At 72.1% G+C, this 56,265-nt stretch carries 49 protein-coding genes and 3 tRNA genes (1 of these 52 only partly in view); 14 read left to right on the top strand and 38 right to left on the bottom strand.

Going from position 1 to position 56,265, the window contains the following annotated elements:
• Positions 1–91: 91 nt before the first annotated feature.
• On the bottom strand, positions 92–1,156 hold the full coding sequence (locus tag ACFQ53_RS05855) for an NAD(P)-dependent alcohol dehydrogenase (RefSeq protein WP_249479469.1): 1,065 nt from the start codon (positions 1,154–1,156) through the stop codon (positions 92–94).
• Positions 1,157–1,452: 296 nt separating this feature from the next.
• Complete coding sequence (locus tag ACFQ53_RS05860) at positions 1,453–1,863, bottom strand: VOC family protein (protein ID WP_228358279.1); 411 nt, start codon at positions 1,861–1,863, stop codon at positions 1,453–1,455.
• 345 nt (positions 1,864–2,208) lie between these two features.
• Here ACFQ53_RS05860 and ACFQ53_RS05865 point away from each other — a divergent pair, with 345 nt between their 5' ends.
• Positions 2,209–4,176, top strand: a complete 1,968-nt coding sequence (locus tag ACFQ53_RS05865) for a potassium transporter Kup (RefSeq protein ID WP_377856712.1) — start codon at positions 2,209–2,211, stop codon at positions 4,174–4,176.
• A gap of 21 nt (positions 4,177–4,197) precedes the next feature.
• Here ACFQ53_RS05865 and ACFQ53_RS05870 read toward each other — a convergent pair whose 3' ends face one another.
• Both ACFQ53_RS05870 and thiL read right to left on the bottom strand, forming a co-directional pair.
• On the bottom strand, positions 4,198–5,001 hold the full coding sequence (locus ACFQ53_RS05870) for a siderophore-interacting protein (RefSeq protein WP_377856715.1): 804 nt from the start codon (positions 4,999–5,001) through the stop codon (positions 4,198–4,200).
• 56 nt (positions 5,002–5,057) lie between these two features.
• Complete coding sequence (thiL, locus tag ACFQ53_RS05875) at positions 5,058–6,083, bottom strand: thiamine-phosphate kinase (RefSeq protein ID WP_377856718.1); 1,026 nt, start codon at positions 6,081–6,083, stop codon at positions 5,058–5,060.
• A gap of 41 nt (positions 6,084–6,124) precedes the next feature.
• Between thiL and ACFQ53_RS05880 the strand changes: the two genes are divergently transcribed.
• Entirely contained in the window at positions 6,125–6,631 is a 507-nt protein-coding gene (locus tag ACFQ53_RS05880; RefSeq protein WP_249479459.1) for a DUF3515 family protein, read from the top strand.
• A gap of 5 nt (positions 6,632–6,636) precedes the next feature.
• On the opposite strand, the gene ACFQ53_RS05885 is transcribed toward ACFQ53_RS05880, so the two are convergent.
• The 6 genes from ACFQ53_RS05885 to leuC form a co-directional block, all read right to left on the bottom strand.
• Positions 6,637–7,752 (bottom strand): D-alanine--D-alanine ligase family protein, encoded by a 1,116-nt coding sequence (locus tag ACFQ53_RS05885; protein WP_377856722.1) that lies wholly within the window; start codon positions 7,750–7,752, stop codon positions 6,637–6,639.
• Positions 7,753–7,766: 14 nt separating this feature from the next.
• The gene (locus ACFQ53_RS05890) at positions 7,767–8,768 is read right to left on the bottom strand and encodes an NAD(P)H-dependent glycerol-3-phosphate dehydrogenase (RefSeq protein ID WP_377856725.1); all 1,002 of its coding nucleotides are present in this window, start codon (positions 8,766–8,768) and stop codon (positions 7,767–7,769) included.
• Positions 8,765–9,427: a hypothetical protein gene (locus tag ACFQ53_RS05895; protein ID WP_377856728.1), complete on the bottom strand. Its 663-nt coding sequence runs from the start codon at positions 9,425–9,427 to the stop codon at positions 8,765–8,767. Before ACFQ53_RS05895 ends, ACFQ53_RS05890 begins: the two co-directional genes overlap by 4 nt.
• Positions 9,428–9,435: 8 nt before the next feature.
• Positions 9,436–10,752: a UDP-N-acetylglucosamine 1-carboxyvinyltransferase gene (gene murA, locus ACFQ53_RS05900; protein ID WP_249479455.1), complete on the bottom strand. Its 1,317-nt coding sequence runs from the start codon at positions 10,750–10,752 to the stop codon at positions 9,436–9,438.
• 101 nt (positions 10,753–10,853) lie between these two features.
• Entirely contained in the window at positions 10,854–11,459 is a 606-nt protein-coding gene (leuD, locus tag ACFQ53_RS05905; protein WP_377856732.1) for a 3-isopropylmalate dehydratase small subunit, read from the bottom strand.
• Positions 11,460–11,507: 48 nt separating this feature from the next.
• Positions 11,508–12,980, bottom strand: a complete 1,473-nt coding sequence (gene leuC / locus ACFQ53_RS05910) for a 3-isopropylmalate dehydratase large subunit (protein WP_377856735.1) — start codon at positions 12,978–12,980, stop codon at positions 11,508–11,510.
• A gap of 228 nt (positions 12,981–13,208) precedes the next feature.
• On the opposite strand from leuC, the gene ACFQ53_RS05915 reads away from it, so the two are divergent.
• Positions 13,209–13,943, top strand: coding sequence for an IclR family transcriptional regulator (locus ACFQ53_RS05915; protein WP_152352762.1), 735 nt, complete (start codon positions 13,209–13,211; stop codon positions 13,941–13,943).
• Between the two features lie 233 nt (positions 13,944–14,176).
• On the opposite strand, the gene ACFQ53_RS05920 is transcribed toward ACFQ53_RS05915, so the two are convergent.
• From ACFQ53_RS05920 to ACFQ53_RS05945, 6 genes are all read right to left on the bottom strand, one after another.
• Positions 14,177–14,249: transfer RNA gene (locus ACFQ53_RS05920), tRNA-Glu, on the bottom strand.
• Between the two features lie 139 nt (positions 14,250–14,388).
• Positions 14,389–14,464 (bottom strand) — tRNA-Glu (locus ACFQ53_RS05925).
• A gap of 38 nt (positions 14,465–14,502) precedes the next feature.
• A tRNA-Gln gene (locus ACFQ53_RS05930) sits at positions 14,503–14,574 on the bottom strand.
• A gap of 62 nt (positions 14,575–14,636) precedes the next feature.
• A complete protein-coding gene (locus ACFQ53_RS05935) occupies positions 14,637–15,587 on the bottom strand; it encodes an HAD family hydrolase (RefSeq protein ID WP_377856738.1) in 951 nt (316 codons plus the stop codon).
• A gap of 38 nt (positions 15,588–15,625) precedes the next feature.
• Entirely contained in the window at positions 15,626–17,056 is a 1,431-nt protein-coding gene (gltX, locus tag ACFQ53_RS05940) for a glutamate--tRNA ligase (RefSeq protein WP_377857049.1), read from the bottom strand.
• 172 nt (positions 17,057–17,228) lie between these two features.
• Entirely contained in the window at positions 17,229–18,005 is a 777-nt protein-coding gene (locus tag ACFQ53_RS05945; RefSeq protein WP_249479451.1) for a fumarylacetoacetate hydrolase family protein, read from the bottom strand.
• A 158-nt stretch (positions 18,006–18,163) separates the two neighbouring features.
• On the opposite strand from ACFQ53_RS05945, the gene ACFQ53_RS05950 reads away from it, so the two are divergent.
• Positions 18,164–19,153, top strand: coding sequence for a 3-methyladenine DNA glycosylase (locus ACFQ53_RS05950; RefSeq protein WP_377857052.1), 990 nt, complete (start codon positions 18,164–18,166; stop codon positions 19,151–19,153).
• Positions 19,154–19,298: 145 nt separating this feature from the next.
• Here ACFQ53_RS05950 and ACFQ53_RS05955 read toward each other — a convergent pair whose 3' ends face one another.
• Positions 19,299–20,333, bottom strand: coding sequence for a trypsin-like serine peptidase (locus tag ACFQ53_RS05955; RefSeq protein ID WP_377856743.1), 1,035 nt, complete (start codon positions 20,331–20,333; stop codon positions 19,299–19,301).
• Positions 20,334–20,479: 146 nt separating this feature from the next.
• Positions 20,480–20,716 carry a hypothetical protein gene (locus ACFQ53_RS05960; RefSeq protein ID WP_377856745.1) on the bottom strand — a complete coding sequence of 79 codons (237 nt, stop codon included), beginning with the start codon at positions 20,714–20,716 and terminating at the stop codon, positions 20,480–20,482.
• Positions 20,717–21,014: 298 nt separating this feature from the next.
• Here ACFQ53_RS05960 and ACFQ53_RS05965 point away from each other — a divergent pair, with 298 nt between their 5' ends.
• Positions 21,015–23,570, top strand: a complete 2,556-nt coding sequence (locus ACFQ53_RS05965; protein ID WP_377856748.1) for a DEAD/DEAH box helicase — start codon at positions 21,015–21,017, stop codon at positions 23,568–23,570.
• Positions 23,571–23,592: 22 nt separating this feature from the next.
• On the opposite strand, the gene ACFQ53_RS05970 is transcribed toward ACFQ53_RS05965, so the two are convergent.
• The gene (locus tag ACFQ53_RS05970; protein ID WP_377856751.1) at positions 23,593–24,312 is read right to left on the bottom strand and encodes a molybdenum cofactor guanylyltransferase; all 720 of its coding nucleotides are present in this window, start codon (positions 24,310–24,312) and stop codon (positions 23,593–23,595) included.
• Positions 24,309–25,598, bottom strand: coding sequence for a ThiF family adenylyltransferase (locus ACFQ53_RS05975; protein WP_377856754.1), 1,290 nt, complete (start codon positions 25,596–25,598; stop codon positions 24,309–24,311). Before ACFQ53_RS05975 ends, ACFQ53_RS05970 begins: the two co-directional genes overlap by 4 nt.
• Before the next feature lie 120 nt (positions 25,599–25,718).
• Here ACFQ53_RS05975 and ACFQ53_RS05980 point away from each other — a divergent pair, with 120 nt between their 5' ends.
• On the top strand, positions 25,719–25,967 hold the full coding sequence (locus tag ACFQ53_RS05980; RefSeq protein ID WP_377856757.1) for a MoaD/ThiS family protein: 249 nt from the start codon (positions 25,719–25,721) through the stop codon (positions 25,965–25,967).
• A 47-nt stretch (positions 25,968–26,014) separates the two neighbouring features.
• Here the strand turns inward: ACFQ53_RS05980 and ACFQ53_RS05985 are convergent, their stop codons facing one another.
• The 4 genes from ACFQ53_RS05985 to ACFQ53_RS06000 all read right to left on the bottom strand — a co-directional run bounded on the left by ACFQ53_RS05985 (position 26,015) and on the right by ACFQ53_RS06000 (position 29,140).
• Entirely contained in the window at positions 26,015–26,596 is a 582-nt protein-coding gene (locus ACFQ53_RS05985) for a glycine cleavage system protein R (RefSeq protein WP_377856760.1), read from the bottom strand.
• Positions 26,597–26,606: 10 nt separating this feature from the next.
• A complete protein-coding gene (locus tag ACFQ53_RS05990; protein ID WP_377856763.1) occupies positions 26,607–27,791 on the bottom strand; it encodes an RNA polymerase sigma factor in 1,185 nt (394 codons plus the stop codon).
• An 88-nt stretch (positions 27,792–27,879) separates the two neighbouring features.
• Positions 27,880–28,287: a YciI family protein gene (locus ACFQ53_RS05995; RefSeq protein WP_377856766.1), complete on the bottom strand. Its 408-nt coding sequence runs from the start codon at positions 28,285–28,287 to the stop codon at positions 27,880–27,882.
• 40 nt (positions 28,288–28,327) lie between these two features.
• Positions 28,328–29,140, bottom strand: coding sequence for a class I SAM-dependent methyltransferase (locus ACFQ53_RS06000; protein ID WP_377856769.1), 813 nt, complete (start codon positions 29,138–29,140; stop codon positions 28,328–28,330).
• Between the two features lie 112 nt (positions 29,141–29,252).
• Between ACFQ53_RS06000 and ACFQ53_RS06005 the strand changes: the two genes are divergently transcribed.
• From ACFQ53_RS06005 to ACFQ53_RS06025, 5 genes are all read left to right on the top strand, one after another.
• On the top strand, positions 29,253–30,194 hold the full coding sequence (locus ACFQ53_RS06005) for a GNAT family N-acetyltransferase (RefSeq protein ID WP_377856772.1): 942 nt from the start codon (positions 29,253–29,255) through the stop codon (positions 30,192–30,194).
• A gap of 146 nt (positions 30,195–30,340) precedes the next feature.
• Positions 30,341–31,441 carry a CPBP family intramembrane glutamic endopeptidase gene (locus ACFQ53_RS06010; protein WP_377856775.1) on the top strand — a complete coding sequence of 367 codons (1,101 nt, stop codon included), beginning with the start codon at positions 30,341–30,343 and terminating at the stop codon, positions 31,439–31,441.
• Entirely contained in the window at positions 31,438–32,085 is a 648-nt protein-coding gene (locus tag ACFQ53_RS06015) for a hypothetical protein (protein WP_377856778.1), read from the top strand. The genes ACFQ53_RS06010 and ACFQ53_RS06015 overlap by 4 nt, the downstream gene beginning before the upstream one ends.
• Positions 32,086–32,181: 96 nt before the next feature.
• A complete protein-coding gene (locus ACFQ53_RS06020) occupies positions 32,182–33,099 on the top strand; it encodes a patatin-like phospholipase family protein (protein ID WP_377856781.1) in 918 nt (305 codons plus the stop codon).
• A gap of 104 nt (positions 33,100–33,203) precedes the next feature.
• Complete coding sequence (locus ACFQ53_RS06025) at positions 33,204–34,817, top strand: cation:proton antiporter (protein ID WP_377856783.1); 1,614 nt, start codon at positions 33,204–33,206, stop codon at positions 34,815–34,817.
• A gap of 43 nt (positions 34,818–34,860) precedes the next feature.
• Here the strand turns inward: ACFQ53_RS06025 and ACFQ53_RS06030 are convergent, their stop codons facing one another.
• The 9 genes from ACFQ53_RS06030 to ACFQ53_RS06070 form a co-directional block, all read right to left on the bottom strand.
• Positions 34,861–35,757 (bottom strand): NAD-dependent epimerase/dehydratase family protein, encoded by an 897-nt coding sequence (locus tag ACFQ53_RS06030; RefSeq protein ID WP_377856786.1) that lies wholly within the window; start codon positions 35,755–35,757, stop codon positions 34,861–34,863.
• Positions 35,758–35,797: 40 nt separating this feature from the next.
• Positions 35,798–36,889 carry a branched-chain amino acid aminotransferase gene (locus tag ACFQ53_RS06035; RefSeq protein WP_377856789.1) on the bottom strand — a complete coding sequence of 364 codons (1,092 nt, stop codon included), beginning with the start codon at positions 36,887–36,889 and terminating at the stop codon, positions 35,798–35,800.
• 178 nt (positions 36,890–37,067) lie between these two features.
• The gene (locus ACFQ53_RS06040; protein ID WP_377856792.1) at positions 37,068–38,138 is read right to left on the bottom strand and encodes a 3-isopropylmalate dehydrogenase; all 1,071 of its coding nucleotides are present in this window, start codon (positions 38,136–38,138) and stop codon (positions 37,068–37,070) included.
• Between the two features lie 76 nt (positions 38,139–38,214).
• Positions 38,215–39,822, bottom strand: coding sequence for a phosphoglycerate dehydrogenase (gene serA, locus ACFQ53_RS06045; RefSeq protein WP_377856795.1), 1,608 nt, complete (start codon positions 39,820–39,822; stop codon positions 38,215–38,217).
• Positions 39,823–40,029: 207 nt separating this feature from the next.
• Positions 40,030–41,061 (bottom strand): ketol-acid reductoisomerase, encoded by a 1,032-nt coding sequence (gene ilvC / locus ACFQ53_RS06050; protein ID WP_377856798.1) that lies wholly within the window; start codon positions 41,059–41,061, stop codon positions 40,030–40,032.
• 170 nt (positions 41,062–41,231) lie between these two features.
• Positions 41,232–41,813, bottom strand: a complete 582-nt coding sequence (gene ilvN / locus ACFQ53_RS06055) for an acetolactate synthase small subunit (protein WP_152352739.1) — start codon at positions 41,811–41,813, stop codon at positions 41,232–41,234.
• Positions 41,814–41,816: 3 nt separating this feature from the next.
• The gene (locus tag ACFQ53_RS06060; protein ID WP_152352738.1) at positions 41,817–43,574 is read right to left on the bottom strand and encodes an acetolactate synthase large subunit; all 1,758 of its coding nucleotides are present in this window, start codon (positions 43,572–43,574) and stop codon (positions 41,817–41,819) included.
• Positions 43,575–43,835: 261 nt separating this feature from the next.
• On the bottom strand, positions 43,836–44,570 hold the full coding sequence (locus ACFQ53_RS06065) for a LuxR C-terminal-related transcriptional regulator (RefSeq protein ID WP_377856803.1): 735 nt from the start codon (positions 44,568–44,570) through the stop codon (positions 43,836–43,838).
• Positions 44,567–45,907: a PspC domain-containing protein gene (locus ACFQ53_RS06070; RefSeq protein ID WP_377856806.1), complete on the bottom strand. Its 1,341-nt coding sequence runs from the start codon at positions 45,905–45,907 to the stop codon at positions 44,567–44,569. The genes ACFQ53_RS06065 and ACFQ53_RS06070 overlap by 4 nt, the downstream gene beginning before the upstream one ends.
• Positions 45,908–46,041: 134 nt before the next feature.
• Between ACFQ53_RS06070 and ACFQ53_RS06075 the strand changes: the two genes are divergently transcribed.
• Entirely contained in the window at positions 46,042–47,475 is a 1,434-nt protein-coding gene (locus ACFQ53_RS06075) for a PspC domain-containing protein (RefSeq protein WP_377856809.1), read from the top strand.
• Positions 47,472–47,774, top strand: coding sequence for a hypothetical protein (locus ACFQ53_RS06080; protein WP_377856812.1), 303 nt, complete (start codon positions 47,472–47,474; stop codon positions 47,772–47,774). The genes ACFQ53_RS06075 and ACFQ53_RS06080 overlap by 4 nt, the downstream gene beginning before the upstream one ends.
• A gap of 33 nt (positions 47,775–47,807) precedes the next feature.
• Here ACFQ53_RS06080 and ilvD read toward each other — a convergent pair whose 3' ends face one another.
• Positions 47,808–49,643, bottom strand: a complete 1,836-nt coding sequence (gene ilvD, locus ACFQ53_RS06085; RefSeq protein WP_377856815.1) for a dihydroxy-acid dehydratase — start codon at positions 49,641–49,643, stop codon at positions 47,808–47,810.
• Positions 49,644–49,721: 78 nt separating this feature from the next.
• Here ilvD and ACFQ53_RS06090 point away from each other — a divergent pair, with 78 nt between their 5' ends.
• Positions 49,722–50,555 (top strand): helix-turn-helix transcriptional regulator, encoded by an 834-nt coding sequence (locus ACFQ53_RS06090; RefSeq protein WP_377856818.1) that lies wholly within the window; start codon positions 49,722–49,724, stop codon positions 50,553–50,555.
• Positions 50,556–50,576: 21 nt separating this feature from the next.
• On the opposite strand, the gene ACFQ53_RS06095 is transcribed toward ACFQ53_RS06090, so the two are convergent.
• The 4 genes from ACFQ53_RS06095 to ACFQ53_RS06110 all read right to left on the bottom strand — a co-directional run.
• Complete coding sequence (locus ACFQ53_RS06095; RefSeq protein ID WP_377856821.1) at positions 50,577–51,284, bottom strand: hypothetical protein; 708 nt, start codon at positions 51,282–51,284, stop codon at positions 50,577–50,579.
• 160 nt (positions 51,285–51,444) lie between these two features.
• Positions 51,445–53,904: a GNAT family N-acetyltransferase gene (locus ACFQ53_RS06100; RefSeq protein WP_377856824.1), complete on the bottom strand. Its 2,460-nt coding sequence runs from the start codon at positions 53,902–53,904 to the stop codon at positions 51,445–51,447.
• A 17-nt stretch (positions 53,905–53,921) separates the two neighbouring features.
• Entirely contained in the window at positions 53,922–55,328 is a 1,407-nt protein-coding gene (locus ACFQ53_RS06105; protein WP_377856827.1) for a lysine N(6)-hydroxylase/L-ornithine N(5)-oxygenase family protein, read from the bottom strand.
• On the bottom strand, positions 55,325–56,265 hold the 3' portion of the coding sequence (locus ACFQ53_RS06110) for a pyridoxal phosphate-dependent decarboxylase family protein (protein WP_377856830.1). Its footprint extends 673 nt past the window's final position; the window shows 941 of its 1,614 coding nt (coding positions 674–1,614); its start codon lies off the right edge, out of view — the gene reads right to left on this strand; the stop codon is at positions 55,325–55,327. The genes ACFQ53_RS06105 and ACFQ53_RS06110 overlap by 4 nt, the downstream gene beginning before the upstream one ends.

A 56,265-nucleotide genomic window follows, 5' to 3' on the forward strand; every position in this document is an offset into this window, starting at 1 on the left:
CCCCTGAAGGAGGCCGCCGGGCCCGTCGGACGCCGGTGCACGGGGCACCGTGTGCGCGCGGTCGATCACCGACCGTCGCGCGGGTCGGGGCTCAGACGCCGACCGGAGCGTCCTCGAAGGTCGCGGTGTCGATCACGGCGCGGAAGTAGACCTCGCCGTTGACCACGCGGTCGTAGGTCGCGTCGACCTCGTCGACCCCGATGACCTCGATCTGGGCGCCGATGCCGTGCTCGGCGCAGAAGTCGAGCATCTCCTGGGTCTCGGCGATGCCGCCGATGTTGGAGCCGGCGAGCACCTTGCCGCCGCCGATCAGTGCACCGAAGTGCAGCGGCTGCGCGGCCGGCGGGAGGCCGACGACGGCCATCACGCCGTGCGGCTTGAGCAGCCGCAGGTAGCTGTCGACGGGGATGTCGGCGCTGATCGTGTTGAGGATCAGGTCGAACTCGCCGCGGTGCTCCTCGTAGAAGCCGTCCTCGGTGGTCGGGAGCATCCGGGTCGCGCCCAGATCGATCGCGAGCTGCTCCTTCTTGCGCGAGCGCGAGAGCACGGTGACCTCGGCGCCCATGGCCGCCGCGAGCTGGACGCCCATGTGGCCGAGGCCGCCGAGGCCCAGCACGGCGACCTTCTTGCCCTCGCCGACGCCCCAGCGGGCGAGCGGGGCGTAGGTCGTGATGCCGGCGCACAGCAGCGGGGCGGCGACGTCGAAGTCGAGGCCGTCGGGGATGCGGCACACGAAGCGCTCGTCGACGACGACCTTCTGCGAGTAGCCGCCCTGGGTGATGGTGCCGTCGACGTCCTTGACGTTGTAGGTGCCGACGCTGCCGTTCAGGCAGTCCTGCTCCTGGCCGGCGAGGCACTGCTCGCACTCGCCGCACGAGTCGACCATGCAGCCCACGCCGACGCGGTCGCCCACGGAGTACTTCGTGACCTGGTCGCCGACGGCGGAGACGACGCCCGCGATCTCGTGGCCGACGGTGAGCGGGAAGTGCGCCTCGCCCCACTCGTTGCGGATGGTGTGGATGTCGCTGTGGCAGATGCCCGCGGCCTTGATGTCGATGACGACATCGGCGGGTCGAGGGTCGCGACGCTGGATCTCTGCGACCTTGTACGGCTGGTCGGGGCCGGTCTTCTGCAGGGCCTTGACGGTGAAGGGCACGGTCGTCTCCTCGGAGCTCGGGTGCGGATGGATGCCCGCCGGGCTGTCCGGAGCGATGCTCCTTAGACGGGTGCGATCTCGCGAACGCACCCCTGCGGCGGGCGACCCCTCAAGCGTAGTCCCGCAGGTCCCCGCGCGATCGGCCGACGAGATTCTCCAGACACTCGGGAATCCCCGGCGGCTCCGACCGTCGGCCGCGGCGCGCGTCAGCGCAGAGGATGGGCGAGACGCAGCGGAGGCACGAGCTCCGCGCGCTCCGCCCGGCCGTCGGCGCGGCGCTCCGGCATCGGGGCCGCTCAGCCGACCTGCTGGAGGCGGACGATGTTGCCCGCCGGGTCGCGCAGCGCGCAGTCGCGCGGCCCCCAGTCCTGATCCGTGGGCTCCTGGATGACGTCGGCCCCGGCGGCCTCGATGCGTGCGAACTCGGCGTCGACGTCGTCGGTGGACAGCAGCACCATGGCGAAGACGCCCTTGGCCATGAGGGAGGCGACGGCGGCGCGCTCCTCGTCGGTCGCGGCGGGGTCGACGACCGGCGGGGCGAGGACGATCGAAACCGACTCGTCGTCCTTCGGGCCGACGGTGATCCACCGCATGGCGCCCTGGCCCACGTCGAGGCGGACGTCGAAGCCGATGACGTCGCGCCAGAAGGCGAGGGAGGCGTCGGGGTCGGTGTGAGGGAGGAACGAGGTGCGGATGCCGATGCTCATGGCCCCATTGTGCGCGCGGGCGAGGCGGGGTGTGCGGATCGCCGTCTGCGCGCGGTGGGTCATGGGAGGAGCAGCAGCCGCCCGGTGCTCGGATCCCCCCATGTGACGCACGGATCGCGCGTGCTGCGGGCGGGCTCTGTGCATCGGACCCCGGCAGTGGCAGGATGTCCGCTCGTGGTCACTGAACCAGGCCGTGCCCCGCATTCTCGCGGGAGCATCACCCCCGCAGCCGCCCCGTCGGCTGAGTCCCCTTCCACGGCAGACGCCCCGAGCACCGAGGCGCCGGGCGCGGGCTCCCCGCGCGCGGCCTCATCGGACGCGGAACCCTCGGACCCTGCTCCGCACATGTCCCCCGGGACCCGCTCGACTCCCCCGCCGCGCGGCCCGCGACGCTCCCGTCGGGCCCTGCTCGATCCCGACGGCCGGCCCCGCCGCCGCCAGCCCGTCGCGGCTCTCATGCTCGGCGCCGCGGGCGTCGTGTTCGGCGACATCGGCACGAGCCCCCTGTACTCCCTGCAGACCGTCTTCAGCACCCACCACAACTCCGTCGCCCCCACCGACCAGGACGTGCTCGGCGTGATCTCGATGATCGTGTGGTGCCTGATCCTCATCGTCACGGTCACCTATGTGGGCGTGATCCTGCGGGCCGACAACCAGGGCGAGGGCGGCATCCTGTCCCTCGCGAACCTCATCCAGCGCAAGCTCGGCAAACGCTCAACGCAGGCGTCGATCGCCCTGATCCTCGCGATCATCGGGGCGACCCTCTTCTACGGCGACTCCGTGATCACCCCGGCGATCTCCGTGCTCAGCGCCTTCGAGGGCCTGCAGGTGGCGAACCCGGCGCTCGGCGCCTGGGTGGTGCCCGCGGCGGTCGTGGTCCTCACCGGGCTCTTCCTCGTGCAGCGGTGGGGAACGGGCGCGATCGGGAAGGCCTTCGGGCCGATCATGGTGTGCTGGTTCCTCGCGATCGCCGCGCTGGGCCTGCCGCACCTGCTCTCGAACCTCTCGATCCTGCGCGCCATCTCCCCCAGCTATGCGATCGTCTTCGCGCTGGACCGGCCCGTCGTCGCGTTCATCGCGATGGGCGCGGTGGTCCTCGCGATCACGGGCGCCGAGGCGCTCTACGCCGACATGGGCCACTTCGGCCGGCGCCCGATCGCCCTCGCGTGGCTGTGCCTGATCCTGCCGTCCCTGCTCATCTGCTACTTCGGGCAGGGCGCGCTGATCCTCTCCGACCCCTCGGCGATCGCCAGCCCCTTCTTCCGCCTCGCCCCGTCGTGGGCGCGGATCCCGCTCGTGGTGCTCGCGGCGATGGCCACGGTCATCGCCTCCCAGGCGGTCATCTCCGGCGCCTTCTCGGTCTCCCGGCAGGCGACCCGACTGGGCCTGCTGCCGCGGCTGAAGGTCCTGCAGACCTCGAAGATCCACGGCGGGCAGATCTACCTGCCGGTGGTGAACCTCTTCCTGTTCCTTGGCGTGCTGACCCTGGTGCTCGCCTTCCGCTCCTCGGAGTCCCTGGCCTCCGCCTACGGGCTCTCGGTGACGGGCACGCTCCTGCTCGAGCTGTCCCTGTTCCTCCTGCTGGCGCTGCGCGTGTGGGGATGGCCGCTGTGGCGCGTGGTGCTCATGGCCGTCATCGTCGGGGGGCTCGAGCTCGCCCTGTTCGCGGGCAACGTCATCAAGGTCGCCTCGGGCGGCTGGCTGCCCCTGGTCATCGCCGCGGCGCTGCTCGTGGTCATGCTGACGTGGCGGCGCGGGGCGCGCGAGTACTTCGGGCGCCGTCACGCCCTCGAGGGGCCGATCGACGAGTTCGTCCGGGAGATCCGCGAGAAGCATGTCCGACGGGTCCCGGGCCTCGCGGTGTACCCGCACGGCGATCCCACGACGGTCCCGCTCGCGCTGCGCTCGAACCTCCGTTTCAACCGCATGGTGCATCGCAACGTCGTCATCATCACGATCCGCAACGTGGGGGTCCCGCACGTGCTGCACGATGCCCGCGTGCAGGTCAGCGACCTCGGCGATCCGCACGACGGCATCGTGCACGTCACCTACAAGGTCGGCTTCAACGACTCCCAGGACCTGCCCGCGGCGCTCACCGAGGCCGTGGGCCTCTCCCCCGAGCTGCGGGTGGACCCGAGGAAGGCGATCTACTTCCTGTCCGTCTTCCGCATCGAGCCCGGCGAGGACCGCTGCATGCCCCACTGGCAGAAGGGCCTGTTCCGTCTGCTCGAGAAGTTCTCCGCGAACAAGACCCACGCCCTGCACCTGCCGCCCGAGCGCACCGTCGTGATGGGCGCCGAAGCGCAGGTCTGAGCTGCCCGGTCCGGCGACGAGTCAGAGGGCGGCCTTGCCGAACCTCCAGTAGCCGGTGAACTCGATGCGCTTCTTGGGCACCTCGTGCGCGACCAGGTGGCGGCGCCCCTCAGCCACGAGCGCCTGCTCTCCGGCGAGGTACGCCTGCAGCTCGGCGCCGTGCACCGGTGGCAGCTCGCGCAGCGCCTCGAGGGCGAGCACACCGGGGCGGTCGTGCGGGTCGGCGCGCAGGATCCAGCGCACCTCCATGTTCTCCGGGGCCTCGTGGGGCTGCTCGTCGGCCGCCTCGGGGATCTCGAGGATCGCGGTGCCGCTCGTGCTGCGCGGAAGGTCGCGCAGGATGCCGAGGATCGCGGGCAGCGCGGACTCCTCGCCGACGAGCAGCACGGAGGCGGCATGGGCCAGGAGATCGAATCCGCGGCCCTGGTCGATCATCATCACCTGCTCGCCCTCCTTCGCGCGGCGTGCCCAGGGGCCGGCGATTCCGGCGTCGCCGTGGGAGACGAAGTCGATGTCGAGCTCGCCGTCCTCGGCGCGCAGCTCGCGGATGGTGTAGCTGCGCACGGGCGGACGCTTGCCAGAGCTCGTGGTCAGGTACTTCAGCGCCCCGGCGAGGCCGAAGCCCTCGGGCACGCGCGAGTAGTCGGTCCCGCCCTCGGGGTGCGGCAGGAACAGACGCACCCACTGGTCGAAGCCGTGGGCCGGGATCGTGGTGACGTCCTCGCCCTCGAGGGTCACGCGGATCATGTGCGGGCCGACCTGCGCGGTGCGGGCGACGCGCGCGAGGTGGTGCCCGCGGAAGCGGCGGGCGTCGGTGAACGCCATGGGTGGTGGGCCTCCTCGGATCGTCGGGCCGACGATCGGCCCGCAGTGAGGTGAGCCTATCCGAAGTGATCGAAGCCGAGGTCGGCGAGCACTGCGCCGTCGAGCACCACACCGGGCTCCTCCCCCGGCGCGAGGGCGCGCACCAGGCCGATCCGTCGGAACCCCGCGGGGATCTCGCCCTCCTCGAAGGTCGCGAGGAGGGCATGCTCCTCCCCGCCGCCCAGCACCCACTGCCAGGGGTCGGCGCGCTCGGTGAGGAGATCCGCGGCCGGTGCGAGCGCGTCGGCATCGGCCGCCAGCACGGCGCGATCCAGGTCGAGGACGACGCCGCTCGCCCGTGCGATGCGTCCGCCGTCGCGGGCGAGTCCGTCGGACACGTCGAGCATGGCCCGAGCGCGCCCGGGGCATGCCGTCCAGCCCAGGGAGATCTCGGGGTCGGGTGCGTCGTGCCAGGCCACGAGGGCGGCAGGGGTCACGTCGGGGCTCCGGCCGCCGTCGGCGCCGTCGTCCCCACGATCTCCGACCAGCGCCTCCCCCTCTCCCGCGAGGACGAGCGCGAGACCGGCGGCGGAACGGCCGATCAGAGGGCTGCCGAGCGCGAGCACCTGGTCGGGCCGCGCTCCGTCCCGTCGGACCGGCGCCTGCCCCTCCGGGAGCGCCCCGACCGCGGTGACGGTGATCGAGAGCGCGTCGGCCGCACCGAGGTCGCCGCCCACGACGCTCACGCCCTCGCGCGCGCACCTCTCGGCGAGACCGCGGCTGATGCCCTCGAGCAGCTCCGCGGGCGTCTCGCGCGGAGCGGAGACCGAGACGACGACGGCCTGCGGGCGCGCGCCCATCGCGGCCACGTCGGCGAGGTTCTGCACCGCGGCCTTGCGACCGATCCATTCCGGCCGGGTCGCGGACAGCAGGAAGTCGTGCCCCTCGGTGAGGGTGTCGGTCGTGATGACCAGTCGCGGGGAGGCCAGGCGCACCACGGCCGCGTCGTCGCCGGGGCCCAGCTCGACGTCGGAGCCCTGGGCGAGCCCGGGCGTGATCCGCTCCAGCAGGCCGGACTCGGTGAGGTGCTCGATGCGCGTCATCCCCCCAGTGTGCCCGAGGTCAGGCCCGATATCCTCGGGGGATGCGTCGCGCTCTGCCCCGCCTCCCCGCGCTCCCCGCCCTGCTCGCCGGGGCGCTGGTGCTCGGCTGCTCGGCGTGCGCCACGGTGCGCGTGCCCGCGGGCGAGGACGCCGCGGATCCGGCGTGCGCGCAGATCGTGCAGGACGCGCCGGAGCAGCTCGAGGGCCAGTCGCGACACGCGACCAGCAGCCAGGGCACTCTCGCCTGGGGCAGCGGCGACGAGGCGATCGTGCTGCGCTGCGGCGTCGCTCCCCCGGGTCCGACCACGCAGATGTGCACGACCCTCACCGACGCCGACGGCACCGGCGTGGACTGGATCATCGACGAGGACGGCTCGTCGGACGGGATCGTGCGGTTCACGACCTACGGACGCACCCCGGCGATCGACCTCACCGTGCCGCGCGAGGTCGTCGGCGACCAGGCCTCGGCCGCGGCACTGGACCTCACCGACCTGGTGACGTCGATCCCCGCCGAGCGCCACTGCCTCGGCGCCGACGACGTCCAGTAGGCCCCTCAGCGCAGACCGATGCGGCGGGTCCGCGCCTGCTCGAGCAGGTCGCTGATGAGGCTCGTGTAGTCCATGCCCATGTTCTCCCAGAGCACGGGGAACATCGAGGACGGCGTGAAGCCGGGCATCGTGTTGACCTCGTTGACCACGACCTCTCCCGTCTCGGTCACGAAGACGTCCACGCGGCCCAGGCCCTCGAGGCGCAGCGCGGTGAAAGCGCGCCCGGCGACCTCGCGCACGCGCTCCGCGGCGCCGTCCGGCAGGGCCGCGGGCACCTGGATGCTCACGGTCCCCTTGCCGAAGTACTTCGACTCGTAGTCGTAGAAGTCCAGGTCGTCGCCCACGATGACCTCGCCCGGCTCGGTGGTGCGCGGATCGTCGCCGCCGCGGCCCTGGAGCACGCCGCACTCGACCTCCCTGCCCACCACGCCCTGCTCGATGAGGATCAGCGGATCCTCCGCGAAGGCGGTCTTCACGGCGTGCTCGAGCTCCGCGGGGTCGGTCACCTTGGAGACGCCCAGGCTCGAGCCGGCGCGGGCGGGCTTGACGAACCACGGCGCGGCGAGGCGCTCGCGCACGCTCCCGGTGACCTCCTCGGCCCGCTGCGCCCACTCGTCCTCGTGGACGCTGATGGACGGGGCCGACGCGATGCCCGCGGCGTCGAGGGCGGCCTTCGTGGCCGTCTTGTCCATGCAGGTGGCGGAGGCGAGGACGCCGCTGCCCACGTAGGGGATGTCGAGCAGGTCGAGGGCGCCCTGGACCGTGCCGTCCTCGCCGTAGGGGCCGTGCAGCAGGGGGAGCACCGCGTCGACCTCCGCGAGCGGCTCCACGCGACCGTCCCGGACCACGCGCAGCGGCACCGGTGCGCCGGGGGTCTTGGTGACCGCGGGCAGGAGCACCTCGTCCCCGTCGGCCGGGACCTCGGGCGGGGTCGCCCCGCGCAGCTGCCAGTCGGCGGGGTCGTCGCTCACGTGCAGCCAGCGCCCCTGGCGGGTGATGCCGATCGCGACGACGTCGTACCGCTCACGGTCGATCGCGCCGAGGATGCCGCCCGCTGTCACGCAGGAGATGCCGTGCTCGCCGGAGCGGCCGCCGAACAGGAGCGCGATGGTGGAGGTCATGGGGTCGAGAGTAGTCACTCGGGTCGCACGGAGCGCGCGAGCAACGCCGTGGTGACCTGCTCGATCGGGACTCCGTGATCGACGACGTCGACGACGCCGCGGGTGATCGGCATGTCGATCCCGAGCCTGCGGGCGGTCTCGTCCACGGCGCGCGCGGTGGCGACGCCCTCGGCGGTCTGGCCCACCTCGGCGGCGGCCTCCCCGACGTCCAGTCCCCGTCCCAGCGCGTGGCCCATGCGGTGGTTGCGCGAGAGCGGGGAGGCGCAGGTGGCGACGAGATCGCCCATCCCCGCGAGTCCCGCGAAGGTGCTCGCCTGCCCGCCCACGGCGACGCCCAGGCGGGTGATCTCGGCGAGGCCGCGGGTGATGAGGCTCGCGCGGGCGTTGTCGCCGTAGCCGAGCCCCGCGGCGGCGCCGACGGCGATCGCGATCACGTTCTTGACCGCTCCGGCGACCTCGACGCCGATGACGTCCTTCGAGGTGTACGGGCGGAAGGAGGGGGCGGCGCACCAGGTCGCGACCGTGCGCGCGAGCTGCTCGTCGTGCGCGGCGATGACGCTCGCGCACGGCTGGCGCCGGGCGATCTCCACGGCGAGGTTCGGACCGGACAGCACGGCGACGCGCTGCGGGTCGACCTCTCCGGCCTCGGCGATCACCTGGCTCATGCGCAGGTCGGTGCCGCGCTCGATGCCCTTGGCGAGCGAGAGCACGGGCACCGCGGGCAGCGTGCTGCCTCCCGTGCGCCAGGCGGAGAGGTTCTCGCGGAGGCTCTGGGCGGGCAGGGCGAGGACCACTCCGTCGACCCCGTCGAGTGCCTCGTCGATCTCGGAGGTGGCGGTGACCCGCTCGGGCAGACGGACGTCGCCGAGATACGCGGGGTTGGCCCCGTGGTCGCGGATCTCGCGGGCGGTCTCCTCGCGCCGCGCCCAGAGGACGGCCTCGCAGCCGGCGTCGGCGAGGACCAGCGAGAAGGTGCTCCCCCAGCTGCCGGCGCCGAGCACGGCGATGCGGGTCATCGGCCGAGGAACCTGCCGCGGCCGAGGGCCCGACGGGGCGCACGGTCGGTGACGGTGCGCGGACCGGTGGTGCGGGGTCCGAGCGCACGGCGGCGCACGGTCGCGGGCGCGCGCCGGGCGAGCGCGTTGACGGCCGCCGCGTGCATCATGCGCCGCGGCGCGAAGGCGATGCGGCCGCGGACCGAGCGGTACTTCACGGCCGTGGTGACCTGCAGCAGCTCGCCGCCGGGCAGGAGCGCCACGCCGATCCGCACCGAGAGGTTCTGGTCGTCGTCCTTGATCAGCGCCTCGCTGCCGCGGACCTCGTCGGTCACGTACTGCTTCTCGGGCGGCGGGACCATGTCGAACAGGCGCACGGCCTCGTCGCGCAGGGCGCGCAGGCCGCGCGTGCCCAGCGGCGTGTTCTCGTGGGAGAAGATCGCCTCCGCCCACACTCGCGGGTCCTCGACGTCGACCCCGCGGGTGGGGACGATCACCACATCGCAGTAGTCGGGCACGGGGATGTCACGCAGCGCGAGCGAGCTCGCCGCCGCGCTCGTCACCCCGTCGCCGCGATCCTCGGAGGCGCGGTCCCCAGGCGTGCGGCCCGCTGACGCACGGTCCCCAGGCGTGCGGTCGACGGTCGTGCCCTCGAGGATGTCGTCGTGCTGCTCGCTCATGCGTCCTCTCAGTCCTCCCAGTACTCGGCGCCGAGCGCCGTGAGCTTGTCGCGGAAGGCCTCGTAGCCGCGGTCGATGAGGTCGATGCCGTGGATCGAGCTGACGCCGTCGGCGCCGAGCGCGGCGATGAGGTACGAGAACCCGCCGCGCAGGTCGGGAACGGTGATGTCGGCCCCGTGCAGCTCCTGGGGCCCGGAGATCACGGCCGAGTGGTTGAAGTTGCGCCAGCCGAAGCGGCAGCTCGAGCCGCCCAGGCATTCGCGGTAGACCTGGATGCGGGCGCCCATGTCGTTGAGGGCCCGGGTGAAGCCCAGGCGGTTCTCGTAGACGGTCTCGTGCACGATGGAGATGCCCTCGGCCTGGGTGAGCGCGACGACGAGCGGCTGCTGCCAGTCGGTCATGAAGCCGGGGTGGACGTCGGTCTCCATGGCGATCGAGCGCAGCGGCTCGTCGGGCCGGAAGAAGCGGATGCCCTCCTCGGTGATGTCCAGCCCGCCGCCGATCCGGCGGAACACGTTGAGGAACGTGGACATCGGCTTCTGCTGGGCGTTGCGCACGAAGACGTCGCCCTTGGTCACGAGCGCCGCGCAGGCCCAGCTGGCCGCCTCGATGCGGTCGGGGATCGCCACGTGCTCGTAGCCGCCGAGGCGCTCGACGCCCTCGATCGTGATGGTGCGGTCCGTCTGCAGGGTGATGAGCGCGCCCATCTTCTGCAGGACGGCGATGAGGTCCTCGATCTCCGGCTCGACGGCCGCGTTGGTGAGCTCGGTGAGGCCCTCGGCGCGCACGGCCGTCAGCAGCACCTGCTCGGTCGCGCCGACGCTCGGGTACTCGAGATGGATCTTCGTGCCCTTGAGCCCGTTCGGCGCGGTGATGTGGATGCCCAGCTCGCGCTTGTCCACGTGGGCGCCGAACTCGCGCAGCACGTCGAGGTGGTAGTTGATGGGCCGGTCGCCGATGCGGCAGCCGCCCAGGTCGGGGATGATCGCCTCGCCCAGGCGGTGCAGCAGCGGGCCGCAGAACAGGATCGGGATCCGCGAGCTGCCCGCGTGCGCGTCGATCTCGGTGGCGTGCGCGCGCTCGACGTTCGAGGGGTCCATGCGAATCAGGCCCGCCTCGACGTCGCGCTCGATCTTCACGCCGTGGACCCTGAGCAGATCCGCGACGATCTGCACGTCGCGGATGTCGGGCACGGAGCGCAGCAGGCTGGGCTCCTCGCCCAGCAGCGCCGCCACCATCGCCTTGGAGACGAGGTTCTTGGCGCCGCGCACGGTGATGTCACCGTTGAGCGGGCGCCCTCCGCGCACGTGGAATGTCGAGGTCATATCGTCCTTGAAGCGTTCCGGGGACCCCCGGGCGGGGTCCGTCCTCCGATCCCGACAGAGTACCGGAGGGCGATGTGGCGGGGCTGGACGTCGGCCGCTGCTCAGTCCGCGGCGCGCGCGGGCAGCGTCTTGGGCATCCAGCGCGGTCGCCTCGTCTCGAACGCGGAGATGTCGGCCTCGTGGCGCAGGGTCAGGCCGACGTCGTCCAGGCCCTCCATGAGGCGCCAGCGGGTGTACTGGTCGATGTCGAAGCGGAAGGTGGCGTCGGCCGCATGGACCTGCTCGTTCTCGAGGTCGACGGTGATCTGTGTGCCCGGCGCCTCCTCGAGGATCTTCCACAGCTGCTCGATGTCGTCCTGGGAGAGCTTGGCCGCGACCAGGCCCTGCTTGCCGGCGTTGCCGCGGAAGATCTCGGCGAAGCGGCTCGAGAGCACGGCCTTGAAGCCGTAGTCGCGCAGCGCCCAGACGGCGTGCTCGCGGGAGGAGCCGGTGCCGAAGTCGGAGCCGGCCACGAGCACCGAGCCGTGCGAGTAGGGCTCCTGGTTCAGGATGAAATCGGGGTCCTTGCGCCAGTTGACGAAGAGGCCGTCGTCGAAGCCGGTCTTGGTGACCCGCTTGAGGTAGACGGCGGGGATGATCTGGTCGGTGTCGACGTTGCTGCGGCGCAGTGGGACGCCGACGCCGCTGTGGGTGGTGAACTTCTCCATGGTCTGTGCTTCCTCGCTCGTGGGTCGTCGGCCGATGCGTGCTCGCGCTCAGGCGATGCGCAGTCCGCCCGGGAGCGGCACGCGCTCGGCGCGGGGCGGCTCGGCCGCGGGGTCGACGGGCTCGAGGTCCGACGGGGAGCTCAGGGTGCCGCGCACCGCGGTCGCCGCGGCGACCACCGGGGAGACCAGGTGGGTGCGGCCTCCCTTGCCCTGCCTGCCCTCGAAGTTGCGGTTCGAGGTCGACGCGCAGCGCTCCCCCGGCGCGAGCTGATCGGGGTTCATGCCCAGGCACATGGAGCAGCCGGCCTGGCGCCACTCGGCGCCGAAGGCGAGGATCTCGCGGTCCAGGCCCTCCTGCTCGGCCTGCAGCTTCACGCGCGCCGAGCCGGGGACCACCATCACCCGCACGTCCGGGTCCTTGCTGCGCCCGCGGATCACGTCCACGAAGGCCCGCAGGTCCTCGATGCGCGAGTTCGTGCACGAGCCCATGAACACGGTGTCCACGCGGATGTCCTTGAGCGGCGTGCCGGGCACCAGGTCCATGTACTTCAGAGCGCTCTCGGCGCTCGCCCGCGACGTATCGTCCGTGAAGTCCTCTGGTGCGGGGACCGCGGCCGACAGCGGCAGGCCCTGCCCGGGGTTCGTGCCCCAGGTGACGAACGGCTCGAGCTCGTCGGCGTCGATCACGACCTCCGCGTCGAAGGCCGCGCCCTCATCGGTGCGCAACGACCTCCAGTACTCGACGGCCTCGTCCCACAGCTCGCCCTCCGGGGCGTGGGGACGACCCTTGACGTACTCGAAGGTGGTCTCGTCGGGGGCGACCATGCCCGCGCGGGCACCGGCCTCGATCGACATGTTGCAGATGGTCATCCGCCCCTCCATGGAGAGGCTGCGGATCGCCTCGCCGCGGTACTCGAGCACGTAGCCCGCACCGCCGCCGGTGCCGATCTTCGCGATCACCGCGAGGATGATGTCCTTCGCGCTCACGCCCGGCTTCAGGGTGCCGTCCACGGTGATCGCCATGGTCTTGAAGGGGGCGAGCGGCAGCGTCTGGGTCGCCATCACGTGCTCGACCTCGCTGGTGCCGATGCCGAAGGCGAGCGCACCGAAGGCGCCGTGGGTGGAGGTGTGCGAGTCGCCGCAGACCACGGTGATGCCCGGCATGGTGAGCCCCAGCTGCGGGCCGACGACGTGCACGATGCCCTGCTCCCGGTCGCCCAGGGAGTGGATGCGCACGCCGAACTCCTCGGCGTTGCGGCGCAGGGTGTCGATCTGGGTGCGGGAGGTGATGTCGGCGATCGGCTTGTCGATGTCGACCGTGGGGGTGTTGTGGTCCTCGGTCGCGATGGTCTGGTCCACGCGGCGCAGGTCGCGGCCCTCCTGGCGCAGTCCGTCGAAGGCCTGGGGGCTGGTCACCTCGTGGAGGAGCTGGAGGTCGATGTAGAGCAGGTCGGGCTCGCCGTTCTCTCCCCGGCGCACCACATGGTCCTTCCACACCTTCTCCGCGAGCGTGCTCGCCATGGCTCCTCTTCCTTCCCTCGTGATCATCCGGCGTCCGCGCCGGATGAGGTCCGGCACGATGCCGGGTCGGCCTCCGGTGCGGGCCCGGTGCGGGGCCGACGGGCCCGACGGCCCGGGGGCCGACGAAGTCGTCGCGCGCACCGACGCTCGGCCGGAACACTGCAATCGTCGCGAGGGAAATGCCGCTGCGCACTTGCGTCTCAACAAATAAGACGGCAATATCGGAGCATGGACACCACCACGGAGGAGGGCGGAAGCGGCGTCGGCGTGCTCGACAAGGCCGCAACCGTCCTCGGAGCCCTCGAAGCAGGCCCTGCGACCCTCGCCCAGCTCGTCCAGTCCACGGGACTGGCCCGCCCCACGGCCCATCGCCTCGCGGTGGCACTGGAGCATCATCGCCTGGTGGCGCGCGACATGCAGGGTCGTTTCATCCTGGGGCCCCGCCTCGGGGAGCTCTCCGCCGCCGCGGGCGAGGACCGTCTGCTCGCCGCCGCGGGCCCCGTGCTCACCGCGCTGCGCGACCACACGGGCGAGTCCGCCCAGCTCTACCGCCGCCAGGGCGACCACCGCATCTGCGTGGCGAGCGCCGAGCCGCCCATCGGCCTGCGCGACTCCGTGCCGCTCGGGTCCACCCTGACGATGAAGGCCGGCTCGGCCGCCCAGATCCTGCTGGCCTGGGAGGAGCCGGACCGCCTGCACCGCGGCCTCCATGGCGCCCGCTTCACCGCGACCATGCTCTCCGCGGTCAGGCGCCGCGGCTGGGCCCAGTCCATCGGTGAGCGCGAGGCGGGAGTCGGCTCCGTCTCGGCCCCGGTGCGCGGTCCGGGTGGGCGCGTGATCGCGGCCCTGAGCGTCTCGGGCCCGCTCGAGCGCATCACCCGACAGCCCGGCCGCCTGCACGCCGCCGCCGTGATCAGCTCCGCAAACCACCTCAGCGAGGTCCTGCGCCGCGCGGGCGGCTGAGCCGGGGCGGAGCGGCCGCAGGGCGATGGCTTCGGGGGCCGCCTCGTCACTGCGCGGTGGCATCAGGGGGCGCCCTGTCACGGCGCGGTGCCGTCACGGGGCGGCACATACGGGACCTCTCTGCCAGATATGGCAGAGAGGTCCCGTATACGCCGCTCAACAACACGAGCGTCTGCCCGCATGCAGAAGGAGCCGGCATCCGCGTGGATGCCGGCTCCTTCTGTCCTTGCTCGTACCCCGTACCGGATTTGAACCGGTGTTACCGCCGTGAGAGGGCGACGTCCTAGGCCGCTAGACGAACGGGGCCTGTGCCGATCCGGAGACCGACTGCCGATCCGAGGATCGACGCTCCGGAGCGATGACCCGACGCGCAGGTCATGGTTCCGAGATGCGATCCCGAGGACCGCGATGCAGGTCCTGGACCTGCCGCAGATCGAGGATCTGCTGGTACCCCGTACCGGATTTGAACCGGTGTTACCGCCGTGAGAGGGCGACGTCCTGGGCCGCTAGACGAACGGGGCGCGGACTTCGAACTCCTCGCCTGAGCGAGGGTGAAGCGCTGGGGTACCAGGACTCGAACCTAGAATAACGGTACCAGAAACCGTCGTGTTGCCGATTACACCATACCCCAAGGTCAGAGCACCTTTCCGAGGACCGGGGTCCGCGGTGCGGGTGCCGCAACGAGATAGAACATTACCCGGTCCGCGTGCTCGTCGGCAAAGCGATCGCGGCCGTGACCCCTGTGAGGTCTCCCACCTCGCAGTATCTGCGCTGGTCAGGGCGCGGTTCTCGGTGCCCGAGGGAGCGTTCGTCGGTGGGGCGCCTGAGAAGCACGCCACGAAGGCCTGCGAGTTCTGCGGCCTGCGCGTCCACGTCCGGCTCGTCGCCCACGTACGCGGTGCGGGCGGGATCGACGCCGAGCAGGCGGGCGCCCTCGCGGAAGACGCGCGGATCGGGCTTGCCCACGCCGAAGGTCTCGACGGTCACGAGCAGCGGGACGACGTCCGCGAGCCCCGTGGACTCGAGCTTGCGCTCCTGCAGGGAGCGAGAAGCGTTCGAGACCGCGCCGACGGACACCCCGGCCTCGCGCAGCGCGAGCACGGCGGGTCGGGCGTCCTCGAAAGCAGTGCACGCGGGGATGAACTCCGCGTCGAAGCCACGGGCGAACGCCTCGTACTCGGTGTCCGAGAAGGAGGCGAGGCCCAGCCAGTGCGCGATCTCGTCGATCCGGGCGTGGCGCTGGACGGCGTAGGGGACCTCGCCCCGCGTGTAGGAGCGGTAGTGATCCCCCGGATCGGCCGACCAGCGCGCGATGATCGTCCCCTCGTCGGCGCCCATCGCCTGTTCGTCGACGCCCGTCGCCCGGTCGTCGATGCCCGTCACGTGATCGTCGGAGCCCGAGGCGAGCTCCGAGCTCCCGGCCTGCATGGACGCGCCGTGCCGCGCCCTCAGCATCGGGATCAGCGACCGGCCGAGGGCGCGGGCGAAGGCAGCGGCCGTGTCGACGAGTGTGTGGTCGATGTCCAGGAGCACGGCGTCGACCCCTGCCAGGTGCTCGGCGAGGTGCGCCGGAGAGGGAGTCGGCCCGTCGGCCGACGCACCCCGCTCCGCCGCACCCACCGAGCTCACCCCGTCATCGCTCACGACGCGTCCACTGCCCCGACACCCACGGAACCGGGCGCTCAGGCGAGCCCGGCGAAGACCTCGCGGCCCGCACGCAGACGGGCGAGGGAGGAGTCGCGGCCCAGCAGCTCGATGGACTCGAACAGCGGCGGGGAGATGCGGCGGCCGGAGATCGCCGAGCGCAGGGGGCCGAAGGCGAGGCGCGGCTTGATGCCCATGTCCTCGACGATCGCGGCGCGCAGCGCCTCCTCGAGGCGGGCGGCCGTGAAGTCGTCCTCGGCGATCGCCTCGACCTCCGTGATCGCGCGGTCCACAACCGCGGCGGGGTCCTCGCCCATCTTCTTCAGGGCGTCCTCGGCGATGGTGAGATCCGCGTCGTCGATGAAGAGGAAGCGGAGCATGTCCGGGGCCTCGCCCAGCAGGTTCATGCGGGGCTGGACCAGCGGGCTCGCCGCGGCGAGCACCGAGTGCTCGTGCTCGGTGATCGGGTCCGAGACGATGCCGGCCTTCTGCAGGTAGGGCACCATGCGCTCGGTGAACTCGACCGGATCCAGCATGCGCATGTGGTCCGCGTTGATGGCGGTCGCCTTCTTGAAGTCCACGTGGGCGGGGTTCGGGTTCACGTCGCTCGCGTCGAAGCGCTCCACCATCTGCTCACGGGTGAAGACGTCCTGGTCGGCGCTGTAGCCCCAGCCCAGCAGCGCCAGGTAGTTGACCATGCCCTCGGGCAGGAAGCCCTGGTCGCGGTAGTTGAAGAGGTTGGACTCCGGGTCGCGCTTGGAGAGCTTCTTGTTGCCCTCGCCGAGCACGTACGGGAGGTGCCCGAAGCGCGGGATGGCGGTCGCGACGCCCACCTCGATGAGCGCGCGGTACAGGGCGATCTGGCGGGGCGTGGAGGAGAGCAGGTCCTCGCCCCGCAGCACGTGGGTGACGCCCATCAGCGCGTCGTCCACGGGGTTGACCAGCGTGTACAGCGGCTGGCCGTTACCGCGGACCACCACGAAGTCCGGGGTCGAGCCCGCCTTGAAGGTGATCTCGCCGCGCACCATGTCCTCGAAGGTGATGTCGTCGTCGGGCATGCGCAGGCGCCACACCGGCAGGCGGCCCTCGGCGCGGAAGGCGGCCTTCTGCTCCTCGGTGAGGTCGCGGTCGAAGCCGTCGTAGCCGAGCTGCGGGTCGCGTCCGGCGGCGCGATGGCGCTCGGTGATCTCCTCGGGCGTGGAGAAGGACTCGTAGATGACGCCGGCGTCCTTGAGCTTCGCGATCACGTCGGCGTAGATCTCGCCGCGCTGGGACTGACGGTAGGGACCGTCGGGCCCGCCCACCTCGACGCCCTCGTCCCAGTCGATGCCGAGCCAGCGCATGGCGTCGAGCAGCTGGTGGTAGGACTCCTCGCTGTCGCGCGCGGCGTCGGTGTCCTCGATGCGGAAGATGAGCGTGCCGCCGTGGCGCCGCGCGTGCGCCCAGTTGTACAGGGCGGTGCGCACCATGCCCACGTGCGGGGTGCCGGTGGGGCTCGGGCAGAAGCGCACGCGGATGTCGGCGCCGGTGGCCTCGGTGGTCGGTGCGGTGGCGGGAGCGTGGGTCACGCGGGAGGACTCCTTCGGGATGCCGCGGGAGGCGGCGGGCGGGTGATGAGAGGTGCGGGGGCGGCCCGTCGCCTCAGCGGCGGACGACGGGGTTGGTGAGCGTGCCGACGCCCTCGATGGTCACGTCGATGACGCTGCCGGCGCCGACCGAGCGCACGCCGGCGGGCGTGCCGGTGAGGATGACGTCGCCCGGGAGCAGCGTCGTCACGCGGGAGATCTCCGCCACGAGCTCGGGGACGCGACGGAGCATGTCGGCCGTGCTGCCGTCCTGGGCGAGGTCGCCGTCCACCGTCGACCCGATCGCGAGGGCCGACGGATCGACGTCGGTCTCGATCCAGGGGCCGAGCGGGCAGGAGGTGTCGAAGGCCTTCGCGCGGAACCACTGGTTCTCGGCGCGCTGGGCGTCGCGGGCGGTGAGATCGTTCGCGCAGGTGTACCCCAGGATCACGTCGGAGGCGTGCTCCGCGTCGATGTCCTTGGCCATGCGCTGGATGACCACGGCGAGCTCCGCCTCGAGGCTGACCTCGGTGCTGTAGGCGGGCAGGACGATGGGCTCGTCGGGGCCGATCACGGCGGTGTTGGGCTTGAGGAAGTAGAGCGCCTGCTCGGGGACCTCGGTGCCCATCTCCGCGGCGTGCGCGGCGTAGTTCTTGCCGACGCACACCACCTTCGAGCGCGGGATCACCGGGGCCAGCAGGCGCACGTCCGCGAGCGGATGCCGCTTCCCGCTGGGCCGGATCTCGGTGTACAGGGGGTCTCCGGTGATGCCGTAGACGTACTCCGTGCCGTCCTTCTCCTGGACGATGCCGAAGCTGGGGTCGTCACCGGTCGTGTATCGGGCGATGCGCATGGCTCCCAGTCTAGGGCCGACGGCGCGGGCGGGTCCCCCGCGATCCCGGGCACACGGGGCGGGGCGGCGACGACGGCGGGTGCCAGACTGGCCGGGTGCCCCTTCCGCCCTCCGACTCCCCCGCGGCGCCCGACGACGTCCCCGCCGGGAGCGCCGATGTGCCCGCCCCGCGCGCCGTCCTCTCGGCCGAGGAGGCGAGGACACTGCGCCGCGCGCACGAGGAGCGGGCGGACGCCCTGACCGCGGAGCACCGGGAGCGCCGCCGCCGCGGGGAGAAGCACCCCGTCGAGGACTTCCTGTTCACCTATTACCCCTTCTCCCCCGCGCGCCTGCGGCGCTGGCATCCCGGCTGGGACGTCGCCTACGACGCGGCGGCGGATCCGGGGCCGGGCGACGGCACGGTCGGCGACGTCCATGACGGGGTGCGCTCGTGGTACCTCGACCGGCCCGGCGACACGGCGCCCACGGACACGGCGTCGCGCACCGGGGGCCCGCACCGCGGTCCGTCGACGCTGCGCCGAGCCGACGTCTGCCGCTATCTCGCCGAGCGGGCCGACGCGCTGGTATTCATGGCCCGCCTGCTCCGCTCGTCCTCGCTGCGCGAGCGCCGGCCGAACCTCGCGTGCTTCGGGCTCCACGAGTGGGCGATGGTCTATCGCCTGCCCGAGGGCGCGCAGCGCCACGAGGACCTGCCGCTGCGTCTGGGCCGGGAGGAGACCGACGCGGTCGTCGAGCGCGAACGACTCGTGTGCTCCCACGTGGACGCGTTCCGCTTCTTCACGGCCGAGGCCGTGCCGCGCAACGCGACGGCGCCCACGCGCGACACGCAGGTGCGACGCGACAACCCCGCGTGCCTGCACGTGGGCATGGACCTGTACAAGTGGGCGATGAAGCTCGTGCCCCTGGTCCCTTCCGACCTGGTCCTCGACTGCTTCGAGCACGCGCGCGCAACGCGCGTGCTCGACATGGAGGCGAGTCCGTACGACGTGCGCCCGCTCGGCTTCGGGGCCGTCCCGATCGAGACGTCCGACGGCAAGTCCGAGTACCAGCGGCGCCAGCGGGAGCTCGCTGCGGGCGCCGACGAGCTGCGCGAGCGGATCCTCGCGCACGTCGAGCCGCTCGCCGCGCTGCTGCCCGCCGCCGGCTGACGGCGCGGGCGACGACGGCGTCCGACAGGACGATGCGCCCGAGGTGATCGCGCGTCCGATCGCCGCGCTCCCGTCCGGTGCACGAAGGACGGGCCGGCACCCGCAGGTGCCGACCCGTCCGAGGGGAAGTGCGCGAAGACCTGGATCAGGAGTTCGCGGCCTCCTGGTAGGTGGACTGGATGACGTCGCCGAAGTACGGCCCGTACATCACGTTGGCCTGGCTGGTGTAGCCGAAGCTGTTCACCGAGTTCTGGGCGCCCGAGGCATCGCCGCCCAGGAACCAGGGGCCGCCGGACGATCCGCCGGTCATGTCGCAGTCGATGCCCTGGTCGTCGGTGTCGCCGAGGGTGTCGTCGAACGCGGTGCCCTGGCAGTTCTCAAGGCTCTCGCCGTCGAACGGCGCGGCGGCCGGGTACCCGTAGGAGGTGTACTGCTGGCCGCGCTCGGCGTTGAAGGCCACGGCCGAGCCGCCGACGGTGTCGGTGAGGGCCGCCGATCCGCTCTCGGGCGAGACGACCGCGAAGGCCGCGTCGTAGTTCATGTCCTCGCTGCTGATCCACTGCTGCGTGGAGTAGAGGTCGGAGGCCGTCCACTTGCCGTAGGGGGCATCACCGTGGTCGTAGCCGGGCACGAAGGTCCAGTTCGTGGCCCAGGTGCCGTCCTCGTTGGTGCAGTGGCCGGCGGTCGCGACAGTGGACTTGTTGCCCGAGGAGACGGCGTTGCCGGAGCACACGTAGTCCGTGCCGCCCTGGGTGAAGAACACCTTGCCGATGTGGTCGGTGCCGCCCGCGGCGGCGGTCTCGGCCCCGTCCGTCGCAGACTGCTTCTGCACGGACTTCTGGACGGCCGGGTCGGCCTTCTGGGAGGGCACGGTGCTGGGCTCGGACGAGGCCACGTCACCGCTCGGGGCGTTCTTGTCGTCGACGAGCGCATCGGCCGACTTCGCGTTCTCCATGCGCTCCGGGGTCCAATAGTCCGAGGCCGCCTTCTGCTCGGTGACGGACGGGGCGTGGCTCTCGCCGCCCCAGTCGTTGTCGCCCGGGTCGGCGCCGGCGAACGAGGCGCTGCCCATGACGAGCCCTGCAGCGAAAAGACCGCCGCCGGCGAGGTGGAGGCAGCGGCGCAGACGCGAGGAGCCGGGCCGCGAGGAGGATTCGGAAACGGTGCGAGGAGTGATCACCGGAGGTCCTTTCGGGTGGGATCGGGATGGGCCCGGAAGGGCCGCGGGCGCCACCGTAGACCATGTGATGCGTCACACAAAAGTCACGCCAACCGGTCCGATCCGGACAAGGCGGGACGCATCGCCGGGAACCGAAACCCGTTTCCTCAGAGCGATTCTCCGCGACCGGTATCAGCATTTCCGCTGGACGGCTCGGGCGATTCCTCGGAGGCGTCGCAGTCGCTCTCGGATTCCTCGGAATTCGTTCTCCGAGAGCCCGGATCGAGGCGGATCTCGGCGGGGATCGCGGCGTGTCGCCGCTCCTCGTCCCAGTAGTCGGAGGGGGCGGGCGCGTGCTCCTCGCGCTCGCGGGCGGCGGGGTCGTCGGATCGCTTGGGGGTCATGCGTGAGTCCTTCCGTGAGGGCGGTACGCGGGGCGCCCGGGTGCGGGGCATCGATCATCAGGGCGCGGCGCGGACGGCAACCGTGTCTCGAACGTACTCGGTCTCTGTGCCGCACCGGTCTGCGGCGACCGTCCGCCCCGCCCATGGGCTGCCGCAGCACCCTCGATACTGTGGTGATCCCGAAGCGCCGGTCCGCACGTCGACACGAGCGGGTCCGTCACGCGCGCTCACGACCGAGCTCCCCGGGCGGCTGATGGCGGGGCGTCCGGCCGTCCCCCTCCCCTGGCAGACTGTCCCCATGCCCTCGCTGACCCCCTTCCTCCCCCCTGTGCCCGCCGATCAGGATCAGGTCGTCGACGGCTTCATCGCCTCTCAGGAGGCTTCGGGCCGCTCTCTGTACCCGCACCAGGAGGAGGCGCTGCTGGCGATCGCCGCCGGCGACCACGTGATCGCGGCGACGCCCACGGGATCGGGGAAGACGACGATCGCCTACGCGGCGGTCTTCGCTGCGATGGCCCGCGGCGAGAAGGCGTACTACACGGCGCCGATCAAGGCGCTCGTCTCGGAGAAGTTCTTCGATCTCGTCGCGATGTTCGGCGCCGAGAACGTGGGCATGATGACCGGCGATTCCTCGGTGAACCATGACGCCCCGATCATCGTGTGCACCGCCGAGATCCTCGCGAACCATGCGCTGCGCGACGGGCAGACGTCCGATGTGCGCGTGGCCGTCATGGACGAGTTCCACTACTACGGGGACTCCCAGCGCGGCTGGGCCTGGCAGGTGCCTCTCATCGAGCTGCCCGCGTGCCAGTTCGTGCTCATGAGCGCGACCCTGGGCGACGTCTCCTTCTTCGTCGAGGACCTCGAGGCTCGCACGGCCCGGGACGTCACCGTCGTCGACGACGCCCCCAGGCCCGTGCCGCTGGACTTCCGCTGGTCGCTCGACCCGCTGCCGGAGACGATCCAGACCGTCCTCGACGACCGCGACGCCCCTGTGTACATCGTCAACTTCACCCAGAAGGACGCCCTGGACCAGGCGACCGCGCTGATGGGCACGAAGATCCTGGGAACCGAGGAGAAGGAGCGGATCCGCGAGCTCATCGGCGACTTCCGCTTCTCCAAGGGGTTCGGCCAGACCCTCTCGAAGCTCGTGCGCCAGGGCATCGGCGTCCATCACGCCGGCATGCTCCCGAAGTACCGCCGGCTCGTCGAGCGCCTCGCCCAGTCGGGTCTGCTGAAGATCATCTGCGGCACCGACACCCTGGGGGTCGGCATCAACGTGCCGATCCGCACCGTGCTGCTCACGGGCCTCGCGAAGTTCGACGGCAAGCGCATGCGACTGCTAAACGCGCGCGAGTTCCACCAGATCGCCGGGCGCGCGGGCCGCGCCGGGTACGACACCGTCGGCCATGTCGTGGTGCAGGCGCCCGAATGGGCCGTGGAGTTCGCGAAGGAGCAGGCCCGCGTGAAGGCGCGGGAGGAGGCCGGCAAGGCGCCCAACAGCGCGAAGAAGCGCAAGAAGGAGCCCAAGCCGCGGATCCCCGACGGTGCGATCAACTGGACCGAGCAGAACATGACCAAGCTGATCGAGTCCCCGCCCGAGACGCTGCGCCCGCACGTGCAGATCACCCCGTCGATGGAGCTCGCGCTCATCGCCCGTCCCGGCAGCGCGGTCGCCTCGGCACGGCACCTGATCATGGAGTCCCATCAGACGAGCAACCAGAAGCTGCGACTGGTCAAGCAGGCGGCCGACATCTTCCGCGGCCTGCGGGAGGCGGAGATCATCGAGACGCTCGAGAAGGACGATCACCTGGGTCGGCGCATCGCGCTCGTGGAGGATCTGCAGCTGGACTTCACGATGACCCAACCGCTCGCGCCCTTCGCGATCGCCGTCATCGACTCGCTCGACGAGGACTCCGAGTCGCTCACGATGGACACCGTCTCGATCATCGAGGCGATCCTGGAGGACCCGATGCAGATCCTGCTGGCCCAGCAGAACGCGGCCCGCGGGGAGCTGCTCGCCGAGCTCAAGGCCGACGGCGTCGAGTACACCGAGCGCATGGCCCTGCTGGACGAGGTCACCTGGCCCAAGCCCCTCGAGGAGGACCTCGAGGCCGCCCTCGAGATCTACCGGAAGAACCGCCCGTGGGTGCGCGAGGGCGACCTCTCGCCGAAGTCGATCGTGCGCGAGATGTACGAGACGGGCCAGACCTTCAGCGAGTTCGTGCAGCGCTACGGCCTGCAGCGCTCCGAGGGCATCGTGCTGCGCTACCTGTCCGACGCCTTCCGGGCGCTCAGCCGCACGATCCCCCAGGACCTCCGCACCGACGAGCTCGAGGACGTCATCGAGTGGCTGGGCGTGCTCGTGCGAGGCATCGACTCCTCCCTGCTCGACGAGTGGGAGGCGCTCACCCATCCCGAGGACGAGGCCGACGCCGCGAGCGAGGTGCGGCCGACGTCCCCGCGGGGTCTCTCCGCCCAGACCAAGGTGCTGCGCCAGATGGTCCGCGCCTCACTCTGGCAGCGCGTGGAGCACTTCGCCTTCGAGCGCGAGGAGCGCCTGGGCGAGCTCGACGGCGCCTCCGGCTGGGACCGCAAGGCGTGGTCGAACGCCATGGACGAGTACTACGACGCCTACGACAACGTGGGCATCGATGCCCCCGCGCGCTCCCCGCAGCTCCTCCAGATCCGCGAGGAGTCCAAGCGCTGGATCATCCGCCAGGTGATCGACGACCCCGACGGCAACCACGACTGGGGCATCGAGGCCGAGCTCGATCTCGAGGCGACCGACGAAGCCGGCGAGCCCGTCCTCTCGATCACCCATGTCGGCGAGTTCGGGGCCGAGCCGGCCTGAGGACGGCCCGCGACGCTGCGCCTCAAGGCGTCCGTCGTTCCCACGCGGCGTGCTGCTCCCAGGTGTCCACGTCTTCCATCGCGACCTCTGGGACCGAGACGGGCTCGAGCGCGAGCGGGGCGAGCAGCGAGCGCACCGAGCGGTCGCGGGCGCCTCCCTCGCGGATCGACGCCTCGAGCGCGGCGCGATCGGCGAGGACCGCGAGCAGCTCGCGGCGGCCGTCGGCGTGCGCGGCGATCACCCCGTCGAGGGCGGCGTCCGTGTCGGGCCGACTGTCCGCCCCGGCCTCACCAGCCGCTTCTTTCGATCCGGTCGGCCCGTCCGGTCCGCCGGGGTTCCGATGCCCGACCTGCTCGGCCCGCGCAGCCTGCAGCGGGCCGATGAAGCCCGCGGCGCCGGGAAGATCGCACGCCACGACGAGCACGTCTCTCGGCCCGTCGGCGGAGCCGTTCCCGAGGTCGCCCGCGGACTGCCCCTCCTCGTGGGCGCGCAGCAGCGCAAGGCCCGCGGCGATGCCTGCGACGGGGCCTCCGGCGGGCGGGTCCTCCAGGGTGCGCAGGACTCCGCTCGGCACCTCCACGCTGTCCGGGGCGACGACCACGAGCGGGGCGCAGCCGGATCCCGCGTCGAGCACACGGTCCAGGAGACGTCGGCCGCCGAGCAGGAGGTCGGGTTTGGAGACGCCGCCCAGGCGGCGGCCCTCACCGCCTCCGAGCACGATCATCGCGGTCGTCGTGCTCATCCCCTGCTGCTCCCGTTGATGGGAGGGGTGCCTGTGGTCGAGGAGGTGCCCTCGAGCAGCTCGGGAGCGAGACGTGCGAGCTCCTGGATGCCGCCGCGCAGGTAGCGGACGTCGTCCGACCCGTGCGAGGAGAGCAGGCGTGCCGCGCGCACCGAGCGCGGATCGCGCTCGCAGTGCACGATGACCGATCGGCGCGGGCCCGGTGCCGGGGCCACATCCTCCAGGAGGTCGCGCCGGGTGCCGTCCTCGGCGCGGGCCTCGAGCTCGGCGAGAGGGAGCAGTCGGGCGCCGGGGATCCGCAGGCGCGCCGCCTCCTCGGGATCGCGCACGTCGAGGATCACGGGCGCCGTGGCGGCGCGGTCGCCGTCCTCGGCCGCGTCGCCTCCCGCGCCCTGGGCATCCCGCACATCACGCAGGCGCGCGGCGAGCTCGTCGGCCCCGACCGAGGGCGGCGCGTCGGGCCCGGCGCAGAACAGCTCGTAGTCGACGAGCCCGGTCACCGGCTCGGCCTGCGGATCACGGGCGAAGGGGATCTCGCGGGTGCGGGCGCTGAGCGCGTCGTAGACGAGGACGCGGCCGATCAGGGGCCGGCCCACCCCGCAGATCAGCTTGAGGGCCTCGGTCGCCATGAGCGTGCCGATGGTGCCGCACAGACCGGGCAGCACGCCGCCCGTGCTGCAGCTGACCACGTCCTCCGGGGCAGGGGGCGCGGGGAACAGGTCGCGGTATCCCGGGCCCCGCTCGTGCCAGGCGATGGAGACCTGCCCGTGGTGCTGGAGGATCGCTCCCCACACGAGCGGGATGCCGGTGAGCCGCGCGGCATCATCGACGAGGTAGCGCGTGGGGTAGTTGTCGCTCCCGTCGAGCACGAGGTCGTACCCGGAGAGCACCTCGAACGCATTCTGGGAGGTGAGCCGCACACGATGCTCGTGGATCCTCACCGCCGGATCCAGGTCGCGCGCGGCGTCGGCGAGCGACGCGGTCTTGGGTCGACCCACGTCCGCCGTGCGATGGGCGACCTGCCGATGCAGGTTCACGAGGTCCACGACGTCGTCGTCGACGATGCCGATGGTGCCGACGCCCGCCCCCACCAGGTAGGGCACGCTCGCGCTGCCCAGTCCTCCGGCGCCGATCACGAGCACGCGGGCGGCGGCGAGGCGGCGCTGCGCGATCTCATCGAACCCCGGCAGCGAGAGCTGGCGTCGGGCCCGCTCGGCCTGCTCGGCGGTGAGCGGCGGCCCCGGCGCGACCAGCGGCTCCACAGCAGGTGCGGCGAGAGTGTCCATAGCTGCCCATGGTAGGCGCGCAGGGGTGCGCGGGGGCCGGGCGGACGCGGGTCCGGTGTCCGTTCGGGCCCGCTCCCCCGGGCTCCCGTCATCCCCTCCCCGGACTCTTAGACTGGAGGCATGTCCACGCTCACCGTTCGCTTCTTCGCCGCCGCGGCGGACGCCGCCGGCACCGAGCAGGAGACCTGGGAACCGGACGACGCCCCCACGCTGGGCGCTCTGCGCACCCGGCTGGTCGAGCGTTTCGGGGACCCCATGCGACGCGTGCTCGCCACCGGGTCGTTCCTCGTCGACGGCGTGGTGCGACGGGACGACGGCCCCGTGGACGGCGATCGCGTGGACGTGCTGCCGCCTTTCGCGGGCGGCTGACGCGACCGGCCGGTTGACGCGACCGGGCGGTTGACGCGACGCGGAGGTCAGGCGCCCGTCGGCGCGGCGGCGTCCTCGAGATCCAGGTCGACCATGAGGTCGTTCGCGATCGGCTCGAGCACGCCGCGCACCATCTCGACGTCGCCCGTCTCCCCGTCGGCGCCGGGCAGGCGCACGAGTGCCTCGGCCTCGAACAGCACCCCGCCGCCCTCCGGGGCGTCCAGTGTCCAGGAGCGGAAGGACTCGATGCTCACGCCCTGCTCGGCCAGCGCGCGGCTGACCTGATGGACCATCCCGGGACGGTCCTGGCCGAGGAGGTGGACGCGCAGCGGCTGCTCGTCGGGCGCGGCGGAGCCGGGTGCGCGACCGCGCGCATCGGAGGCGCTCTCCGGCGCGCGCGTCACCTCGATGCTCCATCCGACCTCGGAGAGCAGGTCCGCCACGGCGGCCTCGAGCGCCGTGGCGCGCTCCTCCTGGATCTCCACGAGGACGATGCCCGCGAACGTTCCGGCGAGACGGGCGAACTGGCTGTCGAGCCAGTTCCCTCCCTGGGTCTCGACCACGCGGGCCAGGGCGGAGACGAGTCCTTCGCGATCCTCACCGATCGCGGTCAGCACGAGTTGCGTCATGCGGCCGAGCCTAGACGACGCCGTCAGGGCGCGTCGCGGTGCGTCGGTCGGAGGTCGCCCGAGCATCACCGCCGCCGAGGCGGGCGGCCTGGCGCAGCAGGTGCTCGCGCTCAGGCAGGCTGCCCGCATTCCGCGCGGCACGAGCGTAGAGCTCTGCGGCGAGCTCGGTCCGCCCCGCCTTCTCGTGCAGGTATGCGGCGGCGGCCGTGCGGCGGGGCACGTCCTCGGCGACCTCGGCGAGTGCGGCCAGGCCGGCGAGCGCGCCGTCGGCCTCCCCCACGGCGATCGCGCGGTTCAGCGCCACCACGGGGCTCTCGGTGAGTGCCAGCAGGTCGTCGTACCAGCCGACGATCTGCACCCAGTCGGTCTCCTCGACGGTGCGGGCGTCCGCATGCAGCGCGGCGATGGCCGCCTGGGCCTGGAAAGGACCGAGCGAGTCGTGCGCGAGGGCGCGCTGGAGGATCCCCACGCCCTCGGCGATGCCGCGGGCGTCCCACAGGGAGCGGTCCTGGTCCGCGAGCGGTACCAGGCCGCCGTCCGCGGCGAACCGGGCGGGACGCCGGGCATGGTGCAGGAGCATGAGCGACAGCAGCCCGGCCGCCTCGTGATGATCCACGGCGCGGTGCAGCTGGCGGGCCAGACGGATCGCCTCCGACGCGAGGTCGACCTCTCCCCGGTATCCCTCGTTGAAGATCAGGTACAGCACCTGCGCCACGGTGGAGACGTCGCCGGGCGCATCGAGCCGGCGTCCGGCGATCGTGCGCTTGGCGCGGCTGATGCGCTGGGCCATCGTGGCTTCGGGAACCATGTGGGCGGCAGCGATCTGTCTCGTGGTCAGGCCGCCGACCGCGCGGAGGGTGAGAGCAGCGGCGGCGGACGGACTGAGCGCACGGTGGGCGCACAGGAAGAAGAGCTCGAGGGTGTCGTCGAGGCCCTGGGCACCGGACGTCGTCACGCCGGGATCCGTGTGCGCTCGGTCCTCCGCCTGCCTCGTGCTGAGCGCCTGGTCCGCGTCCTCCCTCCTGCGGCGGGAGGACGCGGAGCGCACGGCATCCACATGGCGTCGCCACGCGACGGTGACGAGCCACGCGGCGGGATCGCGCGGCGGTTCCCGTGGCCAGCGCTCGAGCGCCTGGACGAGTGCCTCCTGGACGGCGTCCTCGGCGTCGGCGAAGTCGGCCCCGCGACGTCGCATCGCAGCGATCGTCGCGGGGACCAGCTCGCGGATTCGCCGATCATCGATCGGCGGGCGCGTTCCTCCCTCGGGACCCACGGCAGGACCTTCAGTCCTCGGCGGGCGTGCCCTCGCCGAGGAAGGGGCGCACCTCGAGCCATTCGTGGATCGGCAGGCCGTCCTTGCCGGGCTCCGCCGAGAGCTCGGCGGCGAGCTCGATGGCGCGCTCGCGGCTCTCGACGTCGATGACCATCCCGCCGGCGATGAGGTCCTTGGACTCGGGGAAGGGGCCGTCGGTGACCGGGGGCTTCCCCTCGCCGCCGTATCGGACCCACAGGCCCTCGTCGGCGAGCGCGCCGGTGGCGACGAACTCGCCGCTCTCGCGCAGCCGGTCCATGAAGTCGTCCATGTACCGGAGGTGCGCCGTGACCTCGTCGGGTGTCCACGTGTCCATCGGGTGGTCGTTCACCCCCTCGGGGGCGCCGCGGTAGTGCTTGAGGAGCAGGTATCGGGCCATGTGGATCCTCCTTGTGCGGGGCGGCCGTCGGCCGCCGCTGTCATGCAGGGGTCGGAGCCGCCGGACGGTTCTCGACATCATCCTCCGAGGGGGATCGCGAGGGCTTCCGGGCCTCGATGAGGTGACGGCTCGAGTGGGCGACGAAGGGGCCGTCGGACCGGATCTGCTCGTGCAGGTCGCGCAGGCGTTCGCGGTGGGCGTCGACGGTGAAGCCGGGGACCCACCAGATCACCTTCCGCAGCAGGTAGACCACGGCGGCGACGTCGAAGATCTCGATGCGCAGCCGCGCGGTGCGCAGGTCGACGACCTCGAGACCGGCGGCTCGGGCCTGGTCGGCCTCGACCTGGGGATCGCGCCCACGGCGCTGCTCCGGCAGCGGTCCGAGGAAGAACTCGATGACCTCGAAGGCGCTCGCGGGGCCGACGTGCTGGGCGAAGTAGGTCCCTCCGGGTCGCAGCACACGGGCGATCTCGCCCCAGTGGATCGTGGCCGGGTGCCGACTGGTGACCAGGTCGAAGGCGCCGTCGGCGAAGGGCAGCGGCGGCTCATCGGGGTCGGCGACCACGGCGACCCCGCGCGGATGCAGCAGCGCCGTGGCGCGCGCGATGTTCGGCGGCCAGGACTCCGTGGCGACTGCGAGCAGCGGGAACCTCGATGCCTGGGCGAGCACCTCTCCCCCGCCGGTCTGGATGTCGAGCGAGGCAGACGCCCTCTCGAGGCGCTCGCCTAGCCGTCGTGCGTAGCGCCACGGCGGGCGTTGCTCGGTCGCGCGGCCGTCGAGCCAGGAGAAGTCCCAGCCGGAGACGTCGGCCTCCGCGCCGATCCGCAGCAGCTCGTCGAACGAAGTGGTCATGGCGCAACGCTAGGGCCGACGGGGCGGCGGCGCCACGGGATTCCTTCCGGTCAATCTTATAGATTGCTAGCATTTGAACAGAGACCCCGCAGACGAGACAGAGAGCGAGCCCATGACCGATGACATACGCGCCCTGACCCTGATCGTCACCGAACCCTCGTCCGCAGCCGCCGCACTGCACTCGATTCTCGATTGGGAGATCGAGGCCGACTTCGGCGCGTTCGCATCCCTCACACCCCCCACAGGGATACCGCTGTGGCTGAACGCCCCGGCGGACGGCGAATCGACGTCCTCGGGCATCGTCCTGCACCTCGCGGCCGATGACGTCGACGAGGCATTCACCGCCGCCGTCGACCGCGGAGCGCAGGCGGTGCGCACTCCACAGGACATGGACTTCGGAGAGCGCTCCGCCTCGGTCGCCCTCACGGCGCTTCCCGGAGTGACCCTCGAGTTCTCGCATCCGATCACGCCGCCAGCCCCCGCGGCCGACGCAACCCCGCACCAGAGCGGATCCGACTCGGAGTCCGCGCCACTGCACGACGGAGCCACCGCCGATCCGATCGAGCTCCGCCTCGCGTCTCCGGACGACGTCGAGGCGATCCACACCTTCGGGGTCGACATGCTCCCCGCCCACTACGGGCCGATCATCGGCGAGGGGGCCGCACAGGATCAGGTCGACCGCTGGTGGACACGAGAGGCCATCGCGCGATCGGTCGAGGAGGGGCGCCACGTCATCGCCCTCGCCGCAGGCCGGATCGTGGGCGTCGCCGAGCGCGGAGGCCGGGGCGAGGACCACGTGCTGTACAAGCTGTATCTCGCGCCCGAGGCTCGCGGTCATGGTCTCGGCCCCCGCCTGGTCGAGGGCATCATCGATCAACTTCCGAGGGACGCGCAGCGCCTCGTCACGGAACACTTCGCGGGCAACACCCGGGCCGCCGCCTTCTATGCGCGGGAGGGGTTCGTCGAGGACCACGTGGAGCCGCACCCGTCGGGCGACCATGCGCGGGACACCGTGTGGCGGGTGCGGGATCTGGGACCGGAGAGCACGCGCTGACCTTCGCCCTCTCCACCCACTGCGACCTCACCCCATCGGCCGCCGGCGGCCACCCCTCCGCCTTTGGTCTCGACCTCCGCCGACCTTCCGCCAGAAGTGTCCACCAAACGTTGACACCCTGTCGTCGGCGGCGGAGTCTCGAGGACATGAGCTCCGCAGCCCAGAACCCCGCACCCGAGCATTCCGTCCCTCATGCATCCGCAGCGCCGCAGCGTCCGGCGCCGCGGATCGTCCCGCCGGTCGTCCTCGACCGTGTGCCGTGGAAGCGCGTGGGCCTGTTCGTCCTGCTCGCCTACGGCATCTTCGCCCTGTTCGCCGCGCCGTTCTGGTTCCTCCCCGGGGGTATCGCGAACCCGCTGTTCACCCTCGTGATCGCCGTGGGCATGTGGGCCCCCGCCCTCGCCTCGATCATCATGGCCAAGGGCGTGGAGAGGACGAACTGGCGCACCCGCGTGGGTCTGCGCTTCCGCGGACGCTGGCGCGGGATCCTCGCCTGGTCGGTGATCGGCATCGTCGCCATCGCGGCCGTGATCCTGCTGACCTCCGTGATCACGGTGCTGCGCGGCGTCCCGGGCGATCTCACCGGCGGCACCTGGCTGGCCGTCGGCACCCAGCAGATCTCCGACCTCACGGGCGCCGACATCCCGCCGGTCGCCTTCGTCCTGATCATGGCGTTCAACCTGGTCTTCGGCCTGGTCGTCACGGCCTTCGCGACTCTCGGCGAGGAGATCGGATGGAGGGGCTGGCTGTGGCCCGCCCTGCGCCCGCTGGGCCGGGTGCGCGCCGCGCTCGTGATGGGCGTGATCTGGGCCCTCTGGCACACGCCGGTGATGGCGATCGGGTACAACTACCCCGGTGTCGCCCGCTACGTCGCGATCCCGTTCTTCATCCTCCCGTGCATCGTGATGTCGCTGCTGTTCTGCGGACTAGCCGACCGCGCGGGCGGCAGTCCCCTCCCCTCGGCCTGGGCGCACGCGGCGGTGAACGCGCTGGGCGCCACACTGCTCGGCATCTTCAGCACGATGGCGACCGGTGCCGCCCTGAATCCGCTGATCGACACGCAGGCCGGGATCATCGGAGTCGTGCTGCTGCTGATCGCGGCCGCCGTCATCGTCCCGTGGAGGGCACGGCGACCGATCGTGCGAGGGCTGCCGTCCGCGCCTGTCCCGTCGGACGCCTCCCCTGCGAGCGCCCTCGCGTCGGACCCCGCCCCGTCGGCGCCCGGATCCGGCGGGATCGAGGGGTGAGCACCGAGAGACCGGTCCGAGGGGCCGACGCGGAGGCGCAGCTCCTCGAGGAGCTGCGCTTCTCCGCGTCACTGTGCACGAGCGCCCTGGGGAGCGCGGAGATGGGAGGCGAGGAATCGCTCGCGGCCGCGGCGCAGCTGGTCGCCTCCGCGGACCGCACTCTGCACCGCTTCGTCGCCGCCGCGCGCGCCGAGGGAACCTCGTGGGCGCACATCGGCAGCATCCTGGGCATCACCCGTCAGGCTGCGCAGAAGCGCTTCTCCTCCCCGCCCCGGCGGGTCATCGCCGAGGCCGAGACCCCTGACCCCTCGCTGGTCGCGCGCGCGGTCGAGGTGATGGAGCACGCGGCGGCGGGCGAGGCCGAGCTCCTCGATGAGATCGCGAGCCCCCGCATGCGGCGCGCGCTGGGCGAGGGCGGCGCCGCGCCGGTGCTGGCGGGCGTGGAGCCGGTGTTCGGCGCCTGCCTCGGCCGCGGGACGCCCGAGGCCCGCGTGATCGCGCGGGTCACGCTGGTCACCGCGCGGGAGCGTCGGGAGCGCGTCGACGCCACGGTGAGCGTCAGCCTCACGGCCGAGGGTCGCCTGCTCGGCCTGCATTACGACGTCGCCGAGCCGAGTACGCTCGACGCCGTCCGGGAGCCCTGAGTCCGAGCCTCTCGACTTCGGGGCGGCAGCCGGTGCACGCGCCGCCGGCCCGACCCTGGCCCCGGCAGGGACGCCGACGATCCGAAGGAGCACCCTATGGCACCCGAGTCCTCGATCCCTGCCCACGCGACGGCGGACACCTGGGGCATCGTGCTCGGCGGCGGGGGCGCCACGGGCAACGCCTGGCTGATCGGCGTCCTCGCGGGACTCCGCGACGGCGGCCTCGATGCGGCCGACGCGGACCTCCTCGTCGGCACCTCCGCGGGAGCGACCGCCGCGGCCCAGGCGGCGTCCGGCGACCTCGCCTCGCTCTATGCGGCCGCCCTCGAAGCGCCGCCCGCTGCGACGCCCTCTCGCCCGCGCGACGCGCCCCCGCAGGAGGGCCGAGCACCGGATGCGCCGCGGGCCTCTCCGCCCGTGGATCACCTGGCCCGCACGCAGCGGATCATCGACGCCTCGGAGGATGCCTCGCACATGCGGCGACTCCTGGGCGCCGCGGCGCTGGACCTCCCGGACGCTCGCTCCGACGCCTGGACCGGACGCTGGCGGGGCATCGTCGGCGGGCGTCTGCCCTCGTCCCGGTGGCCGGAGGTCCCGCTGCGGATCACGGCGCTCGACGCCGAGAGCGGCGAGGGCGTCGTCTTCGATCGCGACGCGGGCGTCGACCTCGTGGATGCGGTCGCGGCGAGCTGCTCGAGCGGACTCCCCTATCGGATCGGAGACCGCTGGTTCCTCGACGGCGGCTTTCGGCGCAATGAGAACGCCGACCTTGCCCGCGGCATGGCGAGGGTGCTGGTGCTCTCCCCCTTCGGCGGGCGCTCCCGTCATCCATTGGCCTGGAGCATGCAGCTCTCGGCGCAGGTCGAGGAGCTGCGCGCAGCCGGCGCCGAGGTGCAGATGATCGTGCCGGATCCCCGGACGCAGCCCCTCATCGGAGCGGGCGCCATGGATCTCTCGAAGCGACCGGGGACGGCGCGCGCCGGTCACCGGACAGGGCTGCAGCACGCCGGGTGACGGGGATCCACCGCCGTCCCCACCTCGCCGCGGACGCGCCTGCGCCCTGAGATCGGTGTGCGGTTCGTCTCCTGCCGAGCGCTCGCGTAAGGGAAGATGGAGGCATGGGCGAGCTGCTGGTGACCTACCTGGTCGTGGTCTTCGGACTCGGCCTGCTGGCACGCCTGCTGCGGCTCCCGCCCCTCATCGGCTACCTCGGCGCGGGCTTCCTGCTGCACGCGATCGGCGTCGCGGAGCTCTCCGCCCTGCCGATGCTCGCGGACCTGGGCGTGGCCCTCATGCTCTTCGCGATCGGCCTCCACCTGGACCTGCGCGTGCTGCTGCGCGTCGAGGTGTGGCTGACGGCGGGCGCGCACATGCTCGCCATGACCGTGATCGGCGCCGTGTTCCTCGCCGTCCTGGGCCTCGTCGGCCTCGCCGGTCCGGAGCCCCTGCACAAGCTGCTCGAGCTCGCGCTGGTCCTCTCGTTCTCCTCCACGATCATGGTGCTGAAGGTCCTCGCCGACCGCGACGACGAGCAGTCTCTGTACGGGCGCATCTGCATCGGCGTGCTCATCATGCAGGACGTGATCGCCGTGGTGCTGATCGCCGTCTCCACCGGCAGCGCGCCGAGCCCGTGGTCGCTGGGCCTGCTCGTCATCGTGCCGGTGCTCGTGGTCATCACGAGGCGCTGGCACCGGCTGGGCGACGGCGATCTGGGGGCGCTGTTCGGGCTCGCCATGGCGCTCGTGCCCGGGTACGCGCTCTTCGAGTACCTCGGCCTCTCGGGCGGGCTGGGATCGCTGCTGATGGGCGTGATCCTCTCCAAGCACACGGGAGCCGACAAGCTCGCCCGCACCATGTTCACGCTCAAGGAGCTGCTGCTGGTCTGCTTCTTCGTGGAGATCGGCTTCGAGGGCGTGCCGACGCTGCGGGACGTCATCGACGGGCTCTCCCTGCTGCTCCTGCTGCCCGTGCAGGCGGCCGTGTACTGGCTGCTGCTGTGGCTGCTGGGGCTGCGCAATCGCACGAGCGTGCTCGCGTCGCTGCTGCTGGCGAACTACTCCGAGTTCGCACTGATCCTCGCCGCGGTCGGCGTGCAGGCCGGATGGCTCTCCACGCAGTGGCTCAACGCCCTGGTGATCGCGGTGACCGGTGGATTCATCCTGTCCTCGCTGAGCAACCCGCTGGCCACCACGTTCGGCACGCGCCTGGCGATGCGACTGCCCAAGCATGCCCCCGAGCGGCTCCACCGGGACGACCGGCCCATCGATCTGGCCAACGCGGAGGCCGTGGTGCTCGGCATGGGGCGGGTGGGCCGGATGGCCTACCTCCAGCTGCGTGACGTGCACGGCTACCGGGTGCTCGGGGTCGAGCACGACGCGGCGCTCGTGACCACGCTGCGCTCCCACGGCTTCCGTGTGGTCGAGGGAGATGCGACCGACCGCGACTTCTGGCTGCGGGTGCGGGAGGACGCCGGCGTGGTCGTCGTGGTGCTCGCCATGCCCACGCAGACCGCGAACCTCGGGGCCCTCGGCGAGCTGCGCCTGGTGGGCGGCGAGCGTCCGGGCCGCGTGATCTCGGCGATCGCGAAGTACACGGAGGACGTCGACGAGTTCGAGCGCGCGGGCCTCTCGACCGTCGTCCACCTCTACGCTGGCGCCGGCGAGACCCTCGCCGACCGCGCCGCGGAGGCGCGGGCGGAATGGTCCGACGGCATGCCGAGGTCCGACGGGTGAGCACGGGCCTCCGCCCGTAGCGGCCCGTCAGTTCGCCCCGCCGTCAGCCCTCGAAGTACTCCGGCCGCTCCAGGTCCGCGAGCACGCCGGGACCCGTCGGCGCCCAGCCCAGCTGCTCACGGGTGATCGCACTGGAGGCCGGCCGGTCCGCGGTCGCGTAGGGCGTGTACGCGCCGAACGCCCGCAGCGTGGCGAGGCCGCGCGTGCTCACGGTCGGAACACCCAGCCCTGCGCCGATGGCCTCCGCGATGGCGCGGAAGGGGACGCCCTCCTCGGCCACGGCGTCATAGCGCGCGCCGGGGACCGCCCGCTCGATGGCGCCGACGAAGACGCGCGCGGCGTCGACGTGGTGCACGGCGGGGATCCGGTTCGCGCCGTCGCCCGCGAAGGACGAGCGGCCGTGCCGGCGGGCGAGCGCGATGAGGTGCGGCAGCGTGAAGCGGTCGCCCTCGCCGTGCACGCACGGCAGCCGCACCACGGAGGCGTTCGTCCCGGCCGCGGCGAGGCGCATGAGCGTGCGCTCGACGTTCCTGCCCAGCAGGCCCGCGCGGTCGGAGGCGCTGTCCTCCTCGGTGATCAGGGGGCCGGCGCTCCGCACGGGCGCGAAGCCGCCCGCCGCGACCAGGGGCCGCGGGCTCCCGGAGAACGCGGCGGCGATCGCCTCGAGGGCCGCGCGCTCGGTGCGCGCGGCGCGGCGCATGCGCAGCGGGCTCGCGTTGTCGAAGGCCGTGTGGATCGCGGCGTCGGTCCGCCCCGCGGCGGCGTGCAGGGCAGTCGGGTCCTCGAGGCTCCCCCGCACCGGCTCGGTGCCGGCGGCCGCGAGGGCGTCGGCCGAGCGCTGCGAACGCGCGAGGCCGAGCACCTGATGCCCGGCCTCGCGCAGCTCGCGCACCACGGCGGCGCCGATGAACCCGGTGCCCCCGGTGACCAGGACCCTCATGCCGCCCGCCTCTGTGCGCCGCACGCTCGATGCGCCGTCGTCACGCGAGGCGGTGCAGCCATCCGTGGCGGTCCTCGACCGTGCCCGTCTGGATGCCGGTGAGCTCCTCGCGCAGGGACAGCGTGATCTCGCCCGAGCCGCCGTCGCCGACGGTCCACGACCCCTTCGGGGAGCGGAACTCGCCGATCGGGTTGATGACCGCTGCGGTGCCGCAGGCGAACATCTCGACGATCTCGCCGCTGGTGATCCTGTCAGTCACCCAGTCCATGCTCATCTTCTGCTCGGCGGGCTCGAGGCCGCGGTCGCGGGCGAGCTGCAGGATCGAGTCGCGGGTGACGCCCTCGAGGATCGAGCCGGTGAGCTCGGGGGTGAGGATGCGCCCGTCGTTCGTGATCGCCATGACGTTCATGCCGGAGAGCTCGTCGATGGTCGTGTGGGTCTCGGAGTCCAGGAACAGGACTTCGTCGGCCCCGTGCTCGGCGGCCTCCTTCTTGCCCAGCAGCGAGGAGGCGTAGTTGCCGCCGCACTTGGCGTCGCCGGTGCCGCCGGCGCCCGCGCGGGCGTAGTTGTCGGAGACCCAGACCACGAGGGGCTGCACGCCGCGCGGGAAGTAGGCGCCCGCGGGCGAGGTGATCACGTAGTAGTCGACCTGCTGTGCGGCGCGCACCCCCAGGAACGCCTCGGAGGCGAACATGAACGGCCGGATGTACAGCGAGTCCTCGCCGCCGGCGGCGGGCACCCACGGCTCGTCGGCCGAGACCTGGGCCTTCAGCGACGCGAGGAAGTCCTCGGTGGGCAGCTCGGGCAGGGCGAGACGGCGGGCGGAGCGCTGCATGCGCTCGGCGTTCTTCTCAGGACGGAAGGTCCACACGGAGCCGTCGGCGTGACGGAACGCCTTGAGGCCCTCGAAGATCTCCTGGGCGTAGTGGAAGACGGCCGCGGCCGGGCTCAGCGTGAGCGGGCCGAAGGGCACGACCTCGCCGCCGGTCCAGCCGTCGTCGGCGGTCCACTGCGCGTGGGTCATGAAGTCGGTGAAGTGCTCGCCGAAGCCGGGCTTGGCGAGCACCGCCGCGCGGTCCGCGTCGGACTGGCTGCGGGTGGTCTCGGTGAGCGGGAACTCGAGATGGGACATGGAAGGACTCCTTCGGGGCGACGTGTGCAGGATACGGCGAGGCGGGGGCGATGCGACGCGGGCACGGCCGATGTGCCGGGGCACGGGACGGCCGACGGGCCGGTGGCGCCGGTGCGGCGGAGAGGCCGGCGGCGCCGATGCGGCCGACGGGGCGGGCGGACGGGGGCGGGTGCCCTCGTCAGCCCTCGCGTACGGCCGCGTCGCCGGATACGCCCGCGACCAGGGCGTCGCCGATCTGCGTGGTCGTGCGCGCGCCGAGTTCGGCGCGGCGGGAGAGGTCCTCGTCGACGGCTGCGCGCACGCGGGCGGCGGCGTCGGCGAATCCCTCCTGCTCGAGCAGGAGGGCGACGGAGAGGACCGTCGCGGTGGGGTCGGCCTTCTGCTGGCCGGCGATGTCCGGGGCGGAGCCGTGCACGGGCTCGAACATCGAGGGGAAGGCACCGGTGGGGTTGATGTTGCCGCTCGCGGCGAGGCCGATGCCGCCGCTGATGGCGCCGGCGAGGTCGGTGAGGATGTCGCCGAAGAGGTTGTCGGTGACGATGACGTCGAAGCGCGCGGGGTCGGTGACCAGGAAGATGGTCGCGGCATCCACGTGCAGGTAGTCGACGGCGACATCGGGGTGCTCGGCGCCGACCTTCTCGACGATCCGGCGCCACAGGTGCCCGGCGTTCACGAGCACGTTGTGCTTGTGGACGAGGGTGAGCTTGCTGCGGCGCGCCTCGGCCTGGTCGAAGGCGAAGCGGACCACGCGCTCGACGCCCACGGCGGTGTTCAGCGAGACCTCCGTGGCGACCTCGAGGTCGGTGCCCTCTCGCATGGTGCCGCCGTTGCCCACGTACGGGCCCTCGGTGCCCTCGCGCACCACGACGAAGTCGACGTCGCCGGGGTCGGCGAGCGGCGAGGTGACGCCGGGGGCGAGACGCGTGGGGCGCAGGTTCACGAAGTGGTCGAAGCCGAAGCGGAGCTTCAGCAGCATCCCGCGCTCGAGGATCCCGGAAGGGATGTCGGGATCGCCGACGGCTCCCAGCAGGATCGCGTCGTGCCCGGCGAGCTGCTCCATGTCCTCGTCGGTCAGGGTCTCACCGGTGCGGTGCCAGCGGCCCGCGCCGAGGTCGAAGTCGGTGGTCTCGACCTCGACGCCCTCGGGCCGGAGGGCGGCGCGCAGCACCTTGAGACCCTCGGGGACGACCTCGTGGCCGATCCCGTCGCCCTCGATGACGGCGAGTCGGATGCTCTTCGTGCTGCTCATGGCTCCTGCGTTCTCCTTCGTCGGATCTGCGGTGGTGCCGGCGGGGCGTCGGCGCTCGACGCCCCGCCGGGCGGGTTCAGTAGGTGATGTCGACCGCGAGCGAGGCGCTCGCGCCGACGGCCTCGCCGATGCGGTCGGCGAGGTCCTGGTCGACGCCCTGGTCGAGGTTGAGGACCACGAGGACCTCTCCCCCGCGCTCCTCGCCGCGGCGGGAGACCTGCATGCCGGCGATGTTCACGTCGGCGTCGCCGAGGAGTGCGCCGTAGGCGCCCACGAGCCCGGGGCGGTCCTGGTAGGTGATGAGCAGCAGGTGGTCGCTGAGCTGGACGTCGAGGTCGAGGCCGTCGACCTCGGTGAGCTTCTGCGACTGCTCCGTGCCCGAGAGGGTGCCGGAGACCGAGACGACGCGGCCGTCGCGCAGGGTGCCGCGGATCTGCACCACGTTGCGGAAGCGCTCGGAGTCCTCGCTGGTGACGAGGTCGACGCGGATGCCGCGCTCCTCGGCGAGGACCGGAGCGTTGACGTAGCTGACCTGCTCGGTGACGACCTGGCGGAACACGCCGCGCAGGGCGGAGAGCTTGAGGGCGGTGACGTCGCGGGTGGCGATCTCCCCGCGCACCACGACCTCGAGCAGCTCCGGGCCCTCGGCGGCGATCGCGGTGAACAGCTGGCCCAGGCGGTCGGCCAGGGCGATGCCGGGCCGCACGAGGTCGTCGATCGCGCCGCCGGCGACGTTCACGGCGTCCGGCACGAGCTCGCCCGCCAGCGCCAGGCGCACGGAGCGGGCGACGGCGACGCCTGCCTTCTCCTGGGCCTCGGCGGTGGAGGCCCCCAGGTGTGGAGTGAGCGTGATGTTCGGGAGGTCCAGCAGCTTCGCGGCGGTCTCGGACTTCGCCGGGGGCTCGCTCGAGTAGACGTCGAGGCCGGCGCCGGCGATCCTGCCGGTGCTGAGGGCGTCGAAGAGCGCCTCCTCGTCGATGAGGCCGCCGCGGGCGGCGTTGACGACGTGGAGGTTGGGCTTGGCGATCGCGAACTGCTCGGCGCCGATGAGGCCGACGGTCTCCGGTGTGCGCGGCATGTGCACGGTGACGACGTCCGCGGTGCGCATGAGCTCGTCGAGCTCGACGACGCGGGCGCCGAGGTCGGCGGCGCGCGCGTGGTTGATGTAGGGGTCGTAGGCGAGCAGGTTCACGCCGAAGGGGCGCAGGCGCTCGGCGACGAGCTGGCCGATGCGGCCGAAGCCGACGATGCCGACGGTCTTCTCGAGGAGCTCGACGCCGGTGAGCTGCTTGCGCTCCCACTTGCCGGCCTTCACGGAGGCGTCGGCACGGCCGAGGTTGCGCAGCGAGGCGAGGATCAGCGTGATCGCGAGCTCGGCGGCGGAGACGATGTTCGAGGTGGGGGCGTTGATGACCATGACGCCGGCGGCGGTCGCAGCGGGCACGTCCACGTTGTCCAGGCCCACGCCCGCGCGGGCGACGACCTTGAGGTGATCGGCGGCGGCGAACACCTCGGCATCGACCTGGGTCGCCGAGCGCACCAGGATCGCGTCGGCGTCCTTGACGGCCGACAGCAGCGAAGGACGGTCGGTGCCGTCCACGGTCTGGATCTCGACGTCGGACCCCAGGACCTCGAGGGTCGCGGGCGACAGCTCCTCTGCGATGAGCACGACGGGACGCGTCACGGAATCTCCTCCGGTGCGGATGGCGGTCGTCGCACGCATCCTCGAGAGCGACGGGTACGGGGACAGCCTAGACCGCTGTCCGCCATGCGGGCGGGAGGGTCATCGAGTGAGACGACGCCTCGTGTGCCCGATCGACCTCGGGCACGCGAACGGCGGGCCCTCCCCTCAGGGAGAGCCCGCCGCCCGTGGATCAGCCGATCAGTGGGATCAGCGCGCCGCGCTGCCCTCGACGTAGTCGGAGTCCAGCTGGTCGTTGTTCCAGGAGAACATGCCGCGCAGCTCCTTGCCGACCTTCTCGATCGGGTGGGCGGCCTCCTTCTCGCGCAGCTCCTTGAACTCGGGCGCGCCCTTGTCCTGGTCGTCGATGAAGCGCTTGGCGAAGGCGCCGTCCTGGATGTCGGAGAGGACGTCCTTCATGGCCTGCTTCGTCTCGGAGGTGACCACGCGGGGGCCGGAGACGTAGTCGCCGTACTCGGCGGTGTCCGAGCAGGACCAGCGCTGCTTGGTGATGCCGCCCTCGTTCATGAGGTCGACGATCAGCTTGAGCTCGTGGAGCACCTCGAAGTAGGCGATCTCCGGCTGGTAGCCGGCCTCGGTGAGGGTCTCGAAGCCCGCCTGGACGAGGTGGCTCACGCCGCCGCACAGCACGGACTGCTCGCCGAACAGGTCGGTCTCGGTCTCCTCGGTGAAGGAGGTCTTGATGACGCCCGCGCGGGTGCCGCCGATGCCCTTGGCGTAGCTGAGCGCGAGATCCCAGGCCGTGCCGGTCGCATCCTGCTCGACGCCGACGATGTCCGGGATGCCGCGGCCGCCCTCGAACTCGCGGCGCACGGTGTGCCCGGGAGCCTTGGGGGCGATGAGGATGACGTCCACGTCGGCCGGGGGCTTGACGAGGTCGTAGCGGATGTTGAAGCCGTGCGCGAAGGCGAGGGCCTTGCCCGCCGACAGGTTCGGCTCGATGGACTCGGAGTAGATGGAGCGCTGGCTCTGGTCGGGCGCGAGGACCATGATGACGTCGGCCCACGCGGTCGCGTCGGCGGCGTTCTTGACCTCGAAGCCGAGCTCCTGGGCCTTCTGGGCCGAGTTCGAGCCGTCGCGCAGGGCGATGACGACCTCGACGCCGCTGTCGCGGAGGTTCAGGGCGTGCGCGTGCCCCTGGGAGCCGAAGCCGACGATCGCGACCTTCTTGCCCTGGATGATGGACAGGTCGGCGTCGTCGTCGTAGAAGATCTCGGCCACAATGTGCTCCTTCGTTGGTGTGTCGGCTGTTCGGGCGACGCTCTCATCGTAGTCCGGGGACAGCCTGGCGTGTCTTACGTGTTGAGAAGTGGACTTCGGTATCTGAGACCGGACGGGCGGGCCCGTCGGCCCGCCCGTCCGGGGAGGCCATGTCGGCCCCCGTCGGACGATCAGTCGGGCAGGAACTCCTCGACCAGCGACTCCGGGCCGCGGCTGATCGCGACGGCGCCGGACTTCACGATCTCCCGGATCCCGAAGGGCTCGAGCATGTCCAGCAGCGCGACGAGCTTGTCCTCGGTGCCCGTGGCCTCGATGGTCACGGCCTCCGCGCCGGCGTTGACGACCTTCGCGCGGAACATCTGCACGATCTCGAGGACCGAGGTGCGGGTCGCGTTGTCGGCCCCGACCTTCACGAGCACCAGCTCGCGCTGCACCGTGCGGCGCGGCTCGAGGTGCACGATGTGCAGCACGTTCACGAGCTTGTCGAGCTGGCGCACGATCTGCTCGAGCGGCTGCTCGGCGACGTCGACGACCACGGTGATCCGGGAGATCTCCGGGTGCTCCGTCGGGCCGACGGCGAGGGAGGAGATGTTGAAGCCGCGGCGCGCGAACAGCGCCGAGACGCGGGTGAGCACGCCCGGCTTGTTCTCCACGAGCACCGAGAGGGTCTGGGTGTCGTGCAGGGCCGCGGCGTCCGCGCGGGAGCTGTTCTGCGTGCTGTCGGGACGGGTGTCGTTCGTGGTGGTGTCCATGTCTCAGATGTCCCTCTCCCACTCGGGGCTCATGCCCTGGGCGATCTGGATCTCGTCGTTGGAGACGCCGGAGGGCACCATCGGCCACACCATGGCGTCCGCGCTGACCGTGAAGTCGATGACGACGGGGCGGTCGTTGATCTCCATGGCCTGCTGGATGGTCGCGTCGATGTCCTCGTCCCTCTCGCAGCGCAGGCCCACGGCCCCGTACGCCTCGGCGAGCTTCACGAAGTCCGGGACCCGGCGCGTGCCGTGCCCCGTGTTCAGGTCCGTGTGGGAGTAGCGGCGGTCGTAGAACAGGTTCTGCCACTGGCGCACCATGCCCAGCGAGCTGTTGTTGATGATCGCGACCTTGATCGGGATGTCGTTGATGACGCAGGTCGCGAGCTCCTGGTTGGTCATCTGGAAGCAGCCGTCGCCGTCGATCGCCCACACCGTGCGGTCGGGCGCACCGACCTTCGCGCCCATCGCCGCGGGCACCGAGTAGCCCATGGTCCCCAGGCCCCCGGAGTTGATCCAGGAGTTCGGGCGCTCGTAGTGGATGAACTGGCTGGACCACATCTGGTGCTGGCCCACGCCGGAGACGAAGATCGACTCCGGCCCGGAGATCTCGCCGATCCGGGAGATCACCTTCTGCGGCGCGGTGAAGCCGTCGTCGGTCGCGGTCCATCCCAGCGGGTAGGTCTCGCGCAGGTTGTCCAGCACCTGCCACCAGGCGCTCAGGTCGCGGGCGCCCTCGCGCTCGATGCGCTCGCGCAGCTCCGCGGTGAGCGCCGAGGCGGCAGCCCCCGCATCGCCGATCAGCGCGACGTCCGCGTGACGGTTCTTGTCGATCTCCGCGGGGTCGATGTCGATGTGGATCACCTTCGCGCGCGGGGCGAAGGAGTCGAGCCGACCGGTGACGCGGTCGTCGAAGCGGGCGCCGATCGCGATCATGAGGTCGGCGCGCTGCAGGGCGGAGACCGCCGCGACGCTGCCGTGCATCCCGGGCATCCCCAGGTGATGGGGGTGGGAATCGGGAAGGGCTCCGCGTCCCATCAGCGTGGTGGTGATCGGGCCGTCGGTGAGGTCGACGAGCTCGCGCACCTGCTCGCTCGCCCCGCCGCGGATCACACCGCCGCCGATGAGGAAGGCGGGGCGCTCGCTGGCCATGATCAGCTCGGCGGCCTCGCGCACGTCCTTGACGGGCGGCTGCGTGACGGGCTGGTACCCGGGGAGGCTGACGTCATCGGGCCAGACGAACTCCGTGATGCCCTGCTGGGCGTCCTTGGTGACGTCCACGAGCACCGCGCCGGGCCGGCCGGTCGCGGCGATCTCGAAGGCCTGCTTGATGACGGTGGGGATCTCCGCCGGGTCCTTGACCAGGAAGTTGTGCTTGGTGACGGGCATCGTCATGCCGACGATGTCCGCCTCCTGGAAGGCGTCGGTGCCGATGAACATCGAACCGACCTGACCGGTGATCGCGACCATCGGGATGGAGTCCATCTGGGCATCGGCGATCGCAGTGATGAGGTTCGTCGCGCCCGGCCCGGAGGTCGCCATGCACACGCCGACCTTCCCGGTCGCGTGGGCGTAGCCGCTGGCCGCATGCCCCGCACCCTGCTCGTGGCGCACCAGGATGTGCCGCAGGGTTTCCGCGTCCATGAGCGGGTCGTAGGTGGGCAGGATCGCCCCGCCGGGAAGGCCGAAGACGACGTCGGCCCCCGCGTGCTCGAGCGACATGATCAATGATGCGGCGCCGGTGACTCTCTTGCCTGTCATCGGAACTCCTTCGGTCTTCGCGGATGGGGCTGTGCAGATCCTCGGCCGATGTCCCCCGCTCCACCCGTGGCGGGGACTGGGCCCCGCGTGGGCATCAAAAAGCCCCTCGGCCTGGGGCTCTCGAGGGGCGCGCGGGACGTCTCGTTCTGGAACGGTGGCGTCAGCCGCGCTCTGGAAGTACGAGAATGATCGTCTGCATGCTGGCGACTGTAGTGCGCCCCACACCCGCGCGGCAAACCGTCCACCCTGTGGGACGGGCGCTCAGAGCAGTCGCCGCGAGAGCGCCCAGGCCGTGAGCTCGTGCCGCGAGGACAGCTGCAGCTTGCGCAGCACGCTCGACACGTGCGTCTCCACGGTCTTGATGGAGATGAACAGCTCGGAGGCGGCCTCCTTGTAGGCGTACCCCTGGGCGATCAGGCGCATCACCTCCTGCTCTCGACGGGTGAGACGGTCAAGCTCCTCGTCGCTCGCGGCCTCCTCTCCCCCTGCGGCCCCGAAGGCATCGAGCACGAAGCCCGCGAGCAGCGGGGAGAACACCGCGTCGCCGGCCACCACCCGGTGCAGTGCCGCGGAGACGTCTGCGCCGGAGGTGCTCTTGGTGAGGTACCCGCGCGCCCCGGCGCGGATCACGCGCACCACGTCGTCGGCGGCGTCGGAGACGCTGAGGGCGAGGAACACGGGCTGGCGACCCGCGTGCGTCGGGTCCGTCCAGGGCGCCGCAGACGCCCCGGGCGCGGGCTGCTCGACGCCCGTGGTGCGGGCGATCACCTCGGCGCCTCCGCCTCCCCGTCCGCCGGGCAGGTGGACGTCCAGCAGCACGGTCACCGGCCGGAGCGCCCGGATCGCCTCGACCGCCTCCTCGACCGTTCCGGCCTCGCCCAGCACATCGATGTCGGCGGACAGCTCCGCGCGGAGCCCGGAGCGGAAGATCGAATGGTCATCGACGATGAGAGTGGTCAGCCGCTCGGCCGCGGGGGTGCTGGACGTGGTGCTCATCGGTGCTCCTGTGGTGACGGGACGGTGGTCGTCGGCGCGGAGGCGGCGGTCGACCGCTCGGTCTCCCCTGCACCCTGGGCGCGCGGGAGTCGCAGCACGACGCGCGTCCCGGTGCCACCGGGGCCGGGCTGGATCCGCGCGCTGCCGCCCAGACGCCGCATGCGGCCGATGATCGATTCGCGCACGCCCAGCCGCTCCGGCCCGATGGATGCGAGATCGAACCCGGGACCGCGATCGGAGACGGTCACCTCGAGCATCCCGTCCGAGGCCTCGGAGTACACGCTGATCGTGCCTCCGGCGTGCCGGGCGGCGTTCAGCATCGCCTCCCGGGCCGCGGCGAGCAGCCCCTCCGGCGCCTCCGGCACGGCCCGGCCGGTGGTGACCACGTCGATCCTCACCGCGTGCTCCTGCTCGCACTGCATCGCCGCCCGCCGGAGCTCGGCCGCGAGGTCGAGCGGCCCGGCGGTCCCGCTGCCGGCGGTCTCCGCGAACAGCCAGCTGCGCAGCTCGCGCTCCTGTCCGCGTGCCAGGCGAGAGGCCTCGGATCCGGGCTCGGCCTTCTGCTGGATCAGGGCCAGCGTCTGCAGCACCGAGTCATGGAGGTGGGCGGCGAACTCCGCCCTCTCGACCTCGCGGGCGCGCGCGGCGCGCTCCTCGGCGAGATCCCGCACCAGGCGCACGGCCCAGGGCGCGAGGACCACCCCGACGCCCAGCAGCACGGAGGTCGCCGCCACGAACACGGTCCACACATTGGGCTCCGCGTCGGAGACGAAGAACAGCAGGATCCCCAGCACCACGAGGGCGAGCGCCCCAGCGACCCGTGCGACCTGCGCCGACGGGCCGCTCGCGCGTCCGATCCGCAGCTCGTGCAGCTGCCGCCAGGCGAGCCCGGCGCCGATGAGCACGAACACGGCGGGCACGAAGAACGCCAGGGGGATCTGTGCTCCCAGTCGCGAGGCCACCATCGCGCCGCCCGCGAGCAGGAGGGCGAGTCCGAGGAGGATCTCGGTGACGGGCGCTCGTCCCAGCGCGGACCTGCTCGACGGGCCGCTCCGGACTTGGCCATGCGCCTGATCGTCCTCGGCGCCTGCTGCGCCCGCCGTCGCGGGTGAGGCTGCCCTGGTGAGGGAAGCGCGCGGTGCCGGTGAGTCGGCCCCGGCGAGGGGCGTCGTCGCCCACAGCCACACGTACAGCAGGGCTCCGGCGCCGCCCGTCGCGGTGAGCACGCAGGCTCCTGCCCTCACGGCGGCCAGGGGCAGACCCGTGTGCTCGGCGAGACCCGCGCACACTCCTGCCACGGCATGCTGCCGGGGCCGGATGATCCTGGTCGTCCTCACGCCCTCATCCAAGCAGGCGCCGGTTCCCTCCGGCACTCCCCCGGGCCGATCCCAGGGTTCTGCCTCCACATCCCAGGGGATTCTCGGGGTGCTCCCCGATGGTGCGGAGCCCTCTGCCCGGCAATGCTGAAGCCATGACGACCCCTCCCCACGGCCCCGACTCCCCCGGCGCCTCCCCGGACGCACCGCCCGGCGAGAGCGCCCCGCACACCGAGAACGACGAGACAGGACGCCCCCGCTTCGGCTTCTTCGCCTGGATGCGCGACCTCGGACTGATGCGCAGCGACGAGCGCTGGATCGCCGGCGTGTGCGGCGCCATCTCCGAGCGCACGGGCCTGGACCCCCTGCTGGTCCGCGGCATCGCGATCGTGGTCGCCCTCCTCGGCGGGCCTGTTCTCATCGCCTACGCGATCGGCTGGGCACTGCTCCCCGACAGCCGGGACGAGATCGTGCTCGAAGACCTCTTCGCGGGGATCTTCGCTCCGGCCCAGATCGCCATCGGCGTGCTGATCCTCCTGGGCCTCACCCCCTACGGGCAGGGACTGTGGTGGCGGGGCGCGCCGGACTGGTGGAGCATGCCGGGCTGGCTCGAGACCACCATGCGCACCGCCTGGGCCCTCGTGCTGGTCGGAATCCTGGCCTGGCTCGTCGTGCTCATCGCACGCCGCACCGGTGACCATGCCGGCCACGGCCGTGACCGCCCACACGGGACGCGCGGCAGGTCGGCCGCCTCGGCGAACACAGAAGGGCCCTCCCAGGGTCAGCACTGGTCGACCCTCGGCGCCGCGCCGCGCGCCCCGAGGGCCGCCGGGCACCACGGCGCCTCCTTCCAGCAACGGTCGGCCGACCGGCGCGCCCACGAGGAGGATCTGCGACACCGCCGCGAGGAGAGGCTCGCCGAGCGCGCGGCGAGATGGCGCAGGCGCCAGCCCTCCGCAGGGTTCGTCGCGATCGGCCTCGGCATGGCCCTGGTGGTCGGTGCGCTCGTCGCCCTCTCGGCCCAGGCTCTGGGGTGGTCCGACGCGCCGCTCATCGTGGGTCTCGCCGGCGCCCTCGCCGTCCTCGCGATCGCCACCGTGGTGGCGGGCATCCGCGGCCGGGAGAGCGGCGGTCTGGGACTGTTCTCCTTCATCGCCGTGATCGCCCTGGTCATCTTCGGGGTCGTCCCCGCCGGCACGCAGATCAGTCCCTTCGGTGACACCCGGTGGACGGTCGACGCCCAGAGCACCGGCACGACCGAGCGCTTCGCGATGATCGCCGGAAGTCCCGGCCTGGACCTGCGTGACCTCTCGCCGGCTGATCGCGGGAGCGATGTGGAGATGTGGCTGGGAGCGGGGGCCACCCAGGTGCTCCTTCCGGACGACGCTCCCGTGCGCGTGGAGGTCGACGGCCTGGTCGCCGGAGTCCGCACCCCCGACACCCGCGACTCCCAGCCCGACGGGACTCTGCTCGCCTCGACCGAGCTCGAGAACCCGGCGGCCCGCACCGCCGACGATGAGGACATCACGACCGTGCACGTGCGCGTGCTGTTCGGCACCGCCGACATCGACATCCAGGAGACCCCGTGAGCGAGCACCAGCCTCTCGACACCGCACACGCGCCCGACGCGAGCACCGACCACGGCCCGGAGGGGACAGGGGAAGATCGCGACGCCGAGAGTGCGGACGCTCGGGAACGGCGGGGGCCCGTGTTCGGGACCATCTTCTGGGGAGCGCTGCTGCTGGTCGTCGCGCTCCTCGTCGGGATCCATTCCGTCCCCGCCGTCGCGATCGATCCGACGGTGCTGCTGATCGGAGCGGTGGTGGCGCTGGGGTGCCTGCTGGTGGTCGCCGGCGTCGCGGCCGCCCTGCGTCGGCCCCGCCGCTGACCGTTCACCGGCATCCGCGCAGTGGCCGCGCGCTCAGTCCAACGGCCTCCGGGTCGCGCCGTAGGTCGCAGAGCGCACCAGGTGCGCGTAGACCTTGAGCGCCTGGGAGACCTGGCGCTCACGGCTCTCGGGACGCCAGGGCAGGTCGCCCTTGGCCGCGCGGCGACGGGTGAGCTCGTCCTCGGGCACGTCGAGCTGGAGCAGCCGCTTGTCGACGTCGATGATGACCTTGTCGCCGTCCTCGACCAGGCCGATGAGCCCGCCCTCGGCAGCCTCCGGGGAGATGTGGCCGATGGAGACGCCGCTGGTGCCGCCGGAGAAGCGCCCGTCGGTGATCAGGGCGCAGGCCTTGCCGAGCCCGCGGCCCTTGAGGAACGAGGTCGGGTAGAGCATCTCCTGCATGCCCGGACCGCCCTGCGGGCCCTCGTAGCGGATGACGACGATGTCGCCCTCCTTGACCGTCTTGTCGAGGATCTTCTGGACGGCCTCCTCCTGCGAGTCGCACACCACGGCGCTGCCCTCGAAGTGGAAGAGGTCCTCGGTGATGCCCGCCGTCTTGATGACGGCGCCCTCGGTCGCGAGGTTGCCCTTCAGCACGCAGAGGCCGCCGTCCTTGGTGTAGGCGTGCGGGACCGCGCGGATCGCACCGCCCTCGGCGTCGAGGTCGAGGTCGTCCCAGAGGTTCGCCTGGGAGAACGCCTGCGTCGTCCGCACCCCGCCGGGGGCTGCGCGGAAGAAGGTCTTGGCCTCCTCGCTGGTCTCCCCGCTGCGCACGTCCCACTCGGCGAGCCAGGACTGCAGGTCCGGCGAGTGCACGGAGTGGACCGAGTGGTCGAGCAGGCCGGCACGGCTGAGCTCGCCCAGGATGGCGGGGATGCCGCCGGCCCGGTGGACGTCCTCGATGTGGTACTTCTGGCTGTTCGGGGCGACCTTGGAGACGCACGGCACGGACCGCGAGAGTCGGTCGATGTCCTCGAGGCCGAAGTCGATCCCGCCCTCGATCGCGGCGGCCAGGATGTGCAGCACGGTGTTCGTCGAGCCGCCCATCGCGACGTCCAGGCTCATCGCGTTCGTGAACGCGGCCTTGGTGGCGATGTTGCGCGGCAGCACCGACTCGTCGTCGTCGCCGTAGTAGCGGCGGCACAGATCCACGACGGTGCGGCCGGCGCGCAGGAACAGCTCCTTGCGTAGCGCGTGGGTGGCGAGCGTGGTGCCGTTGCCCGGCAGCGAGAGGCCGAGCGCCTCGGTGAGGCAGTTCATCGAGTTCGCGGTGAACATTCCCGAGCACGACCCGCACGTGGGGCAGGCGTTCTCCTCGATCTCGGCGAGCTGGACGTCGGTGACGCTCTCGTCGGCCGAGATCGAGATGGCGTCCACGAGGTCCAGGCGGTGGTCGACGACGCCCTCGACAGGCTTGCCGGACTCCATCGGCCCGCCGGAGACGAACACGACCGGGATGTTCAGGCGCATGGCTGCCATGAGCATGCCGGGGGTGATCTTGTCGCAGTTCGAGATGCACACGATCGCGTCCGCGCAGTGGGCGTTGACCATGTACTCGACGCTGTCGGCGATCACGTCACGGCTGGGCAGCGAGTAGAGCATGCCGCCGTGCCCCATGGCGATGCCGTCGTCCACGGCGATCGTGTTGAACTCCTTGGCGACGCCGCCGGCCTCCTTGATGGCGCCGGCGACGACGTCGCCCATGTTCTTCAAGTGGACGTGGCCGGGCACGAACTGGGTGTACGAGTTCGCGATCGCGATGATCGGTTTGCCGAAGTCGGACTTCTCCATGCCGGTCGCGCGCCACAGGGCGCGGGCACCGGCCATGTTGCGGCCGTGGGTCGAGGTTCGAGAGCGCAGTTGGGGCATATGACCATTAGGCCACGGTGGTGCGGAACCCACCAAGACGCCAGCACTACTAGTGGTGGAACTGATAGTTTTCGGCGCGTGGACGAACCAGCACGCAAGGAGCTCGGCGCCCTGCTGCGCCGACGGCGCAACGAGGTCGAGCGCTCGGACTACGACCTGGGACCCGTGGGCCGCGGGCGCACCACGGGTCTGCGCCGCGAGGAGATCGCCTTCCTCTCGGGCGTCTCCGTCACCTGGTACACGTGGCTCGAGCAGGGGCGCGACATCAACCCCTCACGCCAGGTGATCGACGCGGTCGCGGTGAACCTGCACCTCAGCGAGGCCGAGCACGACTACGTGCTGGGCCTCGCGGGCTTCACCCCGCGCCCTCGGCCCGAGCTCGCCGAGCCCGAGCCGGTCCCGCCGCACGTCCAGCACCTGCTGGACGCCCTGGATCCGGCGCCCTCCTTCGCGCTCACCGCGCACTGGGACGTGGCCGCCTGGAACCGCAGCTACGAGGGGCTGTTCCCCGGCGTGCTCGACGCCGATCCCGCCCAGCGGAACCTCCTGCAGTTCATCTTCACCGACGATCGCGTGCGGGCGATGCTGCCCGAATGGGAGCTCACCAGCAGGCAGTTCCTCGCCGAGTACCGTGCCGAGGCGGGCGGGCGCGCCGGCGGACCGCAGCACGTGCGCCTGGTCAAGCATCTGCGCGCGCTCTCCCCCGGCTTCTCCCGCGCCTGGGACGCCCACGAGGTCGACCGCTTCAGCTCGCGCGTGCGCATCTTCGAGCACCCGGTGGGCGGACGCCTGGTCTTCGAGCAGGTCAACATCGTCCCGCAGGACGCGCCCGACCTGCACATCGTCTCCTACCTGCCGCTGCCGGAGGGCGACACCCCCGCGGGCGTGCGCCGCCTCGCCGGCGAGGATTGAGGGGCCGACGGGCTGTGCCGCTCAGCGCGCGTCCCCGCGCGGATCCTCCAGGGTGATCGCGACGACGAAGGGATCGCCCGGCAGGTAGCGGACGGCGATCCGACGGCCGGCCACCAGGTGGCGCAGGCTCTCAGGATGCAGGAATGCACGGGTGTCCGCGTCCCATGGGGTGCGGACCCCGCCGGGCTGCACGCGCACGCTCACGGCGACCTCGACCTGGTCGTCCAGGCTCGTGCCCGTCGGCCGCGCGCTGATCACGCGGGCAGGGGCGAGCACGCCGTGCAGTCGCGCCGCCGCGACGTCCGGCGGGATCAGGCCCAGGGCGATCCGTCGGCGCAGCAGCAGCTCGCGCACCAGCGGGTCCGCCGCGTCGACGAGCTCGGGGAAGTCCCCGCCGCCGGGGCCGAAGCGCACCGGGAACGGGGCACCGGGCACGAGCGCGGAGAGCTCCGCCGGGGTCAGTCGCACCCGCAGCGCGAGCAGCGAGGGCTCACGGCCGTCGCCCTCGATGCGCAGGCGCACCAGATGCTCGCGGGAGGCATCGGCCCGTGCCTCGCGCGTCCGTGGACCCTCGGCGCGGGAGGGGCCGTCGGTCGACCGTTCGGCGCACCAGAGGTCCAGCACGCTCGCGACGCCGATCGCGGACGGCCCGGAGGCGGAGGGCCCGGACGACGCCGGTCTCGCGCGCCTCGCCCCGAGCAGTGCAGCGCCGAGGCTGAACCGTCCCATCCCTGTCCGTCCCCTTCCGCCGCTCGCCCGTCGGCCGAATATCCGTCGGCCGAGTATCCTCGGCCGCTCGATCCTCGGCCGCTCGATCCTCGGCCGCTCGCGGCTCCGCTGATCACGCGCCGCACCGCGGTGCGGCGCGTGATCGCATGCTAGCGGCGGATCAGGCGACGGGCAGAGCCGGTTCGGCCTCCGGGACGTCGGCGGTGCGCGCCACGGGATTGGGCATCGTCCCGGCGTAGAGCAGGGATTCGGCCTGGTTGCCGATGTCGACCATCTGCAGGGTGTTGCGCAGCTGCAGACGGTTCAGGCACGAGTGCGCGAACTCCTCCGTGCGCAGTTCCACGTCGCCGGAGAGCCCCCGCGCGAGCTCGGGGTGGCGCGCTTCATAGGCGTCCAGGGCGGCGGCGACCCGCTGCCAGAACACCTCGGCGCGCAGGACACCGTCTGCTTCGAGGATCCCGGAGAGGTGGCGCAGCACGCCGTCGAAGACGTCCGTGAAGACCGACAGCGCCTTCTCGTCGCCCGGGACCACCGCGCGGATCCGCGCGATCCGCTCCGGCAGCTCACGGTGGCCCAGCACGGCCGTCTCCTCGCCGATGTCCTTCATGAACGCGCCCACCACGCGCTGCTCGCGCACGCGCAGGATGAGGTTCTCGCCGTGCGGCATGAACACGAGGTCGTGGCCGAGCAGGGCGTGGACCAGCGGCTGCAGGTACGCCGAGAGGTAGTCGTCGAGCCAGACCTCGGGGGCGAGTCCGGAGGCGCGGATCATCTGCGTCGCCAGGGCCGTGCCCTCGTGGTCGCGGTGGAGCAGCGCCGCCATCGTCATGGCCCGTTCGCCCTCGCCGAGCAGCGGCAGGGGGTTCTCGCGCCACAGGGCCGCGAGCATCTTGCGGTGCGGGTTGGTCGCAGGCGTGCGGTGGTAGACGTCGCCCGTGTACCCGAGCGCCGCGCGCTCGCGCAGCACGGAGAAGCCCTGCGCAGCGAACTCGGGATCGCCCGTGACGACGCCGTGCACCCAGTCGTTGATGGCGGGCGTGTCCCGCATGTAATGCGGCGAGAGCCCGCGCAGGAAGCCCATGTTCTGGATCGCGAGCGCCGTCTTCACGTACGGGGAGCCGGGCCGGCTGAGGTCGAAGAAGGTGCGCAGCGACTGCTGCGCCTGGAACTCGTCGCCGCCCGGGCCGAGGGGCACGAGGTCCTGGCGGGCCACGTCCGCGGCGAAGGTGAGCGGCAGCCGGTGGTCGGCCTGCCAGGGATGCAGCGGCATGAGGTGGTAGTCCGACGGGTCGAGCCCCCGTGCGAGGAGCCGGTCGGCGAAGGCGGCGCGCTCCTCGGCGCTGAGCGCTCCGGCCAGATGGTCCTCGAGGTCGTAGCCCTCGCCGAGGCTGAGATGGCTGAGCTCCCGGCGCACCGCGATCCACTGCAGTCGCGTGCGCCGACCCTGCTCGGGCGCGTAGGCGCGGTAGTCGCTGAGCGCATAGCCGATGCGGCCGCTGCCCGCGAGGAAGCCCGGGTGCCCCTCGGTCATCGCGGACTCGATCTGCTGCAGATCGGCGTCGAGCAGCTGCCGGGCCGTGGGCCGACGGCCCTCGCGGGCGTCGTGCAGCTTGGCGCATGCCGCCGCGAAGGTCGAGGCGAGCTCCTCGAGGTAGATCGAGAGCAGGTCGTCGGGGATGCCGAGCGCCCTCTGGAAGGCGGCGACGAACTCGAGCACGTCGAGGCGGCCGTGGGCCCGGCGCTCGCCGCCGTCGACCGGCGTGCTGCCCGACGGCGCGCCGTCGGACGCGGCCCGGGCCTGCGCGGCCTCGATCCGCACGATCGAGTCCTCGTCGACCAGCCAGTGCTCGAGCGGCAGCACCCGGGCGCGGAAGCGGTAGCTCGTCCCCTCGTTCGAGGACGCGGTCAGCTCCCACCAGCCGTCCTCGAGATCGACCGGCGCCAGGATCCGCTCGTGCGAGAACTCGGAGATCGCCTTGGCGAGCAGATGCCGGTGGACGGCGTCGGCGACGTCGGGCCGCAGGTGAGCGTGGGGGTCCTCTGCGCCCTCGCCGCCGCTGTCGCCGAGCGGGGAGCCCGCGAAGTCCTCCCGGGTGCAGACGCTGAGGGCGGCGCGCTTGGGGTGGCCGTCGACCGTGAGGTCGAGCTCGCGCAGCACGCGGAAGCCCGCGGCGGCGTTCTTGGCGAGGATGCGGTCGTTGCGCGCGTCGGGCTCGACGACGACGCGCTCGGCCCCGCGCTGCGCGAAGCAGAAGCGCATGACGGCGGCCATGACGTCCGCCGTGAAGCCGTGGCGCCGCTCCCCCGCCGGCGGGCCGACGAGCACGTGCATGCCCAGGTCGCCCGGGCGGATGCGCAGCGCGTGCCGCGGGATGAGGGTCGCGGGGTCGTAGGTCTCGACGTAGACGACGTCGGCGCCGGTCCCGGGTGCGTCCTCGCTGTCGATGGCGCCGATCCAGCCGTCCTGGGCGGGGTCGTCGGCGATCGTTCGGAGGTAGGCGAGGGTCTGCTCGCCGGAGTTCTCGGTCATCTCCCAGTAGCGGGCGCGGGGATCGGTGAGCCAGGTGTGGACGAGGGCCGCGTCGCGCGCGGGGTCGACGGGTCGGAAGGTGATCTGCACGGGGGTCTCCTGGTGGGTCAGGCGTCGTCGGCGGGGAGGCCGAAGGTCTGGAAGGCGATGCGGCGCTCGATCGGGTAGGGCTCGCGGCCGGTGATCGCATCGAGCACCACGGAGGCGCGCCAGGCGCCGAAGCCGAGGTCGGGGGCGGTGACGCCGTGGGTGTGCTCCTCGGCGTTGAGCACGTGGATCCGCTGCTGGTCGTCGATCGTGTAGTCGCGGGAGACGTCGAGCCGGCCGCGAGAGTCGCGGCGGATCCTCTCTCCCAGGGGCGCGAGGAGCGCGGGCGCGCTCGAGCGGTACCCGGTGGCGGCGACGACGGCGCTGGTGCGGTGCTCGCGCCGGGTGCCCAGCTCGCCGTGCTCGAGGGTGAGCACTTGCTCTCCGGTCTCCGCGTCGTGGCGCGCGGCAGTCACGGCGGTGTCGGTGAGCAGCGTGGTGGGGACCTCGGCGCCGCCCTGGCTGAGCCGGTAGAGCAGGTCGTGGATGTCGTCGACAAGGTCGCCGCTGATGCCCTTGTACAGGGTCCGCTGCTCGCGGCCGAGGCTCTCGCGCCGATCCTCCGGGAGGGAGCGGAACAGGTCCGTGTACTCCGGCGAGGTCATCTCGAGGGTGAGCTTGGTGTACTCCATCGGGAAGAACCGTGGCGAGCGGGTCACCCAGTCCACGCGGGTGCCGCGCGCGGCCGCGTCCTCGAGCAGATCGCGGTAGATCTCCGCGGCGCTCTGGCCGCTCCCCACGATCGTCACCGATCCCGCGTCCAGCAGCTGCTCGCGCGCGGGCAGGTACTGCGAGCTGTGGATCACGGGCGGGGCCGACGGGGCCGCCGAGGACGAAGGGGCCGGCGACTCTCCCGTCGCGGGATCCGCCGCTGTCCTGTCCGCCGCCTCGGCGAGCTCTGCGAGGGCGGGCGGCAGCGCGGGCCGCGTGCCGACGCCGAGGACCACGTGCCGGCCGCGGTGCGCCTCGGTGCCGACGACCTCTCCCTCCGCGTCGAGCACGTCGGCCACCACGAGGAGGTGGTCGCCCTCCTCCTCGACCGCGCGGACGCGGCGGCTCCAGCGCAGCGTGTCGAGCTGCTCGGCGACCCAGCGGCAGTAGCGGTCGTACTCGGAGCGCAGCGGGTAGAACGACTCGCGGATGTAGAAGGGGTAGAGCCTTCCGGTCTCCTTGAGGAACTGCAGGAAGGAGAAGCGCGAGGTGGGGTCGGCCATCGTCACGAGGTCCGCGAGGAAGGGCACCTGGATCGTCGCGCCGTCGAGCATCATCCCGGGATGCCAGGAGAAGCCGGGCGCCTGGTCGAGGAAGATCGCGTCGACGTCCTCGAGCGGCTCGCTGAGCGCGGCCATGCCGAGGCCGAAGGGTCCGATGCCGATGCCCACGAGGTCGTGGACGCGGGCGTCGTCCGCGGGAGCAGGCGCGCTCATCGCTCGCTCCCCTCGGCCGCGAGGCGGCTGCCGGCGAGCAGGCCGCGGCCCGTCGCGCGCACGAGGTCCAGTACGGCGGCGACGTCCGTGAGGGTCGCCTCGGGGTTCAGCAGGGTGAGCTTGAGCCACGGGGTGCCGTCGATCGTGGTGCGGGCGACCATCGCGCGGCCGGACTGGAAGAGGATCCGGCGGATGAGGGCGACATGCCCGTCGGCCGTCCGATCGTCCACACCCTCGGGCTGGAAGCGGAACAGCACGGTGCTGAGGTCGCTCGTGCCCAGCACGGTGAAGTCGCGGTCGGCGAGCAGCAGCGTGCGGACCTCGAGTGCGAGGTCGCAGACCGCGTCGACCATCTCTCCGAGGCGCCCGGGCCCGAGCGAGCGCAAGGTGGTCCAGAGCTTGAGGGCGTCGAAGCGGCGCGTGGTCTGCAGCGACTTGTCGACCTGGTTCGGCTCCGCCTCGGCCGACGCCGCCTCCGCCGCGGGGTTGAGGTAGTCGGCGTGCCAGGCGGCGGCGCGGAGGTCCGAGGGATCGCGCACGAGGATCGCGCTCGAGGAGACGGGCTGGAAGAAGGTCTTGTGGAAGTCGATCGTCACGGAGTCCGCGCGCTCGATGCCCGCGAGCAGGTGGCGGCGGCGCTCGGAGACGAGCAGGCCTCCCCCGTAGGCGGCGTCCACGTGCAGCCAGACCCCGGTCTCCTCGCACGTCTCGGCGACGGCCGGCAGCGGGTCGATGATCCCGCGGTCCGTGGTGCCGGCGGTGACGGCGACGGCCATCGGCCGCTCCCCCGCCGCCTCGAGTGCGGCGAGGCGCTCCCGCAGGTCAGCGGGATCCACGCGCCCGTCGGCGTCGGCGTCGGAGTCGACGGCGATGACGGAGTCGGCGGCGAGCCCCAGCAGGTGCGCGGAGCGGGCGACCGAGAAGTGGCTCGCGGCGG

The sequence above is a fragment of the Brachybacterium sp. NPDC056505 genome (assembly GCF_042794925.1).
GTDB lineage: Bacteria > Actinomycetota > Actinomycetes > Actinomycetales > Dermabacteraceae > Brachybacterium > Brachybacterium kimchii.

Bases quoted from the DNA above. Each gene is read 5' to 3' on its own strand.
- gltX (WP_377857049.1), bottom strand. From the start codon at position 17,056: ATGGTGCGCACCGCCCTGTACAACTGGGCGCACGCGCGGCGCCACGGC.
- ACFQ53_RS06010 (WP_377856775.1), top strand. From the start codon at position 30,341: ATGAGCTCCGCAGCCCAGAACCCCGCACCCGAGCATTCCGTCCCTCAT.
- ACFQ53_RS05980 (WP_377856757.1), top strand. From the start codon at position 25,719: ATGTCCACGCTCACCGTTCGCTTCTTCGCCGCCGCGGCGGACGCCGCC.
- ACFQ53_RS05870 (WP_377856715.1), bottom strand. From the start codon at position 5,001: ATGGCGTTCACCGACGCCCGCCGCTTCCGCGGGCACCACCTCGCGCGC.
- ACFQ53_RS05975 (WP_377856754.1), bottom strand. From the start codon at position 25,598: ATGGACACTCTCGCCGCACCTGCTGTGGAGCCGCTGGTCGCGCCGGGG.
- ACFQ53_RS05880 (WP_249479459.1), top strand. From the start codon at position 6,125: ATGCGTCGCGCTCTGCCCCGCCTCCCCGCGCTCCCCGCCCTGCTCGCC.
- ACFQ53_RS05895 (WP_377856728.1), bottom strand. From the start codon at position 9,427: ATGAGCGAGCAGCACGACGACATCCTCGAGGGCACGACCGTCGACCGC.
- thiL (WP_377856718.1), bottom strand. From the start codon at position 6,083: ATGACGCGCATCGAGCACCTCACCGAGTCCGGCCTGCTGGAGCGGATC.
- ACFQ53_RS05945 (WP_249479451.1), bottom strand. From the start codon at position 18,005: ATGCGCATCGCCCGATACACGACCGGTGACGACCCCAGCTTCGGCATC.
- ACFQ53_RS05995 (WP_377856766.1), bottom strand. From the start codon at position 28,287: ATGGCCCGATACCTGCTCCTCAAGCACTACCGCGGCGCCCCCGAGGGG.
- ACFQ53_RS05860 (WP_228358279.1), bottom strand. From the start codon at position 1,863: ATGAGCATCGGCATCCGCACCTCGTTCCTCCCTCACACCGACCCCGAC.
- ACFQ53_RS06030 (WP_377856786.1), bottom strand. From the start codon at position 35,757: ATGAGGGTCCTGGTCACCGGGGGCACCGGGTTCATCGGCGCCGCCGTG.
- ACFQ53_RS05915 (WP_152352762.1), top strand. From the start codon at position 13,209: ATGGACACCACCACGGAGGAGGGCGGAAGCGGCGTCGGCGTGCTCGAC.
- ACFQ53_RS06060 (WP_152352738.1), bottom strand. From the start codon at position 43,574: ATGACAGGCAAGAGAGTCACCGGCGCCGCATCATTGATCATGTCGCTC.
- ACFQ53_RS06105 (WP_377856827.1), bottom strand. From the start codon at position 55,328: ATGAGCGCGCCTGCTCCCGCGGACGACGCCCGCGTCCACGACCTCGTG.
- ACFQ53_RS06040 (WP_377856792.1), bottom strand. From the start codon at position 38,138: ATGAGCAGCACGAAGAGCATCCGACTCGCCGTCATCGAGGGCGACGGG.
- ACFQ53_RS06020 (WP_377856781.1), top strand. From the start codon at position 32,182: ATGGCACCCGAGTCCTCGATCCCTGCCCACGCGACGGCGGACACCTGG.
- leuC (WP_377856735.1), bottom strand. From the start codon at position 12,980: ATGGCGAGCACGCTCGCGGAGAAGGTGTGGAAGGACCATGTGGTGCGC.
- ACFQ53_RS06075 (WP_377856809.1), top strand. From the start codon at position 46,042: ATGACGACCCCTCCCCACGGCCCCGACTCCCCCGGCGCCTCCCCGGAC.
- ACFQ53_RS05965 (WP_377856748.1), top strand. From the start codon at position 21,015: ATGCCCTCGCTGACCCCCTTCCTCCCCCCTGTGCCCGCCGATCAGGAT.
- leuD (WP_377856732.1), bottom strand. From the start codon at position 11,459: ATGGAGAAGTTCACCACCCACAGCGGCGTCGGCGTCCCACTGCGCCGC.
- ACFQ53_RS06065 (WP_377856803.1), bottom strand. From the start codon at position 44,570: ATGAGCACCACGTCCAGCACCCCCGCGGCCGAGCGGCTGACCACTCTC.
- ACFQ53_RS05885 (WP_377856722.1), bottom strand. From the start codon at position 7,752: ATGACCTCCACCATCGCGCTCCTGTTCGGCGGCCGCTCCGGCGAGCAC.
- ACFQ53_RS05985 (WP_377856760.1), bottom strand. From the start codon at position 26,596: ATGACGCAACTCGTGCTGACCGCGATCGGTGAGGATCGCGAAGGACTC.
- ACFQ53_RS05890 (WP_377856725.1), bottom strand. From the start codon at position 8,768: ATGACCCGCATCGCCGTGCTCGGCGCCGGCAGCTGGGGGAGCACCTTC.
- ACFQ53_RS05990 (WP_377856763.1), bottom strand. From the start codon at position 27,791: ATGCGACGTCGCGGGGCCGACTTCGCCGACGCCGAGGACGCCGTCCAG.
- ACFQ53_RS06025 (WP_377856783.1), top strand. From the start codon at position 33,204: ATGGGCGAGCTGCTGGTGACCTACCTGGTCGTGGTCTTCGGACTCGGC.
- ilvN (WP_152352739.1), bottom strand. From the start codon at position 41,813: ATGGACACCACCACGAACGACACCCGTCCCGACAGCACGCAGAACAGC.
- ACFQ53_RS05865 (WP_377856712.1), top strand. From the start codon at position 2,209: ATGTCCCCCGGGACCCGCTCGACTCCCCCGCCGCGCGGCCCGCGACGC.
- ACFQ53_RS05960 (WP_377856745.1), bottom strand. From the start codon at position 20,716: ATGACCCCCAAGCGATCCGACGACCCCGCCGCCCGCGAGCGCGAGGAG.
- murA (WP_249479455.1), bottom strand. From the start codon at position 10,752: ATGACCTCGACATTCCACGTGCGCGGAGGGCGCCCGCTCAACGGTGAC.
- ACFQ53_RS06035 (WP_377856789.1), bottom strand. From the start codon at position 36,889: ATGTCCCATCTCGAGTTCCCGCTCACCGAGACCACCCGCAGCCAGTCC.
- ACFQ53_RS06095 (WP_377856821.1), bottom strand. From the start codon at position 51,284: ATGGGACGGTTCAGCCTCGGCGCTGCACTGCTCGGGGCGAGGCGCGCG.
- ACFQ53_RS06005 (WP_377856772.1), top strand. From the start codon at position 29,253: ATGACCGATGACATACGCGCCCTGACCCTGATCGTCACCGAACCCTCG.
- ACFQ53_RS06000 (WP_377856769.1), bottom strand. From the start codon at position 29,140: ATGACCACTTCGTTCGACGAGCTGCTGCGGATCGGCGCGGAGGCCGAC.
- ACFQ53_RS05970 (WP_377856751.1), bottom strand. From the start codon at position 24,312: ATGAGCACGACGACCGCGATGATCGTGCTCGGAGGCGGTGAGGGCCGC.
- ilvD (WP_377856815.1), bottom strand. From the start codon at position 49,643: ATGCCCCAACTGCGCTCTCGAACCTCGACCCACGGCCGCAACATGGCC.